This window comes from Pseudarthrobacter adonitolis, assembly GCF_055412845.1.
This window is the reverse complement of record NZ_JBVAYW010000019.1, coordinates 1-55,531: the sequence shown is the minus strand read 5'-3', so window position 1 is coordinate 55,531 and position 55,531 is coordinate 1. Positions and strand designations below refer to the sequence as shown.

51 protein-coding genes, 7 tRNA genes, 2 pseudogenes and 1 riboswitch (1 of these 61 cut by a window edge) are annotated in these 55,531 nt (G+C 65.0%); of the genes and pseudogenes, 28 read left to right on the top strand and 32 right to left on the bottom strand.

Annotation, left to right across the window (positions count from 1 at the left end; all coding sequences use genetic code 11):
* The 6 genes in view from ACZYZ4_RS15975 to ACZYZ4_RS15950 are tightly spaced (at most 36 nt apart) and all read left to right on the top strand, a layout consistent with a single transcriptional unit that may run on beyond the window.
* Positions 1-1,324 carry the 3' portion of a fumarylacetoacetate hydrolase family protein gene (locus ACZYZ4_RS15975; RefSeq protein WP_463862444.1) on the top strand. 176 nt of this gene lie to the left of the window's left edge, so 1,324 of the gene's 1,500 nt are visible here — the last part of the coding sequence; its start codon lies off the left edge, out of view; its stop codon occupies positions 1,322-1,324.
* The gene (locus ACZYZ4_RS15970; RefSeq protein ID WP_463862442.1) at positions 1,317-2,009 is read left to right on the top strand and encodes a GntR family transcriptional regulator; all 693 of its coding nucleotides are present in this window, start codon (positions 1,317-1,319) and stop codon (positions 2,007-2,009) included. Before ACZYZ4_RS15975 ends, ACZYZ4_RS15970 begins: the two co-directional genes overlap by 8 nt.
* A gap of 36 nt (positions 2,010-2,045) precedes the next feature.
* The gene (gene hpaE, locus ACZYZ4_RS15965) at positions 2,046-3,578 is read left to right on the top strand and encodes a 5-carboxymethyl-2-hydroxymuconate semialdehyde dehydrogenase (RefSeq protein WP_463862440.1); all 1,533 of its coding nucleotides are present in this window, start codon (positions 2,046-2,048) and stop codon (positions 3,576-3,578) included.
* 36 nt (positions 3,579-3,614) lie between these two features.
* Entirely contained in the window at positions 3,615-4,700 is a 1,086-nt protein-coding gene (gene hpaD / locus ACZYZ4_RS15960; RefSeq protein ID WP_463862438.1) for a 3,4-dihydroxyphenylacetate 2,3-dioxygenase, read from the top strand.
* Positions 4,701-4,702: 2 nt separating this feature from the next.
* Positions 4,703-5,488 (top strand): 2-oxo-hept-4-ene-1,7-dioate hydratase, encoded by a 786-nt coding sequence (hpaH, locus tag ACZYZ4_RS15955; protein WP_463862436.1) that lies wholly within the window; start codon positions 4,703-4,705, stop codon positions 5,486-5,488.
* The gene (locus tag ACZYZ4_RS15950) at positions 5,473-6,294 is read left to right on the top strand and encodes an HpcH/HpaI aldolase family protein (protein ID WP_463862434.1); all 822 of its coding nucleotides are present in this window, start codon (positions 5,473-5,475) and stop codon (positions 6,292-6,294) included. The genes hpaH and ACZYZ4_RS15950 overlap by 16 nt, the downstream gene beginning before the upstream one ends.
* Positions 6,295-6,423: 129 nt before the next feature.
* On the opposite strand, the pseudogene ACZYZ4_RS15945 reads toward ACZYZ4_RS15950, so the two are convergent.
* Positions 6,424-7,058 (bottom strand): annotated as a pseudogene (locus ACZYZ4_RS15945) (dihydrofolate reductase family protein).
* A gap of 1,174 nt (positions 7,059-8,232) precedes the next feature.
* Between ACZYZ4_RS15945 and bioB the strand changes: the two are divergent.
* Genes bioB through ACZYZ4_RS15915 form a run of 6 tightly spaced genes read left to right on the top strand, consistent with a single transcriptional unit; the run spans position 8,233 to position 13,978 of the window.
* The gene (bioB, locus tag ACZYZ4_RS15940; RefSeq protein WP_463862432.1) at positions 8,233-9,258 is read left to right on the top strand and encodes a biotin synthase BioB; all 1,026 of its coding nucleotides are present in this window, start codon (positions 8,233-8,235) and stop codon (positions 9,256-9,258) included.
* Entirely contained in the window at positions 9,255-9,491 is a 237-nt protein-coding gene (gene bsaP / locus ACZYZ4_RS15935) for a biotin synthase auxiliary protein BsaP (RefSeq protein ID WP_463862430.1), read from the top strand. The genes bioB and bsaP overlap by 4 nt, the downstream gene beginning before the upstream one ends.
* Positions 9,488-10,846 (top strand): adenosylmethionine--8-amino-7-oxononanoate transaminase, encoded by a 1,359-nt coding sequence (locus ACZYZ4_RS15930; RefSeq protein WP_463862429.1) that lies wholly within the window; start codon positions 9,488-9,490, stop codon positions 10,844-10,846. Before bsaP ends, ACZYZ4_RS15930 begins: the two co-directional genes overlap by 4 nt.
* 8 nt (positions 10,847-10,854) lie before the next feature.
* The gene (locus tag ACZYZ4_RS15925; RefSeq protein WP_463862465.1) at positions 10,855-12,012 is read left to right on the top strand and encodes an 8-amino-7-oxononanoate synthase; all 1,158 of its coding nucleotides are present in this window, start codon (positions 10,855-10,857) and stop codon (positions 12,010-12,012) included.
* On the top strand, positions 12,009-12,686 hold the full coding sequence (gene bioD, locus ACZYZ4_RS15920) for a dethiobiotin synthase (protein WP_463862427.1): 678 nt from the start codon (positions 12,009-12,011) through the stop codon (positions 12,684-12,686). The genes ACZYZ4_RS15925 and bioD overlap by 4 nt, the downstream gene beginning before the upstream one ends.
* A gap of 8 nt (positions 12,687-12,694) precedes the next feature.
* Positions 12,695-13,978 carry a cytochrome P450 family protein gene (locus ACZYZ4_RS15915; protein ID WP_463862425.1) on the top strand — a complete coding sequence of 428 codons (1,284 nt, stop codon included), beginning with the start codon at positions 12,695-12,697 and terminating at the stop codon, positions 13,976-13,978.
* Positions 13,979-14,553: 575 nt separating this feature from the next.
* Here the strand turns inward: ACZYZ4_RS15915 and ACZYZ4_RS15910 are convergent.
* A tRNA-Leu gene (locus ACZYZ4_RS15910) sits at positions 14,554-14,635 on the bottom strand.
* 203 nt (positions 14,636-14,838) lie between these two features.
* Between ACZYZ4_RS15910 and ACZYZ4_RS15905 the strand changes: the two genes are divergently transcribed.
* On the top strand, positions 14,839-15,444 hold the full coding sequence (locus tag ACZYZ4_RS15905; RefSeq protein WP_056345656.1) for an ANTAR domain-containing response regulator: 606 nt from the start codon (positions 14,839-14,841) through the stop codon (positions 15,442-15,444).
* Positions 15,445-15,593: 149 nt separating this feature from the next.
* Here the strand turns inward: ACZYZ4_RS15905 and pyk are convergent, their stop codons facing one another.
* From pyk to hisI, 11 genes are all read right to left on the bottom strand, one after another.
* The gene (gene pyk / locus ACZYZ4_RS15900) at positions 15,594-17,075 is read right to left on the bottom strand and encodes a pyruvate kinase (RefSeq protein ID WP_463862423.1); all 1,482 of its coding nucleotides are present in this window, start codon (positions 17,073-17,075) and stop codon (positions 15,594-15,596) included.
* Positions 17,076-17,146: 71 nt separating this feature from the next.
* Positions 17,147-18,604 (bottom strand): glutamate synthase subunit beta, encoded by a 1,458-nt coding sequence (locus tag ACZYZ4_RS15895; protein WP_463862421.1) that lies wholly within the window; start codon positions 18,602-18,604, stop codon positions 17,147-17,149.
* Positions 18,597-23,207, bottom strand: a complete 4,611-nt coding sequence (gltB, locus tag ACZYZ4_RS15890; protein WP_463862419.1) for a glutamate synthase large subunit — start codon at positions 23,205-23,207, stop codon at positions 18,597-18,599. Before gltB ends, ACZYZ4_RS15895 begins: the two co-directional genes overlap by 8 nt.
* Positions 23,208-23,470: 263 nt before the next feature.
* The gene (gene lgt / locus ACZYZ4_RS15885) at positions 23,471-24,625 is read right to left on the bottom strand and encodes a prolipoprotein diacylglyceryl transferase (RefSeq protein ID WP_463862417.1); all 1,155 of its coding nucleotides are present in this window, start codon (positions 24,623-24,625) and stop codon (positions 23,471-23,473) included.
* Between the two features lie 5 nt (positions 24,626-24,630).
* On the bottom strand, positions 24,631-25,437 hold the full coding sequence (gene trpA / locus ACZYZ4_RS15880) for a tryptophan synthase subunit alpha (protein ID WP_463862415.1): 807 nt from the start codon (positions 25,435-25,437) through the stop codon (positions 24,631-24,633).
* A complete protein-coding gene (gene trpB / locus ACZYZ4_RS15875; protein WP_463862413.1) occupies positions 25,437-26,843 on the bottom strand; it encodes a tryptophan synthase subunit beta in 1,407 nt (468 codons plus the stop codon). The genes trpA and trpB overlap by 1 nt, the downstream gene beginning before the upstream one ends.
* Positions 26,844-26,919: 76 nt before the next feature.
* Positions 26,920-27,741 (bottom strand): indole-3-glycerol phosphate synthase TrpC, encoded by an 822-nt coding sequence (gene trpC, locus ACZYZ4_RS15870; RefSeq protein WP_463862411.1) that lies wholly within the window; start codon positions 27,739-27,741, stop codon positions 26,920-26,922.
* Positions 27,741-28,028 (bottom strand): HGxxPAAW family protein, encoded by a 288-nt coding sequence (locus ACZYZ4_RS15865; protein WP_463862410.1) that lies wholly within the window; start codon positions 28,026-28,028, stop codon positions 27,741-27,743. Before ACZYZ4_RS15865 ends, trpC begins: the two co-directional genes overlap by 1 nt.
* Positions 28,029-28,135: 107 nt before the next feature.
* On the bottom strand, positions 28,136-28,738 hold the full coding sequence (locus ACZYZ4_RS15860; RefSeq protein WP_463862409.1) for a Trp biosynthesis-associated membrane protein: 603 nt from the start codon (positions 28,736-28,738) through the stop codon (positions 28,136-28,138).
* Positions 28,735-30,339: an anthranilate synthase component I gene (locus tag ACZYZ4_RS15855; RefSeq protein WP_463862407.1), complete on the bottom strand. Its 1,605-nt coding sequence runs from the start codon at positions 30,337-30,339 to the stop codon at positions 28,735-28,737. The genes ACZYZ4_RS15860 and ACZYZ4_RS15855 overlap by 4 nt, the downstream gene beginning before the upstream one ends.
* A 124-nt stretch (positions 30,340-30,463) precedes the next feature.
* Positions 30,464-30,871, bottom strand: coding sequence for a phosphoribosyl-AMP cyclohydrolase (gene hisI, locus ACZYZ4_RS15850; protein ID WP_463862405.1), 408 nt, complete (start codon positions 30,869-30,871; stop codon positions 30,464-30,466).
* A 136-nt stretch (positions 30,872-31,007) separates the two neighbouring features.
* Here hisI and ACZYZ4_RS15845 point away from each other — a divergent pair, with 136 nt between their 5' ends.
* Entirely contained in the window at positions 31,008-31,652 is a 645-nt protein-coding gene (locus tag ACZYZ4_RS15845) for a TIGR03085 family metal-binding protein (RefSeq protein WP_463862463.1), read from the top strand.
* 70 nt (positions 31,653-31,722) lie between these two features.
* On the opposite strand, the gene hisF is transcribed toward ACZYZ4_RS15845, so the two are convergent.
* The 14 genes from hisF to ACZYZ4_RS15775 form a co-directional block, all read right to left on the bottom strand.
* Positions 31,723-32,499, bottom strand: a complete 777-nt coding sequence (hisF, locus tag ACZYZ4_RS15840; RefSeq protein ID WP_463862403.1) for an imidazole glycerol phosphate synthase subunit HisF — start codon at positions 32,497-32,499, stop codon at positions 31,723-31,725.
* 58 nt (positions 32,500-32,557) lie between these two features.
* A complete protein-coding gene (hisG, locus tag ACZYZ4_RS15835) occupies positions 32,558-33,418 on the bottom strand; it encodes an ATP phosphoribosyltransferase (protein WP_463862401.1) in 861 nt (286 codons plus the stop codon).
* A gap of 91 nt (positions 33,419-33,509) precedes the next feature.
* A complete protein-coding gene (locus ACZYZ4_RS15830) occupies positions 33,510-33,773 on the bottom strand; it encodes a phosphoribosyl-ATP diphosphatase (protein WP_056345618.1) in 264 nt (87 codons plus the stop codon).
* A gap of 103 nt (positions 33,774-33,876) precedes the next feature.
* Positions 33,877-34,362, bottom strand: a complete 486-nt coding sequence (gene ribH, locus ACZYZ4_RS15825) for a 6,7-dimethyl-8-ribityllumazine synthase (RefSeq protein ID WP_463862399.1) — start codon at positions 34,360-34,362, stop codon at positions 33,877-33,879.
* A 16-nt stretch (positions 34,363-34,378) separates the two neighbouring features.
* Complete coding sequence (gene ribA / locus ACZYZ4_RS15820; protein WP_463862397.1) at positions 34,379-35,110, bottom strand: GTP cyclohydrolase II; 732 nt, start codon at positions 35,108-35,110, stop codon at positions 34,379-34,381.
* Between the two features lie 10 nt (positions 35,111-35,120).
* Complete coding sequence (gene ribB, locus ACZYZ4_RS15815; RefSeq protein ID WP_463862395.1) at positions 35,121-35,837, bottom strand: 3,4-dihydroxy-2-butanone-4-phosphate synthase; 717 nt, start codon at positions 35,835-35,837, stop codon at positions 35,121-35,123.
* Complete coding sequence (locus tag ACZYZ4_RS15810) at positions 35,834-36,469, bottom strand: riboflavin synthase (RefSeq protein WP_463862394.1); 636 nt, start codon at positions 36,467-36,469, stop codon at positions 35,834-35,836. Before ACZYZ4_RS15810 ends, ribB begins: the two co-directional genes overlap by 4 nt.
* Positions 36,469-37,587 (bottom strand): bifunctional diaminohydroxyphosphoribosylaminopyrimidine deaminase/5-amino-6-(5-phosphoribosylamino)uracil reductase RibD, encoded by a 1,119-nt coding sequence (ribD, locus tag ACZYZ4_RS15805; RefSeq protein ID WP_463862392.1) that lies wholly within the window; start codon positions 37,585-37,587, stop codon positions 36,469-36,471. Before ribD ends, ACZYZ4_RS15810 begins: the two co-directional genes overlap by 1 nt.
* Before the next feature lie 174 nt (positions 37,588-37,761).
* A riboswitch (FMN riboswitch) is annotated at positions 37,762-37,916 on the bottom strand.
* A 40-nt stretch (positions 37,917-37,956) separates the two neighbouring features.
* The gene (rpe, locus tag ACZYZ4_RS15800; RefSeq protein ID WP_463862461.1) at positions 37,957-38,637 is read right to left on the bottom strand and encodes a ribulose-phosphate 3-epimerase; all 681 of its coding nucleotides are present in this window, start codon (positions 38,635-38,637) and stop codon (positions 37,957-37,959) included.
* An 18-nt stretch (positions 38,638-38,655) separates the two neighbouring features.
* Positions 38,656-40,245 (bottom strand): RsmB/NOP family class I SAM-dependent RNA methyltransferase, encoded by a 1,590-nt coding sequence (locus tag ACZYZ4_RS15795; protein WP_463862390.1) that lies wholly within the window; start codon positions 40,243-40,245, stop codon positions 38,656-38,658.
* The gene (gene fmt / locus ACZYZ4_RS15790) at positions 40,242-41,162 is read right to left on the bottom strand and encodes a methionyl-tRNA formyltransferase (protein WP_463862388.1); all 921 of its coding nucleotides are present in this window, start codon (positions 41,160-41,162) and stop codon (positions 40,242-40,244) included. The genes ACZYZ4_RS15795 and fmt overlap by 4 nt, the downstream gene beginning before the upstream one ends.
* Positions 41,159-41,755, bottom strand: a complete 597-nt coding sequence (gene def / locus ACZYZ4_RS15785; RefSeq protein WP_463862387.1) for a peptide deformylase — start codon at positions 41,753-41,755, stop codon at positions 41,159-41,161. Before def ends, fmt begins: the two co-directional genes overlap by 4 nt.
* Positions 41,756-41,878: 123 nt before the next feature.
* Positions 41,879-42,739: a cytochrome gene (locus ACZYZ4_RS15780; protein ID WP_463862385.1), complete on the bottom strand. Its 861-nt coding sequence runs from the start codon at positions 42,737-42,739 to the stop codon at positions 41,879-41,881.
* A 93-nt stretch (positions 42,740-42,832) separates the two neighbouring features.
* Positions 42,833-42,904: transfer RNA gene (locus tag ACZYZ4_RS15775), tRNA-Val, on the bottom strand.
* A gap of 227 nt (positions 42,905-43,131) precedes the next feature.
* Here ACZYZ4_RS15775 and ACZYZ4_RS15770 point away from each other — a divergent pair.
* From ACZYZ4_RS15770 to ACZYZ4_RS15745, 6 genes are all read left to right on the top strand, one after another.
* Positions 43,132-43,204: transfer RNA gene (locus ACZYZ4_RS15770), tRNA-Gly, on the top strand.
* 47 nt (positions 43,205-43,251) lie between these two features.
* A tRNA-Cys gene (locus tag ACZYZ4_RS15765) sits at positions 43,252-43,322 on the top strand.
* 38 nt (positions 43,323-43,360) lie between these two features.
* Positions 43,361-43,435, top strand: a tRNA-Val gene (locus tag ACZYZ4_RS15760).
* Positions 43,436-43,493: 58 nt separating this feature from the next.
* Positions 43,494-43,566 (top strand) — tRNA-Gly (locus ACZYZ4_RS15755).
* 44 nt (positions 43,567-43,610) lie between these two features.
* Positions 43,611-43,682, top strand: a tRNA-Val gene (locus ACZYZ4_RS15750).
* Between the two features lie 167 nt (positions 43,683-43,849).
* On the top strand, positions 43,850-44,107 hold the full coding sequence (locus ACZYZ4_RS15745) for an antitoxin (RefSeq protein ID WP_463862383.1): 258 nt from the start codon (positions 43,850-43,852) through the stop codon (positions 44,105-44,107).
* 113 nt (positions 44,108-44,220) lie between these two features.
* Here ACZYZ4_RS15745 and zapE read toward each other — a convergent pair whose 3' ends face one another.
* Entirely contained in the window at positions 44,221-45,258 is a 1,038-nt protein-coding gene (zapE, locus tag ACZYZ4_RS15740) for a cell division protein ZapE (protein WP_463862381.1), read from the bottom strand.
* 215 nt (positions 45,259-45,473) lie between these two features.
* Here zapE and ACZYZ4_RS15735 point away from each other — a divergent pair, with 215 nt between their 5' ends.
* Genes ACZYZ4_RS15735 through ybaK form a run of 3 tightly spaced genes read left to right on the top strand, consistent with a single transcriptional unit; the run spans position 45,474 to position 47,374 of the window.
* Entirely contained in the window at positions 45,474-46,385 is a 912-nt protein-coding gene (locus ACZYZ4_RS15735; RefSeq protein ID WP_463862379.1) for a sulfurtransferase, read from the top strand.
* A gap of 10 nt (positions 46,386-46,395) precedes the next feature.
* Positions 46,396-46,842, top strand: a complete 447-nt coding sequence (locus ACZYZ4_RS15730) for a SufE family protein (protein WP_463862377.1) — start codon at positions 46,396-46,398, stop codon at positions 46,840-46,842.
* Positions 46,843-46,876: 34 nt separating this feature from the next.
* Positions 46,877-47,374: a Cys-tRNA(Pro) deacylase gene (ybaK, locus tag ACZYZ4_RS15725; RefSeq protein ID WP_463862375.1), complete on the top strand. Its 498-nt coding sequence runs from the start codon at positions 46,877-46,879 to the stop codon at positions 47,372-47,374.
* 161 nt (positions 47,375-47,535) lie between these two features.
* Here ybaK and ACZYZ4_RS15720 read toward each other — a convergent pair.
* Together ACZYZ4_RS15720 and ACZYZ4_RS15715 are read right to left on the bottom strand one after the other, a co-directional pair.
* Positions 47,536-48,076, bottom strand: a pseudogene (locus tag ACZYZ4_RS15720) (recombinase family protein).
* 230 nt (positions 48,077-48,306) lie between these two features.
* Positions 48,307-48,645 (bottom strand): hypothetical protein, encoded by a 339-nt coding sequence (locus ACZYZ4_RS15715; protein WP_463862374.1) that lies wholly within the window; start codon positions 48,643-48,645, stop codon positions 48,307-48,309.
* Between the two features lie 693 nt (positions 48,646-49,338).
* Between ACZYZ4_RS15715 and ACZYZ4_RS15710 the strand changes: the two genes are divergently transcribed.
* The 4 genes from ACZYZ4_RS15710 to ACZYZ4_RS15695 all read left to right on the top strand — a co-directional run bounded on the left by ACZYZ4_RS15710 (position 49,339) and on the right by ACZYZ4_RS15695 (position 51,721).
* A complete protein-coding gene (locus ACZYZ4_RS15710) occupies positions 49,339-49,890 on the top strand; it encodes a pyridoxamine 5'-phosphate oxidase family protein (protein WP_463862373.1) in 552 nt (183 codons plus the stop codon).
* 104 nt (positions 49,891-49,994) lie between these two features.
* The gene (locus ACZYZ4_RS15705; RefSeq protein ID WP_463862372.1) at positions 49,995-50,381 is read left to right on the top strand and encodes a YunG family protein; all 387 of its coding nucleotides are present in this window, start codon (positions 49,995-49,997) and stop codon (positions 50,379-50,381) included.
* Between the two features lie 101 nt (positions 50,382-50,482).
* Positions 50,483-50,899 carry a GNAT family N-acetyltransferase gene (locus tag ACZYZ4_RS15700; protein ID WP_463862371.1) on the top strand — a complete coding sequence of 139 codons (417 nt, stop codon included), beginning with the start codon at positions 50,483-50,485 and terminating at the stop codon, positions 50,897-50,899.
* A 510-nt stretch (positions 50,900-51,409) separates the two neighbouring features.
* On the top strand, positions 51,410-51,721 hold the full coding sequence (locus tag ACZYZ4_RS15695) for an SRPBCC family protein (protein WP_463862369.1): 312 nt from the start codon (positions 51,410-51,412) through the stop codon (positions 51,719-51,721).
* Between the two features lie 21 nt (positions 51,722-51,742).
* Here the strand turns inward: ACZYZ4_RS15695 and ACZYZ4_RS15690 are convergent, their stop codons facing one another.
* Positions 51,743-52,000 (bottom strand): hypothetical protein, encoded by a 258-nt coding sequence (locus ACZYZ4_RS15690; protein WP_463862367.1) that lies wholly within the window; start codon positions 51,998-52,000, stop codon positions 51,743-51,745.
* A 1,161-nt stretch (positions 52,001-53,161) separates the two neighbouring features.
* On the opposite strand from ACZYZ4_RS15690, the gene ACZYZ4_RS15685 reads away from it, so the two are divergent.
* Positions 53,162-53,683, top strand: coding sequence for a hypothetical protein (locus tag ACZYZ4_RS15685; RefSeq protein ID WP_463862365.1), 522 nt, complete (start codon positions 53,162-53,164; stop codon positions 53,681-53,683).
* Between the two features lie 746 nt (positions 53,684-54,429).
* Here the strand turns inward: ACZYZ4_RS15685 and ACZYZ4_RS15680 are convergent.
* Positions 54,430-54,924: a hypothetical protein gene (locus ACZYZ4_RS15680; protein ID WP_463862363.1), complete on the bottom strand. Its 495-nt coding sequence runs from the start codon at positions 54,922-54,924 to the stop codon at positions 54,430-54,432.
* Between the last annotated feature and the right edge of the window lie 607 nt (positions 54,925-55,531).

Sequence of the window (55,531 nt, the reverse complement as noted above, 5' to 3'; positions counted from 1 at the left end):
TCCGGCCGGCTGCGAACTCCTCGGTTTTGAGGGCGAGATCGCCCTGATCATCGGCAAGCCCGCCCGCCGAGTCGGTGTGGAGGACGCCTGGAACCACGTCGAATGGGTCACCGCCAGCAACGACCTCGGCGTCTACGATCTCCGCTACGCGGACAAGGGCTCCAACCTCCGGTCCAAGGGCGGCGACGGCTTCACCCCGATCGGCCCCGGGTTGATCCCCGCAGACGCCGTGGACCCCGCCAAACTGCGCATCCGCGCTTGGCACAACAGCGAACTCGTCCAGGACGACTCCACCGCGAACCTGCTCTTCCCGTTCGCCCGACTCATCGCGGACCTCTCCCAGCTCTTGACGCTCGAAGCGGGCGACATCATCCTGACCGGCACCCCGGCCGGCGCCTCCGTGGCTAAACCCGGCGACGTCGTCGAGGTTGAAGTCAGCATCGTTGAAGCTAGCGCATCCGCCAGCCTCTCCACGGGGCGTCTGGTCACCCGGGTTGAGGAAGGCACGAAGGCGTTCGCTGACTTCGGTGCCTGGCCCAAGGTTGATGACCTACAGCGGGAGGAGGCGTACGGTTCGCGGGCAGCGGCGGAATTACCGCCCTTGGAAAGCACCGCGCCCGTGCTCTCCCCTGAGCTGAAAGCCAAGCTGGAAAGCGTCTGCACCGCCACGCTCTCCTCCCAGCTCCGCAAGCGCGGCCTGAACAACGTCAGCATCGACGGCCTCAGTTCCACCCGCCCGGAAAAGCGGATCGTGGGCCTGGCCCGGACCCTGCGGTATGTGCCCAACCGCGAGGACCTGTTCAAGACCCATGGCGGCGGTTTCAATGCCCAGAAGAAGGCCATCGACTCCGTCAATGAGGGTGAAATCCTGGTGATGGAAGCCCGCGGAGAAAAGGGCACCGGCACCATCGGTGACATCCTGGCCCTGCGCGCCCAGGTCCGCGGAGCCGCGGCCATCATCACCGACGGCGGCGTCCGGGACTTCTCCGCGGTGGCCGCGATGGACATGCCCACCTACTACGCCAACCCGCACCCCGCCGTCCTGGGCCGCCGCCATATCCCGTGGGATACCGACATCACCATCGCCTGCGGCGGCACCACTGTGCAGCCCGGGGACATCATCGTGGCGGACTCTGACGGCATCCTGGTGATCCCGCCGGCACTCGCCGAAGAGCTCGCGGACGATTCCATCATCCAGGAGCGGGAGGAAACCTTCATCGCGGAAATGGTTGCACAGGGCCACAGCGTGGACGGCCTCTACCCGCTGAACGCCCAGTGGCGCGCCAAGTACGGGGCATGGGAAGCAGGCACAGCAGATGACTGAAACGGCCACCGCCGGAGACCTCCGGGCCGGAACCGGGCCAGCGGCCAGCAAGTCCGAACAGGCCTACGCGGCCGTCAAGGCGCGGATCGTGGACGGGACCTACTCCCCCGGCTACCGGCTGGTCCTGGCCGCCATCGCCAAGGATCTGGCTGTCAGCGTGGTACCGGTCCGTGAAGCGATCCGGCGCCTCGAGGCCGAAGGGCTGGTGACGTTCGAGAGGAACGTCGGCGCTACGGTCTCCGGGATCGACCCCACCGAGTACCTGTACACCATGCAGACCCTGAGCATCGTCGAAGGCGCCGCCACCGCATTGTCTGCGCCACTGATCGATTCCGTGGCGATCGCCCGCGCCCGGGCCGTGAACGAGGACATGCGGGAATGCCTCCAGCACTTCGACCCCGTCCGCTTCACGCGGCTGAACCAGGACTTCCACAGCATCCTCTTTGAGCAATGCCCCAACCCGCACATCCTGGACCTGGTCCACCGGGGCTGGAACCGGCTCGCGTCGCTGCGGGCTTCGACGTTCCGGTTCGTTCCCGGCCGGGCCCACGAATCGGTGGGCGAGCACGAAGCGCTGCTGCGGCTCATCGAAGCCGGCGCCAGCGCGGAAGAGATAGAGAGGTCCGCCCGCCGGCACCGCTCCGCCACCCTGGACGCCTACCTCGCCCAGGCCAAGAATCTCTGACCTGATACCGGACCCACCCGCAGTAAGGAAGCAACAATGACGTTCACCGCCGAACAGACCAAGAACCATTACGTGCCGCAGGGCCTCCCCACCAACATCCAGCACTACATCAACGGCCAGTTCGTTGACTCCGTGGGCGGGGCGACCTTCGATGTTCTGGATCCTGTCTCCAACCAGAACTACGCCACCGCCGCGGCGGGCCAGACGGAGGACATTGATCTCGCCGTCGCCGCCGCCCGCGAAGCCTTCGTCAATGGTCCTTGGCCAAGGATGAAGCCGCGCGAACGTGCCCGCATCCTGAACAGGATTGCCGACGCCGTCGAAGCCCAGGAGGAGCGCCTCGCCGAACTCGAAACCTTCGACACCGGACTGCCCATCACCCAGGCCAAGGGCCAGGCGCTCCGAGCAGCCGAGAACTTCCGGTTCTTCGCGGACCTGATCGTGGCCCAGTTCGACGACGCCATGAAGGTCCCGGGCGCCCAGATCAACTACGTGAACCGCAAGCCGATCGGCGTCGCCGGCCTCATCACCCCGTGGAACACCCCGTTCATGCTGGAGTCCTGGAAGCTCGCCCCGGCCCTGGCCACCGGCAACACTGTTGTGCTCAAGCCGGCCGAATTCACGCCGCTTTCCGCCTCGCTGTGGGCGCAGATCTTCAAGGACGCAGGCTTGCCCGACGGCGTGTTCAACCTCGTCAACGGGCTCGGCGAGGAAGCCGGCGACGCCCTCGTCAAGCACCCTGACGTCCCGCTGATCTCCTTCACCGGCGAGACCACCACGGGCCAGACCATCTTCCGAAACGCTGCAGCAAACCTCAAGGGCCTGTCCATGGAGCTCGGCGGCAAGTCACCGTGCGTGGTGTTCGCCGACGCCGACCTGGACGCCGCGATCGACTCCGCCCTGTTCGGGGTCTTCTCCCTCAACGGCGAACGCTGCACCGCGGGCTCCCGCATCCTCGTTGAACGCGCCATCTACGACGAATTCTGCGAAAAGTACGCCGCCCGGGCCAAAAAGATCGTGGTCGGGGACCCGCACGATCCCAAGACCGAAGTGGGTGCCCTGGTCCATCCTGAGCACTATGCGAAGGTGGCCTCCTACGTGGAGATCGGCAAGTCCGAAGGCCGGCTCCTCGCCGGCGGCGGCCGCCCCGGCCACCTCCCCGAAGGCAACTACATCGCACCCACCGTGTTCGCCGACGTCGCGCCCGACGCGCGGATATTCCAGGAGGAGATCTTCGGTCCCGTCGTCGCCATCACCCCGTTCGAGAACGACGACGAAGCCCTCGCCCTGGCGAACAACACCCGCTATGGGCTCGCGGCCTACATCTGGACCCAGAACCTGACCCGCGCCCACAACTTCTCCCAGAACGTCGAGGCCGGCATGGTCTGGCTCAACAGCCACAACGTCCGCGACCTCCGCACCCCGTTCGGCGGCGTGAAAGCCTCCGGCCTGGGCCACGAGGGTGGCTACCGTTCCATCGATTTCTACACGGACCAGCAGGCTGTGCACATCACCCTAGGCACCGTTCATACTCCGAAATTCGGCCACACCCCCAAATTCGGCGCCTAAGCGCCGCCCCGCCATTCTCAAGGAAGAGAGAACCTCATGACTGATTTTGTACGCACCCCCTCTGTCCCGGCTCCGGACATCGTCCGCTGCGCCTACATGGAGATTGTGGTCACCGACCTAGCCAAGTCCCGCGCGTTCTACGTCGACGTCCTCGGCCTGCACGTCACCGAGGAAGACGAATACAACATCTACCTGCGCTCGTTCGAGGAGTTCATCCACCACAACCTGGTGCTCCGCAAAGGACCCACCGCCGCCGTCGCCGCCTTCGCCTACCGGGTGAAGTCCCCCGCCGAAGTGGACGCCGCCGAGGCCTACTACAAGGAACTGGGCTGCCGCACCGAACGCCGCAAGGAAGGCTTCACCAAGGGCGTGGGCGATTCTGTCCGCGTCGAGGACCCGCTGGGCTTCCCGTACGAGTTCTTCTACGACGTGGAGCACGTGGAGCGCCTCACCCAGCGCTACGACCTCTACTCCGCCGGCGAGCTGGTCCGCCTGGACCACTTCAACCAGGTCACCCCGGACGTCCCCAAGGGCCGCAAGTACCTCGAGGACCTCGGCTTCCGCGTCTCCGAGGACATCCAAGACTCCGACGGCGTCACGTACGCCGTCTGGATGCACCGCAAGCAGACCGTGCACGACACCGCCCTGACCGGCGGCAACGGCCCGCGCATGCACCACATCGCGTTCGCCACGCACGAGAAGCACAACATCATCCAGATCTGCGACAAGATGGGCGCCCTGCGCATCAGCGACCGGATCGAACGCGGCCCCGGCCGGCACGGCGTGTCCAACGCGTTCTACCTCTACATCCTGGACCCCGACGGTCACCGCATCGAGATCTACACCCAGGACTACTACACCGGCGACCCCGACAACCCCACCGTCACCTGGGACGTCCACGACAACCAGCGCCGCGACTGGTGGGGCAACGCCGTCGTCCCGTCCTGGTACACCGAAGCCTCCCTGGTCCTCGACCTCGACGGCAACCCCCAGCCCGTCATCGTGCGTGAGGAAAAGAGCGAAATGGCGGTCACCGTGGGCGCCGACGGCTTCTCCTACACCCGCAAAGACGGGGCCCCCGAAGGAGACCGGACAGGCTTCAAGCTCGGGGCGCAGCTGTAGCCATGCTGGACGCGAAAACGATTGAGGCCATCGCCGACGAACTCCTGGAGGCCGCCCGGACCCGCACCCCTGTCCCCCGCCTCACGGCCCGCTACCCCGAGATGACGGTGGAGGACTCCTATGCCGTGCAGCAGCTGTGGCGGCGGCGCAACGAGGACGCCGGCCGCAAACTGGTGGGCCGCAAGATCGGCCTCACCTCCAAGGCCATGCAAGCCGCCACCGGCATCACCGAGCCGGACTACGGCGCCATCTTCGATGACATGGTACTCGGAACCGGCTGCTCGGTGGAGTGGGATCAGTACACCCATCCCCGGGTGGAGGTGGAGCTCGCGTTCGTGCTGAAGGACGGGCTCAAAGGCCCGGGCTGCACGATCTTTGATGTACTGGACGCCACGGACTACGTGGTGCCGGCCCTGGAGATCCTCGACTCCCGGATCGAAATGGAGGGAAGGACCATCGTGGACACCATCGCAGACAATGCCGCGATGGGCGCCATGGTGATCGGCGGCAACCCCGTAAAGCCCGACGCCGTGGACCTCCGCTGGGTCTCAGCAATCCTCTACAAGAACCAGACCGTGGAGGAAACAGGCGTGGCCGCCGGGGTCCTGGACCACCCCGCCAACGGGGTGCACTGGCTCGCCAACAAAATCGCCGCCCACGGCGACGGGATGAAAGCCGGGGACATCATCCTCGCGGGCTCCTTCACCCGCCCGCTCTGGGTGTACAAAGGCGACACCGTCCACGCCGACTACGGACCATTGGGGGCCATCACATGCCGCTTCGAGTAGAACCGGACGCGACGTTCCGCGACGCCCTCGCCGCGGCAGACCGCCCCCTGGCGGGGATGTGGGTCTGCTCCGGCAGCCCGCTGATCGCCGAGCTCTGCGCCGAATCCGGTCTGGACTGGCTCCTGATCGACGCCGAACACAGCCCCAACGGCCTCGAATCCATCCTGGCCCAGCTCCAGGCGGTCAACGGCTACCCGGTCCAGGTCCTGGTCCGGCCACCGGTCAACGACACCGTGCTGATCAAGCAGTACCTGGACCTGGGAGTGCAGAACCTGCTGATTCCCATGGTGAACTCGTCCGCCGAGGCCCAGGCCGCCGTCGCCGCCACCCGCTACCCGCCGCACGGCGTCCGCGGCGTGGGATCCGCCCTCGCCCGGGCTTCACGCTGGAACCGTATCCCCGACTATCTCGCACGGGCCGGCGAAACCGTCAGTGTCACGGTGCAGATCGAATCGACGGCGGCTGTTGAGGGCGTCGAGGAGATTGTGGCCGTGGACGGTGTGGACGCCATCTTCCTGGGACCTTCAGACCTTGCCGCCTCCATGGGACTGCTGGGACAGCAGGAACACCCCAAGGTGCGCGCCGCCGTCGAACGCTGCCTTGCCGCAGCCCAAGCGGCCGGGAAACCGGCCGGCGTGAACGCGTTCAACCCAGCCACCGCCCGAAGCTACCTGGCTGCCGGCGCCGCCTTTGTCCTGGTGGGCGCCGACGTCGCCATCCTGGCCCGCGGCACTGAGGCGCTGGCCGCCGGGTTCATCACCCTCGACCCGGCGGTGGAGCCTGCCCAACCCCCCGCCAGTTACTGAATATAGCCCGGTTGAGCCTAGGGCCACGACCGCAGGGCTCCCTGGCCGAGCTTGCGAGGTTAGGGAGCGGGTGGGAGCGAAACCCCGGATTTCGACAAGCTTGAGTACCGGTAACCCCCACGGATTGACTCAGGTGGGGCCGCTGCCCGGCGGACCGCTGAGTACCGTGGGGATGTATTCAAGCAGCTGGAGGCGACCGTTGAAGGTCCTGCTGTTCACCATCTCGAGCGAGATGTTCGGATAGCCGTCGTAGATCCGTTCCCTCCCGGTGCTGCCCGTGATCACCGGGAAGACGACCAACCGGAACCTGTCCAACAGGCCGGCGGTCAGCAGCGACCGGCAGAGGCTGAGGCTACCCAGGGTGCTCAAGGTCCCGGTCCTGGTCCGTTTCATCTCCGTCATGGCCTCGACCGCGTCCCCAGCGACCAACTCCGAGTTCGGCCAAGTCAGGGGCGCCTGCAGGGAGGAGGAGAATACGACCTTGGGCACGGCGGCAAGGCCGGTCAGGCTGGCCCCTCGTCCTCGGAGAAACCCGAGCCGTCGACCGCGGCTTCCTCTGACATGCTGGACATCAGCCGGTATGTGTTCGCCCCGAGAAGGATCGTGTATTCCTGCTCCCCCTCCTGCCCAAGCCAACCGGGGTAGTCCGGCCCCTCCAGACCCCACCAGCCTGGCCAGCCCTCGGCCGAGGCATACCCGTCCAGGGATATGATCAGGTCGACCATCAGGACCGCTGATGACGCCTCTGCAGTTGTCTCACCCATGGCCGTCTCCTCGATTTGATGCCATCTCTAACCCCAAAGTCCCGAGTCGGCACCACGCTGGCATGGGCCCGTTGGCGCCCGTGCCGGCAATGCACGGCCCTGGAGTGACAAGACTTTCAAGGGCTCGCGTTGACCCAGGGAAAGGCCGCTATCGCTATTCGTTGCCTCCCTTTTGAGCATCAACGCCGGACGTTTCACCGTCGACGCTAAGGCCGGAAGAAGTCAATAGCGCGGCTAGTTCAGGTAGGCGCGGAGTTCGCCAGTTGCGGCCTTCCGGATGGTTCGGGCGAGTTCGGCCACCAGCCGCGGCCGGAGTGCGAAAAGCCCCGGCCCACTCCGCTGGTGCAGCTTGTGGTTACGCCATGGATCTGCCTGATAGCAGGTCAGACGGCCCCCGCCACCCACACACCCGGACAGGCCACCGCTGCGGCCAGGCAAAAAAGCCAGCACTAAGCGTCAGAGGGACGCGCCCAGCCGAAATGTACACACATTAAAGCAAAAACCCCTCTGACGAGGGGGCATGCCGTGCCCGAGGTGGGACTCGAACCGGACTCCAGCCCTTGCAAACACTGGAAACTCCCGAAAACATAGGCAATCCGAGCCAATCCGGCCGATGTACGGCCCGATCCGAAGCCCAGGGTGTGCACAATGTGCACACCCCCAATTCTCCTCGTCAAGGCCTCACGCCAACTGCCGCACCCCGCATCGAAGGGGTGCGGCGCTTCTTTGTTCTGAGAAAATTGATCCTGCGGGAGGGGTCCCTGAGAGGCGACAATTGGTCATGCCCGCACTCGTTGCGGGATGCCTATATGCAGGCCGCGCCGCGCTCTTGGTCTGTTGTGTCTTCACAGCGATTTCACCTCCCTTCAGCCCTTCCATGGTCCGATCGGCCGACAGCCACATGACCCGGGCCGCGTCCTTCAGGACCCTCTTCGCCTACTCGCCAGAGCCATGCTCCAATCCGGGAATGCACAGCTGCGGCATTTAGTGCGTCCTGAAGTTGGTAGGTGTCTGCCGGACGCCGAGCCGATAGTGGGTCCGTTACCCGGGTCAACTGCTCCGTCCAATATCAGCTTCATCACTTTGTCGGAACCCAACAAAATCTCGCTTTTAACTGAGACCTAGCGTTTGTTCGGAGGAATACCCCCAGCTAAGCACCCCCAAAGGACGATCAATGACGATGCAGGCAGACCTCCAGGCCAAAACCGGCACCATCCTCGAAACCGCCCGGACGCAGGTCCTGGAGCAGGGCACCGGCCTCTCCGAAAGCCAGCTTCTGGAAATCCTCAGGCTACCGGACCGGGATCTGCCCGCCGCCCTGCAGCTCGCACACGAAGTCCGCCTCAGGCATTGCGGCGAGGACGTCGAAGTGGAAGGCATCATCTCCATCAAGACCGGCGGCTGCCCCGAGGACTGCAACTTCTGCAGCCAGTCAGGCCTCTTCGACTCCCCCGTCCGCGGCGTCTGGCTCGACATCCCCGAACTCGTCAAAGCCGCCAAGGAAACCGCCGCCACCGGCGCCACCGAGTTCTGCATCGTGGCCGCCGTCCGCGGCCCCGACATCAAGCTCATGAACCAGATCAAGTTCGCCATCGACCGGATCAACGAAGAAGTGGACATCAACATCGCCTGCTCATTGGGCATGCTGACCCAGCGCCAGGTGGACCAGCTCGCCAGCTGGGGCGTCCACCGCTACAACCACAACCTCGAAACCGCCCGCAGCTACTTCCCCGAGGTCGTCACCACGCACAGTTACGAGGAGCGCCTGGACACCTGCAACATGGTTAAAGACGCCGGCATGGAACTGTGCTGCGGCGCCCTGATCGGCATGGGCGAGAGCCTGGAACAACGCGCGGAACTCGCAGCCCAGCTCGCGGCTCTGGAACCGCACGAAGTCCCGCTGAACTTCCTCAACCCCCGCCCCGGAACCCCGCTGGAAAACCAAGGCATCATGGATGGCAAGGACGCCCTCCGCGCCATCGCCGCGTTCCGGCTGGCGATGCCCCGCACCGTGCTCCGCTACGCCGGCGGACGGGAGCTTACCCTCGGCGACCTCGGCACCCGCCAAGGCCTCATGGGCGGCATCAACGCCGTCATCGTCGGCAACTACTTGACCACCCTGGGCCGCCCGGCAGACGCCGACCTGAACCTGCTCGTCGAGCTGAACATGCCCATCAAGGAACTCCAGAAGACACTATGAAGCGGGCTTCGACGAGCTCAACCATTGACTCCACCGCTACGTTCTGTGGGCACTGCGGCGTACCGTCCGACGGCGGCGACAGCCCGGCGTCAGACGTTCACCGCCGCTGCGGCGACCATCTCGCGATGGAACCGCCGCGGTACTGCGCCGCCTGCCGGCGGCGTATGAAAGTCCAGGTGACGCCGCTGGGCTGGACCGCCGAATGCTCCCGCCACGGAGTGCTCGCACCATGAGTGGCGAGACACAGCCGGGTCTGATCCAGCGGGACCGCGCACGGCTGTGGCACCCCTACGCGCCGGCGTCCCCGGACCTTCCGCTGTGGGAGGTCGAGGCGGCCGACGGCGTGCGGCTACGGCTTCGGGCCGAGGACGGCACCCGCCATGGCGTGGTGGATGCGATGTCTTCGTGGTGGTCGGTGATCCACGGCTACCGCAACCCGGTACTGGACGCCGCCGTGCGGCGGCAGCTGGAGAGTTTCAGCCATGTGATGTTCGGCGGCCTCACGCATGCCCCAGCGGTGGAACTTGCCGAGCGGCTGGTGGATATGGCCCCTGCCGCGCCCGGACGGCCGGGCTTGGAACGGGTGTTCCTTGCGGACTCGGGTTCGGTTGCCGTGGAGGTTGCGCTGAAGCTGGCGGTGCAGTTCCAGACCACGTCCGGGCACCCGCAGAGACGGCGGTTCCTGAGCATCCGTGGCGGATACCACGGCGATACGTTCGCGGCGATGGGGGTCTGCGATCCCCTGGACGGCATGCATTCCGCCTTCCCGGGCCTGCTGGCCAGCAACGTGTTTGCGCCGCGTCCCCCGGAGGCTGCTTCCGCGACTCCCGAATCCGTTCAGACGTGGGCATCCGAGCTCGGGGACCTCACGGCTGCGCATTCCGGCGAGCTGGCCGCGATCATCGTCGAACCGGTCCTCCAGGGTGCCGGCGGCATGCACGCCTACCCGGCCGAATGCCTGACGGCACTGCGGCAGGTGGCAGACCGGCATGGCCTGCTGCTCATCTTTGATGAGATCGCCACCGGTTTCGGGCGCACCGGGGAGCTGTTCGCGGCCGATCACGCCGGCGTCGTGCCCGACATCATGTGCGTGGGCAAGGCGCTGACCGGCGGGTACCTGACCCTCGCCGCCGTGCTCTGCACGGGGGAGATTGCGTCGACTGTGTCCCGTGGCCAGGCCGGGGCGCTGCTGCACGGCCCTACCTTCATGGGCAACCCGCTGGCCTGTGCGGTGGCCAACGCCAGCCTCAGCATCATCGACGGCGGCGGCTGGCAGGCCGACGTTGCCCGGATCGGCGCGGGCCTGGTGTCCGGGCTCGCCCCCGCCCTGGCACTCGAGGCCGTCCGGGATGTCCGCACCATCGGCGCCGTCGGAGTCATCGAACTGCACGACGCCGTCGACGTCACCGCTGTCACCGCCGCGGCCATCCGGCAAGGGGTCTGGGTCCGGCCGTTCCGGAACCTCGTCTACACCATGCCCCCATACATAAGCACCGCAGGGGACGTTGAACAGATCACCGCCGGCATGACGGCCGCCGTCGCCGAGGTCCACGAGCGCGCCCCGGCACGGTCCGTAGGTGCGGCATGAGCACCTCGATGACCCAGTGGCTCGAGCGGCAGGCCGCAGTCCGGGAGCGCCGGGGACTGGTCCGCCGCCCACTCCCCCGCGCCGCGGACGAGCAGTTCATCGATCTGGCCAGCAACGACTATCTGGGCCTCGCGGCAGACCCTCGAGTTACCGAGGCCGCTGCGGCGGCCGCGTCGCTGTGGGGCGCGGGCGCCACGTCCTCGCGCCTGGTGGCCGGAACCACCCGGCTGCATCTGGACCTGGAGCAGGAACTGGCCATGCTGGCGGGGATGGAAACGGCGCTGGTGTTCTCCTCCGGCTACCTGGCAAACATCGGTGTGATCACGGCGCTCGGCGGCCCCGGGACCCTGATCGTCGCGGACGAACACTGTCACGCCTCAATGATCGACGGTTTCCGGCTCAGCCGCTCCCGCACGGAATCGTTCACCCACAACAGTGTGGAGGAAGCGAGCCGCCTGCTTGCCGACCGGCCGGAGCCGCGGGCACTGATCGCCGTCGAATCCATCTACAGCGTCCTCGGCGACGCAGCCCCGCTTGCCGGCCTGCTGGCCCTGGCCGAGGACCACGACGCCGTGCTGCTCATCGACGAGGCCCACAGCCTCGGAGTCACCGGCACCGGTGACTTCCAGGGCCGCGGCGCGGTGGCCGGGACAGCCCTCGCCGGGCATCCGAATGTGGTCATCACCGCGACGCTGTCCAAGGCCCTGGGCAGCCAGGGTGGAGCGGTCCTGGGATCCGCGCTGCTGCAGGAACACCTCGTCAACCGGGCCCGAAGCTTCATTTTCGACACCGGACTGGCGCCTGCGTCCGCCGCCGCAGCCCTCGCGGCGGTGCGGATTATCCGGGATGAGCCCTGGCGGGCCGGATCCGTGCGAAGCAACGCTGCGGCGCTGGCCGCCGGGTTCGCCCCTGCCCTCGCATCCCGCGGCGCCGCCGTCGAGCAGACAGTGGGGGCTGTCCAGTCCATCGCCATGCCGTCCGCCGCATCTGCCTTGGCTGCTGCCGAGGCGGCGCGGACTGCCGGCGTCCGGATCGGCTGCTTCCGCCCGCCATCCGTTCCGGACGGGATTTCCCGGCTGCGCCTAACCGCGCGCGCCACGCTTACGCCCAACGAACTAGATGACTGCTGCGCAGTGCTGCGCGGCATTTTGGAGGAACTTCCATGAACCTGCCCGGCATCATCCTGGTCACCGGTACGGACACCGGCGTCGGTAAGACCATCACGACGGCGGCATTCGCCGCCGTCCTCCGCGGAACAGGGCGCAGCGTCGCGGTGTACAAACCGTGCCAGTCAGGCGCCGGCGCCGGCGATTCTGACGCCGCCGAAATTGTCCGGCTCGCCGGCGCCGTGACAGCTGAAACCGGAGTCGTCCTGCAGGAGCCGCTGGCACCTGTCGCGGCTGCCGCCGTCGACGGAACGCCCCTCCCCCCGGTTACTGCACACGCCGAGCGGGTCCGCGAGCTCGCCGCGTCCCACGATCACGTCCTGGTGGAGGGCGCAGGCGGCCTGCTGGTGGAGCTGGATTCCGACGGTGGCACCCTGGCGGAGCTTGGATCACTCCTGGCGGCGGCATTTGTGCTGGTCGCCCGGCCGGCCCTCGGCACTCTGAACCACACCGCCCTGACCCTCGAGGCGCTGGACGCGCGGGACCTGCAAGTTATCGGCGTCGTGCTCGGAAGTTGGCCACACAACCCTGACTTCGTACATCACAGCAACCGGCAGGTCCTCGGATCGCTGCGGGTGCCCTTCCTCGGCGCCCTTCCGGAGCAGGCGGCGGAACTGTCCCCGGCGGATTTCCGTGCCGGAGCAGCTGCCTGGCTGAACGGCCTGCCCGCATGAACCCGGCGATGACGGCCGGACCCGCGGAGGTGCTGGTGCCGGGAGGACCTGGACAGAGTAAGGCTACGGGTCAGACTGCCGGCGCCGACGGGGCCCGGTGCCCGTACCTCGTGGTGCGTGACCCTGACGTGGTCCGTGAAGTGCTGCACCGGCCTGCCGACTTCAGCCCCGCGAATGCCCTGGTCGCGGTCAGGCCACTGGAAGGACCGGCACTGCGCGTGCTGCAGCGCGTGCGCTTTGCCTTGCCTCCCGTCCTGGCCAGCAACCACACGGGCACACATTCCGGAATCCGCAAGGTCGTGGCAGGCTTCTTCACACCCGCCACGGTCGCCGCCATGGAGCCGCGGATCCGGGAACTGGCCCGGGAAGCGGCACGGAACGCCGCGGCCCAGCTCGATTATTCCGGCCAAGTGGACCTCGTGCAGGCGGTCGCGGCGTTTCCCCCGGCAGTCGTCATGCTCGAACTCCTCGGGCTGCCCGTCCGGGATCTTACGGACCTCAAACGGTGGGGCCTTGACTCCATGGAGCTCTTCTGGGGCTGGCCTAACGAGGACCGGCAACTCGAACTGGCCCACAGCGCCGCAGATTTCTACGTCTGGCTGCGGAAGCTCGTCGCGGAATCCAGGGCGGCCCCCGGACGGAACCTGCTCAAATCCCTGGCCGAGCACGGCCTGTCCACGCCTGAAATCTGCTCGCTCGGCTACTTCCTGCTGATCGCCGGGCAGGAAACAACCACACAGCTCATCAGCACCACCCTGTTCCGGCTCCTTGAGGGGTCCGCGCCGGCGGGCTGGAAGGACGCGGCATCCGAAGCAGGCTCCGGGCCCATGGTCCGGCACGTGCTTGCCACGGAATCATCCGTCCCAACCTGGCGCCGGGTGGCCGCCCATGACACGAACCTCGGCGGCGGCCTGATCCCGGCTGGCACCGAAATCCTCCTCGAACTGAGCGGCAACACCGTCACGTCACCGGGCGGACCCGAGCGTCTGTCAATGACTTCGGAGGCGCTTCGGCGCGGGCAATCCACCGGCTACGGCCTTGTTTTTGGCTCCGGCATCCACCGCTGCCTCGGCGCCAAGCTCGCCGAACTGGAGGCCGCCATAGTTGTCCAGGAGACCGCCACTGCACTGCCGGAAGTGCATCTGCAGGAGTACCAGCCCGATTGGATCAGGCTCCTGTCGTTCCAAGCACCCCGAACCGTCACCGTGGCGAACAATCCATCGATGAAGCCGATAAGAAGTCGGCCGCCATCTGCGAGTACTGCGGCATGTGACAGTGCGCATCATTCGTAAATGGATGCGGCGCTTCAAGACGGCTCACAGACAATCCCTGCCACGGCAATTGGCGAACATTGCTGGTTGTCCCGATCCGTTGGATCCAGAATTATACATGGCGCTTGCCGGCCGCGGAGCTTAGGCCCGCTTCTCGCTTTTACTTCGCGCTCCGACGCGCATCGTCAGCACAGTGTTCCACGACGGCAGGCTCACCGCAGCGCTCGGCCTTCTGCTCAACCCGAACCGCCGCGGAACCGCAACCAGATCTGGGCCCGCGCGGGCTCGACGTCACTCTCGCCCCCGTCGAGAGTCTGAACTTGGAAGGTTTCCGCAGTCCGCTGCTGCCAAATCTGTTGTGGGGACTCCGCATCGTCGCACGAGATAGCGACCTGCCAACCGCCTTCGACCAGGAAGTCATGTGGTCCCATGTGCTTCCTGTCATGAATGAGTAGCAGCGACACCGCTGCCCAACCAGAGAAAGAGTCGCCCCGCCACAGCACCGGCCGCCAACAAAAAATGGCCCCCGAAGGGGCCCACATGTGAACATTTGTGCACACTCAGAGGCCCACAAGCCCCTGAACAGGGAAAACACGTGCCCGAGGTGGGACTCGAACCCACACACCTTTCGATACCGCATTTTGAGTGCGGCGCGTCTGCCAATTCCGCCACTCGGGCGCGGAATACGTTGTGCAAACCGGTAGCCCACAGCTGATTGTGAGCAACGCGATCGCTTCACGTACGCGGAATTACTCTACATGCAGATAGGCTGAATTCCAGAATCGCGCCGCTGACGCCGCAAAAGACCATGCAGATCAAAGTACGGCCACGGGCGCACCTAAGATGGTGATGTTCCTGCCGTACCTTTCCAAGGAGATCCCGTGACTGAACAGACGGAGTCAAAACCCACGTCCCAGCCGGCGCGCCGCGTCATTGTGGCCGAGGATGAAACCCTCATCCGACTCGACATCATCGAGATCCTGCGCGGCGAAGGCTATGACGTGGTGGGCGAAGCAGACAACGGCGAGAAGGCAGTGCAGCTCGCCGAGGAACTCAAGCCGGACCTCGTCCTGATGGACGTCAAGATGCCCATAATGGATGGCATCACCGCAGCCGAGAAGATCGTCAAAGCTCGCATCGCCCCCGTGGTCCTTTTGACGGCTTTCAGCCAGAAGGAACTCGTGGAGCGCGCCCGCGACGCCGGCGCCATGGCCTACGTGGTCAAGCCCTTCACTCCGGCCGACCTCATCCCGGCCCTGGAAATTGCGCTCTCCCGCCACGAGGAAATCAAGGCCCTCGAAAGCGAAGTGTCGGACCTGCAAGAGCAATTCGCCACCCGCAAGCTCGTCGAGCGCGCCAAGAGCCTGCTGACCACCAAGATGGGCCTGACGGAGCCGGAAGCTTTCCGCTGGATCCAGAAGACGTCCATGGACCGCCGCCTCAGCATGCGCGAGGTTGCCGAGACCATCATCAACCAAGTCAACTAAAAAATTCTCGATTGAGCCTGTCGGGATTTCGCTCCCCAACCTCACAAAGTCGGTCAGGGAACCCTGCGGTCGTGGCCCCAGGCTCAATCACCGGAACCTAAATGGAAGGACCCCTGCCAGCTGGCAGGGGTCCTTCCATTTTTAGGTTGTTAGACCGTCGGCCATGGGCCGAGCTTTTCCCTGGGTGCACCAGCTTCGTCGCCCAGGCTGCCGGCGTCTGCGAAGTCGCCCACCTTGTGCGCCTTCAGCGAGTTGGTGGAACCGGCCTTTCCGGGAGGTGACCCGGCGGCAATGATCACCAGGTCACCGTCTTCGACGAGTTTCATTTCGAGCAGACTGCGGTCAACCTGCGCGGTCATCTCGTCGGTGTGGCCCACCATGGGGACCAGCACCGGCTGGATGCCCCAGGTCAGTGCCAACTGGTTCCAGACGTGCTCCACCGGAGTGAAAGCGAACACCGGCCGGATGGGACGCAGGCGTGACAGGCGGCGTGCCGAGTCACCGGACTGGGTGAAAGTACAGATGTACTTTGCTTCCAGCTGGTCGGCGATTTCGACGGCCGCGCGGGTGATGGCGCCACCACGGGTCTTGGGCTTGGTGCCCAGCGGCGGAACGCGTTCCAGGCCGTGGACCTCGGTGGATTCGATGATCCTGGCCATGACCTTGACGGTCTCGATCGGGTACTTGCCCACGCTGGTCTCGCCGGACAGCATAACGGCGTCTGCACCGTCGAGCACGGCGTTGGCGCAGTCCGAAGCCTCTGCACGCGTGGGGCGCGGGTTGTCGATCATGGATTCGAGGACCTGCGTGGCCACGATGACCGGCTTCGCCCAGCGGCGTGCCAGTTCGATGGCGCGCTTCTGCACGATCGGCACTTCCTCAAGCGGAAGTTCCACACCGAGGTCGCCACGGGCCACCATGATGGCGTCGAAGGCGTCGATGATCTCGTGCAGCTGGTCCACTGCCTGCGGCTTTTCGATCTTGGCGATGACCGGCACACGGCGGCCTTCTTCGTCCATGATCTCGTGCACACGGACAATGTCGGAGGCGTCACGGACGAACGACAAGGCAACCAGGTCAACACCGCGGCGCATGGCCCAGCGGAGATCGTCCTCGTCCTTTTCGCTCAGCGCCGGGACGTTGACCGCAACGCCGGGAAGGTTGATGCCCTTGTTGTTGGACACCATCCCGCCGACGGTTACCTCTGTCACGACCTTGACGTCGTCGACCTCGATCGCCCGCAGGGCGACCTTGCCGTCGTCGATCAGCAGGGCGTCGCCCACGTTGACGTCCTCGGTGAGGCTCTTCAGCGTGGTGGAGCAGATCTCCTTGGTACCCGGAACGTCTTCGGTGGTGATGGTGAAGATGTCACCCTCGGCCAGGGCGTGGGGGCCGTCCACAAAGCGCCCAAGACGGATCTTGGGGCCCTGCAGGTCAGCCATGATTGCCACAGGCTTGCTCAGCTGGGCTGCTGCCTTGCGGACATTCTCGTAGGTGTTGTCGTGCACGGCGTAGTCACCGTGACTCATGTTCATCCGGGCAACATCCACCCCGGCTTCCAACACCGCGAGCGTGTTCTCAAAGCTGGCAATTGCCGGGCCAAAAGTGGCCACAATCTTAGCGCGTCTCATATACCTACCCTAGTAGTGTCCTGCATTGGTTAAGTTGTTGTGGAGGTTAATCCGCGGCGAACTGACTGGTGTCAGAGAACCGTGATGGCCCGGTCCGTCGGAGCCACCGGCGCCGGCAGGATGGTGCTGCCCATAAGGAACTTGTCCACGGCGGCGGCACAGGCCCGGCCTTCAGCGATGGCCCACACGATGAGCGACTGCCCGCGTCCGGCGTCACCGGCCACGAAGATGCCCTCCGTGTTGGTCATGTAGTACCCGTCGCGGGTCACGTTGCCGCGCCCGTCGAATTCGGCGCTGACCTGCTCGGTGATGCCAGCCGGCTCGGCACCGGTGAAGCCCAGCGACAGGAAGACCAGGTCCGCCGGGATGACCCATTCGGTGCCGGCCTTCGGGAGCCGCTTGCCGTCCACGAATTCCGTTTCGGCAACCTTGACGCCGGTGAGCTGGCCGTTTTCGCCGACAAACTCCACGGTGGAGGCGAGGTACGTACGTTCGCCGCCTTCCTCGTGGGCGCTGGCCATTTCGAACAGCGTGGGGAATGTGGGCCAGGGCTGGTGCCCGGCACGTTCGGCCGGCGGCTGCTTGCCGATGGCCAGGGTGGTCACCGACGCGGCTCCATGGCGGTGCGCGGTGCCGAGGCAGTCAGCGCCAGTGTCGCCGCCGCCGAGGATCACCACATGCTTGCCCTTGGCGTGGATCTGGTTCTCAACCGTCTCCCCCGCGACAACGCGGTTGGCCGGCACCAGGTAATCCATGGCGAAGTGCACGCCGTCAAAGTCGCGGCCCGGCATGGGCAGGTCCCTCGGGACGGTGGCGCCGGTGGCAACCACGACGGCGTCGTAGCGGCGTCGCAGCTGCTCCCACGTCACGTCGGTGCCCACGGCGACGCCGGTGCGGAAGCGGGTGCCTTCCGCCTTCATCTGCTCGACGCGGCGGTCCACCTGCTCCTTTTCCATCTTGAAGTCGGGAATGCCGTAGCGGAGGAGGCCGCCGATCTTATCGTCACGCTCGTACACCGCAACGGTGTGGCCCACCCGGGTCAGCTGCTGCGCCACGGCCAGGCCGGCAGGGCCGGAGCCGACGACGGCAACGGTCTTTCCGGTCAGGCGCGCCGGAGGCAGCGGGTTGACCCAGCCGTTTTCGAACGCTTCGTCGATGATGGAGACTTCAACCTGCTTGATGGTGACCGCAGGCTGGTTGATCCCCAGCACACAGGACGCCTCACACGGTGCCGGGCAAAGCCGGCCGGTCCACTCGGGGAAGTTGTTGGTGGCGTGCAGCCGCTCAATCGCTTCCTCGCCCTTGTCCCGCCAGGTGAGGTCGTTCCATTCGGGGATGAGGTTGCCCAGCGGGCAGCCCTGGTGGCAGAACGGCACGCCGCAGTCCATGCAGCGACCGGCCTGGGCCTTCAGGACGCCCTTTTCCTGGGCCTCGTAGACTTCCTTCCAGTCCATGATGCGGACGGGAACGGGGCGGCGCGGCTGGGTTTCACGCTGGCGTACTTTAAGAAATCCGCGTGGATCAGCCACCGGTCACCTCCAGGATTCGGGCCCATACTTCTTCGCCATCAGGGTCTAGGCCCTCTTCGATGGCGTCCAGACGGGTTTGCAGGACTGCCGCGTAATCGCGGGGCAGCACTTTGGTAATGCGGGCAGCAGTGTCGTCGAAGTTCTCCAACAGCCGTGCCGCGTGGAGCGATTCGGTTTCCTCGACATGCTTGACCAGCAGACCGTGGACAATGTCCCGGTCTTCGGCGTCGAGTTCAACGAGCTGGAGTTCGCCGGACTGCAGGGCGTCCTTGTTGACCTGCGTGGTCTGCAGGTCCAGCACATAGGCAGTGCCGCCGGACATGCCGGCGCCGAAGTTGCGTCCGGTTCGGCCGATGATCAGCGTCTGCCCGCCGGTCATGTACTCGCAGCCGTGGTCGCCGATGCCTTCAACAACTGCGGTGGCTCCGGAGTTGCGGACCAGGAAGCGTTCGCCCACTTGGCCGCGCAGGAACATCTCGCCGCTGGTGGCACCGTAGCCGATCACGTTGCCGGCAATGACGTTGCTTTCGGCCTTGAAGACGTTGGTGCGGTCCGGCCGGACAATGATCCGTCCGCCGGAAAGGCCCTTGCCCACGTAGTCGTTCGAGTCACCGAAGAGGCGCAGCGTGATACCGGCGGGCAGGAAGGCGCCCAGCGACTGTCCCGCGGTACCGGTCAGCGTGATGTCGATGGTGTCCGGCGCCAGCACGTCCGTGCTGAACGTCTTGGTCACCGTGTGGCCCAGCATGGTACCCACCGAGCGGTCCGTGTTGATCACGTCCACCGCGATTTTCACCGGGCTGCGGTCAGTCAGCGCCTCCGTGGCCATGGTGATCAGCCGCTGGTCAAAGTGCTTGTCCAGCTCGTGGTTCTGCGAGGTCATGTTGCGCAGCGGAGCGTCGTCGTCGAACTCGAGTCCGTGCAGGATCGGGTCCAGGTCCAGGCCGTCGGCCTTCCAGTGGTTGATCGCTTCGCGGGCATCCAGCACCTCGGCGTGGCCGATCGCCTCGTCAATGCTCCGGAAACCGAGTTCCGCGAGGATCTCGCGGACTTCCTCGGCCAGGAATTCGAAGAAGTTGACCACAAATTCGGGCTTGCCGGTGAAGCGGGCCCGCAGTTCGGGGTTCTGCGTTGCGACGCCCACCGGGCAAGTGTCCAGGTGGCAGACGCGCATCATGATGCAGCCTTCCACCACCAGCGGGGCGGTGGCGAAACCGAATTCCTCGCCGCCGAGCAGCGCGGCGATAACAACGTCGCGGCCGGTTTTGAGCTGGCCGTCCACCTGGACCACCACACGGTCGCGCAGGCCGTTGAGCATCAGCGTCTGCTGCGTCTCAGCGAGCCCGAGCTCCCACGGCACACCCGCGTGCTTGAGCGAGTTCAGCGGGGACGCGCCGGTTCCGCCGTCGTGGCCGGAGACCAGTACGACGTCGGCCTTCGCTTTGGTGACACCCGAGGCCACAGTGCCGATCCCCACTTCGGAGACGAGCTTGACGTGCACACGGGCCGAGGGGTTGGCGCGCTTCGCATCGTAGATGAGCTGCGCGAGGTCCTCGATGGAGTAGATGTCGTGGTGCGGCGGCGGCGAAATCAGGCCGACGCCGGGCGTCGAGTGGCGCGTCCGGGCAACCCAGGGGTACACCTTCTGCGCCATCAGCTGGCCGCCCTCGCCGGGCTTGGCACCCTGGGCCATCTTGATCTGGATATCATCAGCGTTGGTCAGGTACAGGCTGGTGACGCCGAACCGGCCCGACGCGATCTGCTTGACGGCAGAGCGGCGCTTCGGGTCAAGCAGGCGGTCCACGTCCTCGCCGCCTTCACCGGTGTTGGACTTGCCGCCCAACTGGTTCATGGCGATCGCGAGAGTCTCGTGGGCTTCCTTGGAAATGGACCCGTAGCTCATGGCGCCGGTGGAGAAGCGCTTCACGACGCTGGAGACGGGCTCCACTTCCTCCAACGGAACAGCAGGACGGTCGTCCTTGAACTTAAGCAGCCCGCGCAGGGTCATCAAGTTCTCGGACTGGTCATCCACGCCTTTGGTGTACGCCTTGAAAATGTCATAACGGCGCTCACGCGTGGCGTGCTGCAGCCGGAAGACGGTTTCCGGGTTGAACAGGTGCGGCTCACCGTCGCGGCGCCACTGGTATTCGCCGCCGCCCAGGAGCGGGCGGTGCGGCAGTTCGATGCCGCCTTCGGGGTAGGCCATCTGGTGCCGCGCCGAAACTTCGGCGGCGATGACGTCCAGGCCCACGCCGCCCAGCTGGGAATGCGTGCCGGCGAAGAACTCGTCCACCAGTTCCTGTCCGAGGCCCAGTGCCTCGAACGTCTGCGCGCCGGTGTAGGACGCAACGGTGGAGATGCCCATCTTGGACATGATCTTCAGGACGCCCTTGCCGAGGCCCTTGATCAGGTTGTAGACGCCGTCCTGCGGCGTGACCCCAACAACGTCACCGGCGGTGATGAGCTGCTCCACTGATTCCATGGCCAGGTACGGGTTCACGGCAGAGGCACCGTAGCCGATCAGGACAGCCACGTGGTGCGTCTCGCGGACGTCGCCGGCCTCGACCACCAGGGCGGTCTTGGTGCGGTTGGCGCTGCGCAGCAGGTGGTGGTGCACGGCGCTGACCAGGAGCAGGGAAGGAATCGGGGCCCACTGCGCGTTCGAGTCGCGGTCGGACAACACAACATACTGCACGCCGCGGTTGATCGCGCCGGACACCTGCTCGCAGATCTCCGTGAGCCGGGCACGCAGGGCGTTTTCGCCGCCTTCGGGTCGGTACAGGCCACGGACCTTCATGGCCACGCGGTCGCCGTCGGGCGTTTCGATGTTGGCGATCTTGGCGAGCTGGTCGTTGTTGATCACCGGGAACGGCAGGGAAACCTGCGGCTGGCGGACCTGCTTGGTGTCCAGCAGGTTACCGTTCGGGCCGATGGCACACGTCAGCGACGTGACCAGCTCTTCGCGGATGGCATCCAGCGGCGGGTTGGTGACCTGAGCGAAGGACTGCACAAAGTAGTCGAACAGCAGCCGGGGTCGCTTGGAGAGCACAGCCACCGGGGTGTCGGAGCCCATGGCGCCCAGCGGTTCGGCGCCCGTGCGGGCCATCGGACCAAGCAGGATCTTAAGCTCTTCGGTGGTGTAGCCGAAGGTCCGCTGGCGGATGTTGACGGACGCGGCGGTGTGGACCACGTGCTCGCGCTCGGGGAGGTCCTTGAGGTCAATCAGGTTGTCCTTGACCCACTCGGCCCAAGGGTTCGCTGCAGCGATCTCGGCCTTGACCTCCTCGTCGTCGATGATGCGGCCGGCGTCGGTGTCCACGAGGAACATCTTGCCCGGGGAAACCCGGCCCTTCTTGACCACCTTGGAGGGTTCGACGTCGATGACGCCCACCTCGGAGGCGAAGATGATCAGCCCGTCTTCGGTGATCCAGTAGCGTCCGGGGCGCAGGCCGTTGCGGTCCAGGGTGGCGCCGACGAGGTTGCCATCGGTAAAGGAGACGGCGGCGGGGCCGTCCCACGGCTCCATGAGAAGGGAGTGGTATTCGTAGAACGCACGCCGTGCCGGATCCATGGTGGCGTGGTTTTCCCAAGCCTCGGGGATCATCATCATGATCGAGTGCGTGATGGGGCGGCCGGAGAGCCAGAGCAGCTCGGCGACTTCGTCGAAGGACGCGGAGTCGGACGCACCTGGGGTGCAGATGGGGTACAGCTCTTCCGGGGAGTCACCCAGCAGCGGGTTGGCGAGCTGGGACTGGCGGGCGCGCATCCAGTTCCGGTTGCCCTTGACGGTATTGATTTCACCGTTGTGGGCGATGGTGCGGAACGGCTGGGCCAGCGGCCAGGACGGGAAGGTGTTGGTGGAGAAGCGCGAGTGGACGATCGCCAGCTTGGTCTTGAAACGCTTGTCTGAGAGATCGGGGTAGAACGGCTCGAGCTGGGCGGTGGTCAGCATGCCCTTGTAGACGATGGTGCGTGAGGACAGCGACGGGAAGTACACGCCGAACTTGTTCTGGGCACGTTTGCGGATCCGCCAGGCGCGTGAGTCCAGCTCGTTGCGGTCCAGCTCCTCGCCGGTTGCCGAGGCAAGGAAGGGCTGTGAGAAGTAGGGCATGCAGGCGCGCGCCATGGCGCCCACGAGGTCTGCGACGATGGGGACTTCGCGCCAGCCGAGTACGGTCAGCCCTTCATCGGCGGCAAGGCCTTCAATGCCGGCCTTGGCGGCATCGGCTTCGCGCTGCTCGGCAGGGAGGAAGGCGGTACCGGCAACGAAATGGCCCGCTGCGGGGAGTTCGAATTCTGTGACGGCGCGGAAGAACTCGTCCGGGATCTGCATCAGCAAGCCGGCACCGTCACCTGTTCCCTCGTCGGCACCCACAGCACCACGGTGCTCCAGGTTGCGGAGCGCGGTCAGCGCGGCATCGACAATGTCGTAGCCGGGCTCCCCGCGGAGCGTGGCGATGATCGCCAGGCCACAGGCGTCTTTTTCGTTCTCTGGGTTGTATAGACCCCGAGCCTCGGGCAGCGCAGCAAAGCGCTTGAACGGGGAGACGGGGTCCCGCGATCCTATTTTTTCGGACCAACGTGGGCCATGAAGATGGGTCATTGGAGACGTCCTTCCTCGAGATCGTGCGTATGGAAGGGACACCGTTGGCCCGCCTTGTAAGCGCCGATGTGATGGGCACAACAAAGTGTTATTTACTGGAAATTGTAGGCCAGACCGGCCTACTGAACGAACAGTTACGCAGGCCCCCGACCCGGGCTTGACCGGCCAGCTGCTGTCTGCTGGCCGGATGGGCCCTGTTGCCACGACGCTGTGGTGTGTGGGCGCTCCGAGTGTTGACTCTGCTACCCAACCGTGCTGGCGTCCTACTTGCTCGTGCCAGCCTCCGGCGCGGATTCCGCTGCCTTGTGGCCGGAACTTCCGGTTACCGGCGACTCCGGAACTGGCTTGTCGCCGTCCCGGAATGCCGGTTCCTCTTCCGTTGGGGTGGAAAGGATCCGGGCACCATTTTGGTTATGTGGGAGATTATCACGCGATTCACTATCTGAGACAGAAGAGTCCGCATCGCGGACCGGTGCCTTTTCTGCCCCCGGGGCGTCCATGGCATCGTCTCCTGCCGGCTCGCGGCCCGCCAGGAAAGCTGTGTCCGGTTCCGGGCGGCCCTTCAATCCCAGGAGTACGAACACAATGAGTGCTCCTACAAAGACAAAGATGCTGGTCCAGACGTTGAGCCTGGTGGTAATGCCGAACAGGTTGATCTGTTCGGCGTCGTCGATCCGCATCGCTTCGATCCAGACCCGGCCCAGGGTGTAATACATGGCGTAGAGCCAGAAGAGCCGGGCCCGTCGGAAGTGGAATCGGCGGTCCAGTGCCAGCAGGATGAGCACGCCGGCGATGTTCCAGAGCGACTCATACAAGAAGGTGGGGTGGAAGAGCGTATCCACCGGCATGCCGGCCGGGAAGTTGGGATTGTCCGCATCTATCTGCAAGCCCCACGGCAGGGTGGTGGGCCCGCCGAAGAGTTCCTGGTTGAAATAATTTCCCCATCGGCCAACGGCCTGGGCCAGCAGCAGTCCGGGCGCCGCGGCGTCGAGGAAGGCAGTGAGTTTCACACCGGACCGGCGGCAGCCGATCCAGGCGCCCAGGACGCCCAGAACCACGGCCCCCCAGATTCCCAGTCCGCCCCGCTGGATCTGTGGGATGAGCCACAGGTCTCCGGTCCCGTCGAAGCCGGGCCCGAAGTAGGCGTCCGGGGACGAAACCACGTGGTAGAGGCGGCCGCCGATGATGCCGAACGGAATCGCCCAGATGACGATGTCCCAGACACTGCCTTCGGGCGCACCGCGGCGGGCCCACCTGACGGACGTGAGCCACAGACCGACGATGATCCCGGCGAGGATGCACAGGGCATAGGCGTGGATCCGCAGAGTCCCCCACGGCAGCGGGATGTCGAAGCCGGACCAGTCCGGGCTGGGGATGCTGGCCGGCACCAGGGCGGCGGCCTGAAGGAGGATCTGCATGGTGGTTAGGCTTCTTCCCTGACGAGTCCGGCGCTCAGGTCCCGGGTGAGGTCCGCGACGGCGGGGACTCCCCCGTCACGGATGGCGGCAACAAGAGCCGTGCCAACGATGACGCCGTCTGCGTACGCTGCGATCTCGCGGACGTGGCTGGCGTTGGACACGCCGAGTCCCACGCACACGCGTTCGGCGCCGGCGGCATGCATGTCTGCAACGAGCTTCTTCGCGCTGCTGCTGACAGCCTGGCGGGTACCCGTCACGCCCATGATGGAGACGGCGTAAACAAAGCCCCTGCTTGCCTTGACCGTCATGGCCAAGCGCTCTGGGGTGGAGGACGGCGCCACGAGGAACACGCGGTCCAGTCCGTACTTGTCCGAGGCAGCGAACCAATCCGATGCTTCGTCCGGGATGAGGTCAGGCGTAATGAGCCCTGCTCCCCCGGCCACCGCCAGCCGGCGGGAGAACTCGTCCACACCCATCCGGACCACGGGGTTCCAGTAGGTCATCACCAACACGGCGACGTCTGTGGCTGCCGTGATGCCTGCGACAACGTCAAAGACGCTCTCGACCCGGAATCCGTTGGCGATCGCCTCGGTGGTGGCGGCCTGGATGACCGGGCCGTCCATGACCGGATCCGAGTAGGGAATGCCGATTTCGATCAGGTCGGCACCGTTCTTCGCCATGGCAATGCCGGCGTCAATGGTGGCCTGGACGTCCGGGTACCCAGCAGGCAGGTAACACACGAGCGCTGAGCGCCCGGCGTCCCGTGCACGGTCGATGGCGGCGGCGGACTTGCTGGCCGGCTGTTCAGTCATCAGTTCTGGTCCTCGTTGTTGTCCGCGGCGCTGCTGGCGGGAGCGGCTGTGGCGGGAACGGCTTCAGTTTCTGCCCTGTCGGCAGGACCCTTGGGCTTGCGGGTGGACAAGTTGGTGCCCTTGACCTTGCCCTCCTCATCCAGCATGTCGAACCATTCCGCGGCGGTCTCAACGTCCTTGTCGCCGCGGCCAGAAAGGTTCACGATGACGACCGTTTCGGACGGGTCAGCACTGCCATCGGTGAGGCGCTTCCCAACCTTGATGGCACCCGCCAGGGCGTGTGAGGACTCGATGGCGGGAATGATCCCCTCCGTCCTGCACAGCAGCTTGAACGCATCCATTGCTTCGCTGTCGGTGATGGGCTCGTAGCTAACGCGTCCGATATCGGCCAGGTACGCGTGCTCCGGGCCGACGCCCGGGTAGTCCAGGCCTGCGGAAATTGAGTGCGACTCGATGGTCTGCCCGTCGTCGTCCTGCATGAGGTAGGAGCGTGCGCCGTGCAGGACGCCAGGCTTGCCCAGGGTGATGGTGGCTGCGTGCCGACCGGTTTCCACGCCGTCGCCGCCAGCTTCAAAGCCGTAGATCTTCACGGACGGATCATCCAGGAATCCGTGGAAGATGCCGATGGCGTTGGAACCGCCGCCGATGCAGGCGCAGACTGCGTCGGGCAGTTTGCCGGTCTGCTCAAGGATCTGGGCGCGGGCTTCCTCGCCGATGACCTCGTGGAAGAAACGGACCATGGCCGGGAACGGGTGCGCCCCGGCGGCAGTGCCCAGCAGGTAGTGCGTGTTGTCGACGTTGCTGACCCAGTCCCGGAGGGCATCGTTGATGGCGTCCTTGAGGGTCTGCGAACCGTTCACCACGGGCACCACGGTGGCGCCGAGCAGCTGCATCCGGGCGACATTCAGCGCCTGCCGGCGGCAGTCTTCAGCGCCCATGTACACAACGCATTCCAAGCCGAGGAGCGCGGCGGCGGTGGCGCTGGCAACGCCGTGCTGCCCGGCGCCGGTCTCGGCGATGACGCGGGTCTTGCCCATGCGCTTGGCCAGCAGGGCCTGGCCCAGGACGTTGTTGATCTTGTGGGATCCGGTGTGGTTGAGGTCCTCGCGCTTGAGGAAAATCCGGGCGCCGCCGGCGTGCTCGGAGAACCGCTTCGCTTCGGTTAGCAGCGAGGGCCGGCCGGAGTAGTTCTTGTTCAGGTCGGATAGCTGGGCAAGGAATTCAGGATCTGCCTTGGCCTTTTCAAAGGTGTCTTCGAGCTCGTCCAGGGCGGCGATCAGCGATTCCGGCATCCAGCGCCCGCCGTAGCCGCCGAAGTATGGCCCAGGGGCGTGCTTCAGCGAGCCGCCCTGCAGGAAAGCGTCCGCAGCGTTGTTGTCAGCGTTTTCTGAGGGTGCGTCAACCATCAGTCTCACCGTCCTGTTCCAGTTGATCGTTCGGAAGTGTTGTGCCGCCGGCACCAAAGGCCGGCGGGTGCCCGGACTAGGCCCGGGCGGCGATGGCGGCGGCGCCGGCAGCCGTGAATTCGGCGATCCGGTCACGTGGCGTTGAGTCGCTGACCAGGGCCTCGCCCACCAGGATTGCGTTGGCGCCGTTGGCGGCGTAGTGCGTCACGTCGTCAACGCCGCGCACACCGGATTCGGCGATGACCAGCGCTTCGGCCGGAATCAGTCCGGCGAGCGACGCGAAAACTGAACGGTCGACGTCGAGCGTCTTCAGGTTGCGAACGTTGACGCCGATGATGCGCGCCTCAGCTGCCACTGCCCGTTCGATTTCCTCTTCCGTGTGCGTCTCCACGAGCACGTTCATGCCGAGTTCGCGGCTGAGCGCGCTGAACTCCTGGAGCTGGCTATCAGAGAGCGAGGCCACGATGAGCAGGATCAGGTCCGCGCCGTGGGCGCGGGCCTCCCAGATCTGGTACTCGTCGAGCGTGAAATCCTTGCGGAGCAGCGGAATGTCCACGCGGGCACGGACGGCGTCCAGGTCCGCAAGGGAGCCGTTGAAGCGCCGCTGTTCGGTGAGGACGCTGATCACGGCTGCGCCGCCGTCGGCATACTGCTCTGCCAGCGATGCCGGATCCACGATGGTGGCGAGGTCGCCCTTGGACGGGCTGCGCCGCTTGATTTCCGCGATGACCTTCAGCTGGTCACGCTCGACCGCGGTGCCGCCGAGGGCCGACCAGGCGTCCCGTGCGGGTTCTGCGGCCGCAGTCAGGTCCTTCAGTTCTGCCAGCGAAACGAGACGCTTCCTGGCCTCCATATCCTCCCTGACACCGGCATTGATGTCATCGAGAACAGTCGCCATCAGTGGCCGGAGTTCTTCAGCTTGCTGCCTTCGACGCCGTAGCCCGCCTTGCGCATGACGTAGCCGGCGATGAGGCCGAGCACCATGATGGCCGCGCCTGCGATGAAGATGGGGGTGTTGGCAATGACAAAGGCGATGGACGCGATGAGTGCGCCGACCAGCATAACGATCACGCAGGTCCAGGCCGCGGGGCTGTTGCCGTGGCCAAGTTCCTGGCTGTGGTCAACGACGCCGGGGGCAACGGTCCGGACGCCTGATTTCGATACGGACGCGGGTGCTTTGCTCATGTGAATCTCCTCGGGATGAATACTGCTTACATTCTGCCATTTTTTGGCCGTGACCTGTCCATCGGCAGAACTGGCCGGGGTTGCTCGGGTTTGGCTGCGAGCGGGCTTCAGGTGGGGTCGTCCCCGCGCGAGAGCCGGTCCCAGCTGTCGATCTCGTCCACAGGACCAGTGGCGACAGCCGTGCTGCCGGCGGGCGCCCCGTATTTGGCGGGGTCATATTTGGTTCGCAACTTCCAGTACCGGCCAGCGGGGATGATCAGCAGTGCGGCCAGCGCCAGCAGGGCACCGGCGACGACGGCGAGGACAGGGAAGACGGTAACAGCCACTTCCGCGTTACCGCCGGTTACCCCGGTGGCAGCGGCGATGGAGCCCTGCGCCGCGCCCAGCGGGTCAGCCAGCACTGTGGCGGCCGCGGCAATGATGCCTACGGACGCCAACATGATGATGGCGGTGATGACCCACCGCGCTAACTTTCCGGCGATGGACGCTGCCAGTCCACCCGCCAGGGCCACCAGGGCCAGAGCTGTCACCGCAGTGGCGGCCTTGCTGCCCTGGACCGGAAGCGTGTTCTGGTCCCCCGCCGCCTGCCCCACCTGGTTCGCGTCCAGGCTGACATTGATCCAGGTCTGGGTGGTGGCGCCGAAGACGGCCAGCGCAAGGACGGCGATCAGCAGTACCAGCGTGGATTTCCTGGCCCAGGCCGGCGTCATTCGGCGCCCTGGCTTTCCCCGGCGGCGGTGCCGGCGTCGCTGACTTGAGAGGTGCCGGGGAGCGATTCTGCCGCAATGTTGTGCAGCGATCCGGCGGTGTGGACGGCCCGGAGTGGAGCGGCCGCCTTGTTCACGGTCTCCAGCGCTTCTGTGGGATTCACGGAATCCGCCACGATGCCTCCGCCGGCCTGGACATAGGCGCGTCCTTCGCGGAGAAGGGCCGAGCGGATGGCAATGGCCATGTCCATGTCGCCGGCAAAGTCGAGGTAACCCACCACACCGCCGTAGATGCCACGGCGGTGCGGTTCAAGCTCGTCCAACAGGCGCAGTGCCCGGGGCTTCGGGGCACCGGACAGGGTGCCTGCGGGGAAGGTCGCTTTCAGGACGTCGTAGGCGTTGGCGTCCGGGGACAGCTTGCCCACCACAGTGGAGACCAGGTGCATTATGTGGCTGAACCGCTCCACCTCCATGAACTGCGTGACGTCCACAGTTCCCGCCACGCAGACCTTGGACAGATCGTTGCGGGAGAGGTCCACGAGCATCAGGTGTTCGGCGCGTTCCTTCTGATCGGCCAGCAGTTCCTCTGCGAGGGCTTTGTCTCCCTCCACCGTCTTGCCGCGGGGCCGCGAACCGGCGATCGGGTGGGTGATGACTTCCTCACCGGTCACCGTCACCAGGGCCTCGGGCGAGGACCCAACGATCGAGTACTCCCGGCCGTCGGCGTCTTCGAGGCTGAAGATGTACATGTAGGGGCTGGGGTTGGTGTTGCGAAGGACGCGGTACACGTCAAGCGGCGAGGCGCCGCACTCCATCTCGAAGCGGCGTGAAATCACCACCTGGAATACTTCGCCGTCCACAATGGCTTCCTTGCCGCGGTCAAGCGCGGCAAGGTAGGAGGGTTCGTCCCACCGTTCCTCGACGCTGGAGGCGAAATCCAGGGCGGCGGGTTCCAGCACGGAAACCGGCTGGGCCACGGGCGTGCTGATCCGGGTGAGGAGGGCCTTGACCCGGGCCACGGCATCTTCCCATGCCTCATCCACGCGGTCGGAGCTGCCATCGAAGTTGATCGCGTTGGCGATCAGCAACACGGTGCCGTCATGGTTGTCGTGCACCGCCATGTCCGTGACCAGGTTCAGCGCAAGTTCGGGCAGGTGGAGGTCATCCTCCGGCGGGCTGGTCAGCCGTTCCCAGTGGCGGACAGTCTCCCAGCCCAGGAAGCCGACCAGACCGGAGGTGAAGGGCGGCAGTCCGTCAAACCTGCTGGTCCGGAGTGCTTCGATGGTGTCGCGGATGGCGTCCACGGGATTGCCGTCCAGGGGCACGCCGGCAGGGGGCTGGCCCAGCCAATGCGCCTGGCCGTCCTTGGTAGTCAGGGTTGCACGGGACTTCGCGCCGATGAACGAATACCGCGACCACGTGCCGCCCACCGCCGCGGACTCCATCAGGAACGTGCCTGGCTCGCCCTGGGCAAGCTTCCGGTAGAGGCCGATTGGGGTCTCCGCGTCCGCCAGCACTTTGAGCGTGACGGGGATGACCCGGCTGTTGCCGGCGAGTTCGCGGAACTCCTCGAGGCCCGGGCTGATGATTCCAAGGTCCTGCATGGCTATGCTTCTCCGCCTGTTCTTGTGTGTCGCCTCGTGAATGTCGCCGGGTGTGAAACGGCGCCAGTCTTATGCTGCCAAAAAGTGTGTGCCTGCGGGCAAGTCTTCCGCCCCTGGGCGTGGGTCAGAGTGCCTCGCCGGTTTGGACTTCCAGGTCTCTGCCGTCGAAGCAGGTCCGGGTGCCGGTGTGGCACGCCGCGCCGACCTGGTCTACCCGGATCAGGAGGGCATCGCCGTCGCAGTCCAGGGCAACCGACTTGACCCACTGGACGTGGCCGGACGTGTCCCCCTTGCGCCAGTATTCCTGGCGGGAGCGGGAGTAGAAGGTGACCCGGCCGCTGGTCATGGTTCGGTGCAGGGCTTCGTCGTCCATCCAGCCCAGCATCAGCACTTCGTGGGTGTCGAACTGCTGGACCACCGCGGCAACGAGCCCGGCGCCGTCACGCTTCAGTGCGGCGGCGACGGCAGGCGGAAGCGGGCTTGTGGCGGGTGCCGGGAGAATTACGGGGGCGGAGGCGGGCTGCTCAGACATCAGACCAAGTCTAGTGCCTCATCAGCGGCCCCTGAATATGCACAAGCGGGCATACAACCAGCGTGTGAACAAGGGCACCCATCGGCTGGCGGTTCTGCTGCCCAACTTCGCTGCTCTCGTGCTAGTTTCACAAGTGATGCATTTCGTCGAACCGTCCCGAGAAGTCCTGGCCGAAACCCTGCTGGCGGCCGGTCCTGATGCCCCCACCCTCTGCAGAGGCTGGCGCACCAGGGACCTTGCCGCGCACCTTTACCTGCGCGAACGCAAGGCGGCCGTGGGGCTGGGCCTCATCATCAAGAGCCTGTCCAAGGCTTCGGACAAGGCCACCGCCAAGCTCGCGGCGAAGCTGAAGACCGCTGACGACTACACCGGCCTGGTGAACACCTTCCGGGGCGGCCCGCCGGCTCTGTCCCCCATGAACATCAAGGCCTTGGACGAGAGCTCCAACCTGATTGAGTATTTCGTCCACACGGAGGACATTCGCCGGGCCGTGGACCGCTGGGCGCCCCGCGCCCTCGACGAGGCCTATTCGGACGCCCTCTGGGACGAGCTGATCAAACGGGCAGCCATTCTTTACCGCGGAGTGGACCTGGGCATTGTGCTCGTGCGACCGTCGGGCCCGCGGCACGTCGCCAAGCGCGCACCGGTTTCGGTGGCGATCGTGGGCGAGCCGGGCGAACTGCTGATGCATGCCCACGGCCGGACTCGCCACGCCCTGGTCACCTTCGAAGGCCAGCCGGACGCCGTCGCCTTGCTCCAGTCCGCAGAAGTGGGACTCTAACAGACTCCGGTGGGCCCACGCCCGCCGGGGTTCCCTGTCCGAGCTTGCGAGGACAGGGAGCGGGTGGGGGTTAGCGGACTTCGAAGCCTGCTTCGCGGATGGCCTGCTTGACCTGAGACATCATGTTGTCCGGTCCCCAGTGGAAGATCGACGCGGCCAGCACGGCGTCGGCTCCTGCGGCTACGGCCGGCGGGAAGTGGGCCGGTTCCCCGGCTCCGCCTGAGGCGATGATCGGCACGTTCACTGCTGCCCGGACCAGACGGATCAGTTCCAAGTCAAAGCCGTCCTTGGTGCCGTCGGCGTCGATGGAGTTGAGCAGGATTTCGCCGATGCCGCGGTCGGCGGCTTCCCTGGCCCACTCGATGGCGTCGATCCCGGTACCAGTACGGCCACCGTGGGTGGTCACTTCAAACCCCGACGGCGTGGGCTGGGACCCGGGGCGGGACCGGCGGGCGTCCACGGACAGGACAAGCACCTGGGAACCGAAGTGCCGGCTGATTTCGTTGATGACGTCCGGCCGGGCAACGGCGGCCGTGTTGATGGATGCCTTGTCCGCGCCGAAACGCAGGAGCTTGTCCACCTCGGCAACGCCGCGGACACCGCCGCCCACGGTCAGCGGGATGAAGACTTCCTCGGCCGTGCGGCGGACCACGTCGAAGGTGGTTTCGCGGTTGCCCGAGGACGCGGTGACGTCCAGGAACGTCAGTTCGTCGGCGCCCGCATTGTCGTAGCGGTGCGCCAGTTCCACCGGGTCCCCGGCGTCACGCAACCCCTCGAAGTTGATACCCTTCACGACGCGCCCGGCGTCGACGTCGAGGCAGGGGATGACTCGTACAGCTACAGCCATGGAAACTCCTGGAATTCTCGGGTGGATTCTGCGGCGCGGCGTGAACCGGGCGGGACGCTCAGATACGGCAGGCGTGGATGCTGCTGACCAGGATGGCGCGGGCGCCGAGGTCGTAGAGCTCATCCATGATCCGGTTGGTGTCCTTCTTCGGAACCATGGACCGGACAGCCACCCAGTCGGAGTCGCGCAGCGGTGAGACGGTAGGTGATTCCAGGCCGGGAGTCAGAGCAGCGGCCTGTTCCACCAGTTCCTTGCGGATGTCGTAGTCCATGAGCACGTACTGGCGCGCAACGAGGACGCCCTGCAGGCGGCGGATCAGGACTTCGATCTCCTTGGCGGTGCCGTTCGCGGCTCCGCCATCGCCGGTGCGGCGGATCAGGACAGCTTCTGACTTCAGGATCGGCTCGCCGAAGATTTCCATCCCGGCGGCCTTAAGGGTGTTGCCCGTTTCCACGACGTCGGCGATGGCGTCCGCCACGCCCAGGCGTACGGAAGACTCCACGGCGCCGTCGAGCCGGACCACCTTGGCGCTAATGCCCCGCTCGGCGAGGTAGCCGCGGAGCAGGCCGTCGTAGCTCGTGGCGAGGCGCTTGCCTTCCAGCTCGTCTGCTGTGGCGAAGTCTCCCACGGGTCCGGCAAAGCGGAACGTGGACGCAGCGAAGCCCAGGGGCAGCAGTTCCTCGGCCTCCACCTCGGCGTCCAGCAGCAGGTCGCGGCCGGTGATGCCGACGTCGAGGGTTCCGCGTCCGACATAGACGGCGATGTCGCGCGGGCGGAGGAAGAAGAACTCAATGTCGTTGTCCGGGTCCATCATGACCAGCTCGCGTGTGTCGCGGCGTTGGCGGTAGCCCGCTTCGGACAGCATGGCGGATGCGGCTTCGGACAGGGAGCCCTTGTTGGGTACGGCTACTCGCAGCATGGGGTCTTTCTTTGTTGGGAGGTCTATGGATCAGGCAAACGGGCCACGCAGGGCACGGGCAGGCAATTGTTGACCGCCGGGTGCCCAGTGGCTACAGATGCTTGTAGACGTCTTCCAGGGTCAGGCCTTTAGCGAGCATCAGAACCTGCAGGTGGTAGAGCAGCTGGGAGATTTCCTCGGCCGTGGCCTCATCGGATTCGTACTCAGCGGCCATCCAGACTTCGGCTGCTTCCTCCACGACTTTCTTGCCAATGCCGTGGACTCCGGACTCCAATTCAGCGACGGTGCGGGAGCCTGCCGGGCGGGTGGCTGCCTTCTCACTCAGTTCAGCGAACAGCGTCTCGAAATTCTTCACGCCCTCCAGCCTACTTGGTGCCGGCCCGGAGGCGCCTTTCGGGCCGCTGCATGACGGGCGCGATGTGAGCAAACATACACCGCGCCCGGCAGTCCTCCGGCTGCTACGTGTACTGCTTGAGGAGGACTGCGGTGGCCAGGGCCGCCGTCACAGCTTCATGGCCCTTGTCCTCGCTGGAGCCCGGCAGGCCCGCACGGTCCAGTCCTTGCTGCTCCGTATCGCAGGTCAGCACGCCGAAGCCCACCGGCACGCCGGTGGAGACGCTGACATCGGTCAGTCCCGACGTCGCCGCCTGGCAGACGTATTCAAAGTGCGGCGTGCCGCCGCGGATCACGACACCGAGGGCCACCACTGCGTCAAAGTGCGGTGCCAGCCGCGCGGCAGCGACGGGAAGCTCGAAGGCGCCCGGAACGCGCAGTACGGTGGGTTCGCTGATGCCCGCGTCTTTGGCGGCGCGCAGGGCACCGTCCAGGAGTCCGTCCATGATCTGGGTGTGCCAGCTGGCTGCCACAATGGCCAGCCGCAGCTGCGACGTTTCCGCCGGGTTGAGGGTGGTGAGGTCAATATCTGGTGCGCCGTGTCCGCTCATGCGTGAATCTGATCCTTCAGTTTTGTTCGTGGTCGAAATCGTCGGCAGCGGCGCCTGGCACCGTTACGACGTGTGTGTCCAGCGTCAGCCGGTGCTCCATGCGGTCCTTTTTGGTCTGCAGGTAGCGGATGTTCTGGTCGCGGGACGGCACCTCAGTAGGCACCATCTCCACAACCTTCACCCCGGCTTTGGCGAGCCTGTTCTGTTTGTCCGGGTTGTTGCTCAGGAGCCGGACCTCATGGAGGCCCATCTCCGACAGGATCTGGGCGGCCGCTTTGTAGCAGCGGGCGTCCACCGGCAGCCCCAGCTGCTCGTTGGCCTCCACGGTGTCAAAGCCCGCTTCCTGCAGGGCGTAGGCCTTGATCTTGTTGGCCAGGCCGATCCCCCGGCCTTCCTGCCCACGCAGATACAGCAGCGTGCCGCCGAACTCGTTGATCAACTCCAGGGCATACGCCAGCTGTTCGCCGCAGTCACAACGGTACGAGCCGAAGACGTCGCCGGTCAGGCACTCTGAATGCAGCCTGACGAGGGGTGCCACGCCGTCCTTGGGGGGATTGGGTGAGCTCACCGCCAGGTGTTCGGCGCCTGTGACTAGGTCTGTCCAAGCCTGGGTAATGAAATCACCAAAGGCCGTGGGCAGCTGCACAATAGGACCGCCGCTCACCGGATGGTGCGCGTGGCCAGTGCCGGCCGTTCCCCGGTGCTGGCCGTTCTGGTGGCTGTCGTCCGAAACTCCGGAAGCCGTCATTATTACTCCTCTACTCCGCCCGGGCGTCCGGCCCGGTGTAACTGTCGGCGGGAGCCCCGGCCCCTGCTTCAAGATAAGCCACCAGATCCTCAATCGAGATCAGGGGGCACCCGTGTTCAGCAGCGAATCCCCGCAGGCCGTCGAGCCGCATCATTTCACCGTCGTTGTACACAACCTCGGCGATAACGCCCACAGGCTCCAGTCCGGCGAGCCGGCAGAGGTCCACGGCCGCTTCGGTGTGGCCCGGGCGCTCACGCACTCCCCCGTTAACGGCCCGGAGCGGGAAAATATGCCCGGGCCGGGTCACGGCGGCCGGTCCGGCGCCGGGGTCTGCAAGGACGCGGGCCGTGAGAGCCCGGTCAGTGGCGGAGATTCCGGTGCTGACACCAACTGCCGCGTCGCAGGAAACGGTGTACGCCGTACCCTTCGCGTCCTCGTTCACAGCCACCATGGGCGGGAGGGCCAGGGCGTCGGCGCGCTCCCCCGTCAGGGGTACGCAGATGACGCCGGAGCTGTAGCGGATGGTCCAGCCCATGAGGGCAGGGGTGGCATGCTGGGCGGCGAAGATGATGTCGCCCTCGTTTTCGCGGTCCTCGTTGTCCACCACCAGCACGGGCCGGCCGGCGGCCATGGCGCGGATGGCATCTTCCACGGGGTCAAGTCCGAAGGTTGCGTTAGGCACGGGGCCTGCATCCGCGGCCGGCTCTAGCCGAACGGTGGCGTTCATCGTTCGCCCCCGGTGGTTGTGCCGGTGCTGAATGCCAGCAACCGTTCGGTGTATTTGGCCAGCACGTCCACTTCAAGGTTGACCCAGCTGCCGGTTTCCTTGGCCCCCAGGCCGGTCTCGGCCAGAGTGGTGGGGATCAGTCCCACTTCGAACCAGGGCTCCGGCTCCGCGGCGGGGCTGACCGCCGTGACGGTGAGCGAGACGCCGTCGGTCGCAATGGAGCCCTTCTCCGCGATATAGCGGGCAAGGTTGGCGGGCACACCGAACCGGAGGCGCTCCCACTTGCCGAGCGCCTCACGCTCCAGCAGCTGCCCGACGCCGTCGACGTGGCCCTGGACGACGTGGCCGTCCATCCGGCCGCCTGCGGGGACGCAACGCTCAAGGTTCACCGAGTCGCCGGCGGCAAGTTCGCCGATGGTGCTGCGGACGAGGGTTTCGCCCATCACATCAACGCTGAACTCCTTGCCGTCGATTTCGGTGGCTGTCAGGCAGACTCCGTTGACGGCAATGGACCCGCCCAGGGCGAGCCCTTCGGTGGTGCCGGGGGCACGCAGGCGGAGCGTTGCGCTGGCGTCGCCGTCGCGCTCCACAGAAAGGACCTGTCCCTGTTCGGCAATAATTCCGGTAAACATCAGTAGCCTCCCAGGGCTGGTTCCGCGACAGTGCGGGATGGTTGTGGTGCGAAAGCTTCGGTTGGTTCTGGACGGAGGTGCAGCCTCAGGTCCCGGCCCAGAGTCAGGACGGCGCCGCCGTCAGCGGGGTCCCAGTCCCAGTGTCGGGCATCTTCGAGGGTGGTGATTCCCAGTCCGTTGAGGGCGGGAGTTCCGGAGCCCAGCAGGGTGGGGGCAACGTAGACAATGAGTTCGTCCACAAGCCCGGCAGCCAGGAATGAACTAAGGATGCGTGAGCCGCCTTCCACCATGACGTGGCGGACCCCTTCCGCGTAAAGGAGCGAGAGCGCCTCCCGCGGATCCCGCGTGGACAGGTGGAGCACGTTCCCGTCATCACCCCGGACGGCGGCGTCGGCCGGGATGTCCCGCAGGCCCATCACGGCCCGCAGCGGCTGCTTGCCCGATGTCGCTCCGGACGCGTCGCGGGCTGTCAGCCGGGGGTTGTCCACCAGCACGGTCTGGGTGCCCACGAGGATGGCGTCGATCCGCCGTCTGAGCCCGTGGTTGTCAGCGAGCGACTCAGGCGAGGATATCCACTGGCTTGTGCCATCCTCAGCGGCGATCCGGCTGTCCAGCGTCTGGGCGATGTGCAGCGTCACAAACGGGCGGTGTGTGGCCACGGCCTGGAACCATTGACGGTTCAACTCGAACGACTCGCCCGCCGCGAGCCCGCTGCGGACCTGCACCCCGGCGTTCCGGAGGGTGGCTGCGCCGCCCGCCGCAGGGTCATGCGGATCGTCGACGGCGTAGACCACGTCCGTGATTCCGGCACGAATGATCGCCTGGGTGCAGGGCCCCGTGCGGCCGCTGTGGTCACAGGGTTCCAGTGTGATGACCATCGTGCAGCCGCTCAGGTCCAGCCCGGTGGCCTCAGCCTGGGTGATGGCGTCGGCTTCAGCGTGAGGTGTGCCGGCGCCGCGGTGGTAGCCGGTCACCAGCTGGTGGCCGGCAGCATCGATGACGACGGCTCCCACCAGCGGATTCGCTCCGCGCGGACCCTGCAGGGCTGCTTCCAGCGCTGCGTCCATGGCGGCGGTTTCGGCGGCACTGAACGCCGTTACGTTTTCGATCCGGGTCATGGGGCACCCACCGGTCCGGCGGCTGCGGTTCCCGGAGGATGGAAAATCCTGGCTTCAAAGAGCCATCGCAAGGGGTTCATGTGTGTTGTCGTTCCTTCCCTCTAGAACCGCGATGGCTCCGGGGGTATACGACAGCAGAAAGCCGCAGCGCCAAAGGGCGCCGCAGATACAGCTGTACGTGCTTCTCTCATCCAGACTTTAACTGTCGGTACCGGAATTTCACCAGTTCAACCGTCCGCCGGTTCCTTCCCTGAAGGGGGAAAGCGCCGGCTCGCGGGTCGCGGACTATCACCGCCGGTTCGGACTTACACCGACCCCGGAGCACGTATTGTGTGTTGCTATTGTGCCATAACTACAAGGTGGCCCAGACTATTCCGCGGACGCAGCCCGTAACTTTATGCTGCCGGCCTCGCGGAGCCGTCCGATGGCTGCTGCCGGGTCCTCCGCGCCGTAGACGGCCGAACCCGCCACAAAGACGTTCGCGCCTGCTTCGGCCGCCCGCAGAATGGTTTCCTCGGTGATGCCGCCGTCCACCTGGAGGGCGACATTGATTCCGGAGCCGTCAATGGCTGCACGGGCCCTGCGGATCTTGGGCAGGGTGAAGTCCAGGAACGCCTGGCCGCCGAACCCCGGCTCCACGGTCATGATCAGGAGCATGTCCAGTTCCTCGAGCATGTCCAGGTAGGATTCCACGGCTGTGGCAGGGCGCAGCGCCATGCCGGCCTTGGAACCGCGGGCCCTCAGTTCGCGGGCCAGTTTGACCGGTGCAATGGAGGCCTCAGCGTGGAAGGTCACGGACGCCAGCCCTGCGTCGGCGAACCCCGGCGCCCAGCGGTCGGCGTCGGAGATCATCAGGTGGGCGTCCAGCGGGACGGGGCTGACGGCCTGGATGCGCTGGACCACGGGCAAGCCCAAGGTGAGGTTGGGGACAAAGTGGTTGTCCATAACGTCCACATGCACGGCGTCAGCGTTGCTGATGCGCTGCAGTTCGGCTTCGAGGTTGACGAAGTCGGCGGACAGGATGCTGGGGTTGATGCAGCATTGCGGCACGGGGGAACCTTTCACGGGTCAGGCTTTCTTCCGGATGAGGGCCAGGAACATGGCATCGGTGCTGTGGATGTGCGGCCAGAGTTGCGCCGTGGAATCGTGGCCTGCGCCCAGGTTCCCGGGCAGGCTCACGCTGTCCAGCACCGCACCGGCGTCCAGCAGCTCCAGGTCATCACGCTTCCGGAGGGCATCGCTGACCACTGCCGTGGTTTCGGCCGGGTGGGGTGAACAGGTGACGTAGGCAACCACTCCGCCGGGGCGGACGGCGTCCAGCGCCGATTTCAGCAGGGCGCGCTGCAGCGGCCCCAGGTCGGCGAGGTCTTTGGGGGTGCGGCGCCAGCGGGACTCCGGCCTGCGGCGCAGCGCACCAAGCCCGCTGCAGGGGACATCCACCAGGACACGGTCAAAGGATTCTGGCTGTTCTGTGCCCATGTCGCGGCCGTCGCCGGTCCGGACGCGCCAGACGTCCCTGGGCACGGCGGACAGGGCTTGGCTGACGAGTTTGGCACGGTGCGGGGCCGGTTCATTGGCGAGCAGCGTGGCACCTTGGGCGCTGGCCAGCGCGCCCAGCAGGGCGGCCTTGCCGCCGGGGCCGGCGCACAGGTCCAGCCAGGTTTCGTTCCGGTGTTCTGCTCCGGGACCTCCAGTGGGATCCAGCTCCACTGCCGCCATGGCGCGGGCCACCAGTTGCGAGCCGACGTCCTGCACGCGCGTGCTGCCTTCCCGCACGGAGGCGAGTCGGCCCAGGTCTCCGCCGCTGGAGAGTGCCGAGCCTTCAACAAGTTCACCCAGTGTGGCCCCGCCTTCCAAGGCTTCGTCCAGGTTTCCCAGGCCTGGCAGGGCAACGAGGTTGACCACCGGAGCCTCGTTATCGGATTCCAGCAGGTCGTTGATTTCGGCGGCTGACCGCCCGTGGGCCACCAAGGACTGGCGCATCGCCCGGACGATCCATTCGGGGTGGGCGTACCGGAGGGACGCGATGGTGGTTTCGTCGCTTTCACCGGCAACGAGGACCTCAAGCCACTCCTCCAGCGTGTGCGCCGTGACTTTCCGCAGCACCGCATTGATCAGGGCGGAGGGTCCGGCGCCGATGACGGCGCGGGCCAGGCCAACGGTCTGATCCAGAGCGGCGTGGGCCGGGACACGCATGGCCAGCAGCTGATGCGTGCCGATCCGCAGGGCGTCGAGAATGGCCGGGTCAAGCTGGTCCAGCGGCCGGTCAACGCAGCGGGCCAGGATGGCATCGTAGGTGCCCTGGCCACGCAAGGCACCGTAGCTGAGTTCGGTGGCGAAGCCGGCGTCGCGCTTATCCAGGCCGTGATGGCGGATGCGGGACGGGAGCACCAGGTTGGCATAGGCGTCCTCGGCGGCTACCGCGCGCAGGACTTCAAAAGCCACCAGCCTCGCCGGGTCCGCCCGGCGAGTCCGCTGCGCCGGCGCGTTTTCGGTGAAGCTCCGCTGGGAGGGGCGGTTCCGTTCGCGGCCCTGGGCGTTGCGCTGGCTGGAATTCCGCGGCCCGCCCTTGCCCCGTCCGCTGTTGCCCCGTCCGCCGCTTGGGGCGCCGCTTCCACTGCCGCCGCTGCCGCCTGCATTACCGCCGGATTCGCTCATTCGAAGACCACGCTTTCCAGTGTTGCCATGCCACGCGCCCAGTCGGCGGCGGCCATCATCTTTTTGCCCGAAGGCTGGATCCTCGTCAGCTCCACGGCGTGGGACCCGGTGCCCACCAGGACGCTCTTCCCGTCGAGGACGACTGCGCCGGGCTGCATATCTGTGTTACCCGGCCGGAGCCGGACGGGTTCGAGTTTGACGCGCTGGCCGTCCAGGGTGGTCCAGGCACCGGGCTCGGGAGTTACGCCGCGGGCGCGCCTGCCGATCGCCAGGGCAGGTAGCTTCCAGTCGAGCCGGCCGTCATCGATGGTCAGCTTGGGGGCCAGCGAAACATCGCCGAGCTGCGGCTGCGGAGCTGCCCTCGCGGCCTCGACGGCTGACAGCGTCTGGGCAAGGAGTACGGCCCCGCTGTGGGACAGCCGCTCCAGCAGCGCTCCGGCGGTGTCTTCCGGGCCAACGCCCTCGGTCAGCGTTCCGAAGACCGGGCCGGTGTCCAAACCTTCTTCCAGCAGGAAGGTGACTGCCCCGGTGACGTCGTCGCCAGCCATCACGGCCCGCTGTACCGGGGCAGCGCCACGCCATGCGGGAAGCAGGGAGAAGTGCAGGTTGATCCAACCGTGCGGGGGAATATCCAGGGCCGCGCGCGGAATCAGTCCGCCGTAGGCCACGATAGCGGCCACGTCCGGCTTGGCCGCGGCGATCTTCGCCGTCACGGCCTCGTCCACGCGGGTGGCGTGGATGATGTCGATTCCCAGCTCGGCGGCGCGGGCGGCAACGGGCGACGGCGTCAGGACGCGTTTGCGCCCTATCGGCGCGTCGGGACGGGTGAGGACCGCAACGATCTTAAAGCCGGCCGCAACGAGGGCATCAAGGGACGGGACGGCCACGGCGGGGGTGCCGGCGAAAAGTACCCTCATGTGGTGGCGCCGCCGCCGAAGCTGGCGCCCCCGACAGAGCTCGTGCCCCCGAAACTGGACCCAACCGTCTTGGCGCGCTTCGACGTCGTACGTTCCGTGATGGCGTCATAGTTGGCGTTGCGGATGGAGCGCAGAGCCGTCTTCCGGTCCTCACCTTCCAGCCTGTCGGTGAAGAGGATGCCGTCCAAGTGGTCCGTCTCGTGCTGGAAGCAACGGGCCAGCATGTCCTGCCCCTCCACAGCGACAGGATTCCCGTTAAGGTCAACGCCGGTGGCGCGCGTGGCGCGGAAGCGGCGGACCGGGAACGCCAGGCCAGGGATGGACAGACAGCCCTCAACCTGGTCCGTCTGGTAGTCCTCGGTGTTTTCCAGGACCGGATTGATGATGTGGCCCTCCACCCCGTCGATGCGGTAGGTGAAGACCCGCTGGCTGACGCCAATCTGGGGGGCTGCGAGGCCGGCGCCGTCCACGTCCTCCATGGTTTCCGTCATGTCCGCAACCAGCTTGGCGAGCTCAGGACCGAATTCCGTCACGGGATCGGCCACTGTGCGGAGCACAGGATCACCGATGATGCGGATATTCAGAATGGCCATGTGCTGTTTTTCCTCACGGTGGGCGTTAATGGCGAACCTATCCAGTTTAGGTGCAGGGGCACCAGCCCCGGGACTCCGGGCAGTCGTGCTCCGGACAGGCGTGCTCCGGGCACGCGTGCGGCGCTAGGCGCTGCGGACCTGTGCGGACGCGGGCGGAGCAAGCGGAAGAAGCGCAGAACCGGCGGCGAGCGTATCGGCGGACAGTTCCCAGACTCGGCGCAGTGCGCAGAACTTCCACCAGTGGTGCTTGAGGACGTCAGGATTGGCGCGGACCGGACGGACTTCCGTCTCGCCAATGGCCACAGCCAGCAGCAGGGGGGCCTCGCCGTACTTCCAGGGCTCCCATTCCCCTGCTACGGCATCCACGAGGCTCTCCTCGGCCTTCATGCCCGCCACCAGTTGCATGACCACCTTGTCGTCCAGGGGCTTGACGGCGCCGTCCCGCGTGGTGCCCTTGGTCTTGTAATCAATAACGCAGATCCGGCCGTTGATCCGGGCCACGAGGTCCAGAGTCCCGGCGTAGCCCACTGACTTGTTCCAGACGGTGATTTCCGGTGCGATGGGCTCCACCCCGTAGAGGTCCCACCACTCATCGAACCGCAGGGCAAAGCCTTCCTCGCCGTTGGCTGCCAGGGCCTCGCGGGTTTCCTTCATAGCGTGGGGCCTGCCCAGGGCACGGAGCGCAACCTGCTCGCAGTAGTTATGGACGCGGTCACCACGTTTGGCTGCCTCGTCCCGGTACATTTCTGCTGCCTTTGAGGCCCGGTTGACAGCCTGCCGGATTTTCGCCGGACTGCCCAGGCAATCGGCCAGCAGCGGATCCTTCGCCAAGCTGCTGGCGCCCATGTAACCGAACCAGCCGTCCAGTCCGTGCGGCTGCTGGCCGATGACGGTGGTGATGGACGGAACGGAGAACTGTTCGGAGGTGGACCGCGCATACATGCGGCCGTATTCCGTGGCGTGGGCAAGGAGTGGATCAGTCATACAAAGACTCTTTCACAAGGGGCTGACAGTATAGCGAGCACAAAAAAGGTCCGTTTCCGCTCGGCTGAGCGGAAACGGACCAGATTTCTCGGGTGGGCGATACTGGGTTCGAACCAGTGACCTCTTCGGTGTGAACGAAGCGCGCTACCACTGCGCCAATCGCCCCGATGCCTTTGAATGCTAGCCGACCCGGCGGGGTTATGGAAATCGAGACGCGGCCTGGCAGGAATTACACGCCTGTAATTAGCAAAATCCCCTAGATTGCAAGGATCCAGGGGCGCTGCCGCGATTGAGGGAAGTGCGATTTGGAGAATCCCTGAACCTCCTATAGAGTTCTTACTCGTTGGAACGCGAGGAAATGCCCCAAACGGCACGGATTCAGCGGGCCAAATGCGGACGTAGCTCAGCTGGTAGAGCACCACCTTGCCAAGGTGGATGTCGCGAGTTCGAATCTCGTCGTCCGCTCGCAGGACACTGTCACGGCAAAGGTTTTTCGGAATCGGAGCTTGCACGGTGGGTTGGCCGAGAGGCGAGGCAGCGGCCTGCAAAGCCGTTCACACGGGTTCGAATCCCGTACCCACCTCGGTGAAAACCATGGATTCCGGTTCACGCCGGACGAATGGGCGATTGGCGCAGCGGTAGCGCGCTTCCCTGACACGGAAGAGGTCACTGGTTCGATCCCAGTATCGCCCACCAAGCAAGGAAACTTGCTTCATGCAGTACGCCAGGCCGCCGGCCAGGCTGTACTTCATACGCGGACGTAGCTCAGCTGGTAGAGCACCACCTTGCCAAGGTGGATGTCGCGAGTTCGAATCTCGTCGTCCGCTCTCTACCCTAGTAATAAATCCGAACTGGCCGGACTTCCGGTTCCGGGCGATTGGCGCAGCGGTAGCGCGCTTCCCTGACACGGAAGAGGTCACTGGTTCGATCCCAGTATCGCCCACACACAGCAGCTCTCCGTGAGCTGCTTTTTTGTTGCCCGAATGGCCCGCTCGACTTTACAGAACTCGACTTTACAGAAATTGTCACAGCACCTTGGCACGCCCCGCAGAGAGGGCTAGGATCGGTTGCGGAGGAGCGAACTGGCTCCGCGATTGAAGGGAGGTGCTCGTGGGACTGATTGACGATCTTAAGGGCAAGGCTCAGGGTCTCATCCACGGCAACGAGCAGGCCATCAAGGACGGCATCACGAAAGCCGGCGATTTCGTCGACTCAAAGACTGGCGGCAAGTACGCCGGTCACGTGGACAAAGTCCAGGAAGGCACTTCCAAGCTCGTTGACAAGAATGATGGAACACGAGGCGCAGCACCTGCCACCGAGCAGGCTCCGCCAGTCAACCCGGTTCCGCCGGTTGACAAGGCTCCGTAACAGGGATTTGGCCAGGGCATTGCCCTAGCACGTCAAGGGGGTGCGGGTCCCGCCGGGAGGCGGCACCCGCACCTTTGGCGATTAACTGACTGTCCGGCTTTCCCGGCCGCTGCCTAGGACGGCTCGTGGTTCTGGCCCTCACGGGCCAGCGCGGTCAGGCGGGACACAGCACGGAAATACTTCTTGGTGTACCCGCCGTGCATCATCTCGTCCGTGAAGAGCTTGTCGAAGGGGACGCCGCTGGCCAGGATAGGCACATCCTTGTCGTACAGGCGGTCCGCCAACACCACGAACCGAAGTGCCACAGCCTGTTCGGTAATGGTCTCCACGTTGCGCCACACGACGCCGTCGATGCCGTCGATAAGTTGCCGGTAACGGCTCGGGTGGACACCGGCAAGGTGGCCAATCAGTGAACTGAATTCATCCTCTGCCACGGTCTTGCCGTCGAACTCGGCCTTCATCTGTGCAGCGAGCTGGCTGTTCTTCAGCGGCGCCGGGGCGGCGGGCAGGCCACGGTGGCGGAAATCCTCGCCGTCGATCCTGATGACGTCGAACTGGTCCGCCAGGACCTGGATTTCACGCGCAAAGTCGACGGCGGCAAAGCGGCCGTCACCCAACGAACCCGGCAGGGTGTTGGACGTGGCAGCAAGCTTGACGCCGGCGTCGGCCAGTTCACGCATCAGACGGGACATCAGCACGGTGTCACCCGGATCATCAAGCTCGAACTCGTCGATGCATACCAGCCTGTAGTGGCTCAGGGCCTCAACAGTCTTACGGAAAGAAAGCGCCCCAACGAGGTTGGTGTATTCCACAAACGTGCCGAAGGCCTTGGGGCCTGGGGCGGCATGCCACAGCGAGGCCAGCAGGTGGGTTTTGCCGACGCCGAATCCGCCGTCGAGGTAGATCCCCGCCCGGGTTGCCACTTTCTTGGTGAAGAGCTTCTTGAACAGGCCGTCGCCGTCGCCGGCTCCAACTCCCCCGGCGAACGCTTCCAGCACCTTAACCGCCGCCGCCTGGGACGGCTGGTTCGGGTCCGGCCGGTAGCTGGCAAACGAGACTTGACCAAACCGTGGGGACGGATAAAAACCCTTAAGGAGCTCATCCACCGAAACCGCCGGAGTGCGGGCAGCAAGCTGTTCGATCTGTACCAAGGTGGTCCGTTCTGCTGGTGGGTTGTCCCCAGAAAGAATACCGGCAATGGCCCGAGCCTCCCCCGCCATCCGGCCGGCACAGGCCCACGCGTGACGAAGGCCATATTTCCCTCTGTTAACAAGGTGGCGGACAGGGCGACCAGCCGTGGCTAGTGTGGATGCAGGTTTTCCTTCTTCAGCAGATCCGCCATGTGTCTCAGTGAAAGGCCAACACCATGTCCTACGCAGTTGAACAAAACGAGAAGTTCGCCGCCTACGCCAACCCGGAGCGTCTGGTGTCCACCGGGTGGCTTGCCACCGCACTTGCGGCTGGCGCCCTGGCGGACGGGAAGCTGGTGGTGGTCGAGTCCGACGAGGACGTCCTCCTTTACGAGACCGGCCACATCCCCGGAGCCGTCAAAATCGACTGGCACACGGACCTGAACGATGAAGTGACCCGCGATTACGTGAACGGCGAGGCATTCGCCGCCCTGGCCGCCGCCAAGGGTATCTCCCGCGACACCACGGTGGTCATCTATGGGGACAAGTCCAACTGGTGGGCCGCCTATGCACTCTGGGTCTTCACGCTGTTCGGCCATGAAGATGTCCGGCTGCTCGACGGCGGCAGGGACAAGTGGATCGCCGAAGGCCGTGACCTGACCACGGAGCGGACCGCCCCGGCGCCCGGCGACTACCCACGGGTGGAGCGCAACGACGCCCCCATCCGCGCTTTCAAGGAAGATGTGCTGGCACACTTCGGCAAGCCGCTGATCGATGTCCGCTCCCCCGAGGAATACACCGGCCAGCGGACCCACATGCCGGCCTACCCGGAAGAAGGTGCGCTCCGCGGCGGCCACATTCCTACGGCAGCATCCATTCCGTGGGCGCGCGCCGCGGCACCGGACGGAACGTACCGCAGCCGGGAAGAGCTCGAGGCCCTTTACCTGGGCGAGGCCGGCCTGACCGCAGGCGATGACGTGGTGGCCTACTGCCGTATAGGCGAGCGTTCCAGCCACACCTGGTTCGCGCTCAAGTACCTGCTGGGCTTTGACACCGTCCGGAACTACGACGGTTCCTGGACCGAGTGGGGCAACGCCGTCCGGGTTCCCATCGCGAAGGGCACGGAACGCGGCACGGTCCCGGCGTAAACTGGAACAGATGACAACACATGACCTGCCCGCCGCATTGGCGGAAATCGTGGATGACTTCCAGGCCCTGACCGAACCCGATCGGCTTCAGTTGCTGCTTGAGTTCTCGCGCGAACTGCCGGAGCTGCCGGACCGGCTGAAGGACCACCCCGAACTCCTGGAGCAAGTGGTGGAATGCCAGTCGCCGCTGTTCCTGACCATCGAGACGGAAAAGAACGACGCCGTTCGGCTCTACTTCAAAGCGCCACCGGAAGCCCCCACCACGCGGGGTTTCGCCGGTGTGCTCCACGAGGGACTCGACGGACTCAGCGCCGCTGAAATCCTAGCGGTGCCGGACGATATGCCGGAGCTGCTGGGCCTGACGCGGGCCATCACGCCATTGCGGATGCGCGGCATGACAGCCATGCTGGGACGGATCAAGCGCAAGGTCGCAGCTACGTCCCGGTCCGCGTCCTGATCTCCTGTAATCTCCTGATCGGAAACTGAACGCTTTGGGACGCAAGGGTTCTTCAAAGGGAACGCCGGCCAAAGCCGCACTGGCTGCAGCCGGCGTTCCTTTTGTGCTGCGTCCGTATGCCCACGATCCTTCGGCGGCCAGCTACGGCATGGAAGCTGCCGAAGCCCTGGGCATCGCTCCGGAGAAGGTCTTCAAGACCCTCATGGTAGAAGTGGAAGGCCGGCTGGCTGTGGGGGTTGTGCCGGTCAGCGGAAACCTTGACCTGAAAGCATTCGCCGCCGCCCTGGGAGCCAAGAAGGCTTCGATGGCAGACCCCGCGGCTGCTGAACGCCGCACAGGCTATGTTCTTGGCGGGATCTCGCCGTTGGGCCAGCGCCAGTCATCACCCACCGTGGTCGACAGCAGCGCCCTTGACCTCGGAACGATGCTGGTTTCCGGTGGTAGGCGCGGCTTGGACGTTGAGCTTGCCCCGGCCGACCTCATCCGACTGACGTCCGCCGTGACAGCGGCCATCGGCACGCGCACACTTTAGCGCCGGACCTGGACCGGATCGACCCCGGACCTGACCCAGATGACAGTTTGTCATTTTCCGAAGTCGTCTGCACGGAATTTCCGAAGTCCTCTGCACAAGTGTCAGTGGCGCCGTGCGCTACGGGGTCTGAGGAGGATCGGTAGGGAAATCACGCTAAGCGGTCAGTCGGGGTCGCCTGCGTGTTTGATGGCACGGTAGACCGTTGAGCGCGCCACGGCGAAGAGTTCGGCATTCTCCGCCGTCGTGTGCGTCCCTGCCCGGTGAACGGAGACCAGGTGGGCTTCCTGTGTTTTGGAAAGCTGGGCTGTTTCCCCCGCAGGCGGCCCTTCGCCTTGGCGACCGCCATGCCTTCCCGGGTCCGTGCCCGGATCAGGTCGGCTTCGAATTCTGCAACCATGGCCAGGACGTTGAAGAGAAGCCGGCCCACGGGATCGGTGGGGCCATGGACGGAGCCGCCAATGCTCAGCTGGACTTCGCGGCGGGTGAGTTCGTCGACAATGTCCTTCGCATCGCGCAGCGACCGGGCCAGGAAGTCGAGTTTGGTCACTACCAGGGTGTCCCCATCACGGCAGGCGGCCAGCGCTTCCCTGAGTCCGGGCCGTGCCCGGTTGGCGCCGGTCAGGCCCTGGTCTGTGAACGTCTTCTCCGGGGTCACCCAAGCACCCAGGGCATTCTCTGGGCAGAGAGGTCTTGGTCGTTCATCGATACGCCGTTCCGCTGCCCACAACCGGGGACAATCCTGATGGGATATCCACCGCTACGGCTGCCAGGGAGCTACCCCGATGACTCCCAATTTCAGCCGTGGATAACCCGAATTGACGCCCAGCTGTGGACAGCTGGGGTGTAGGGCTGGGAGTCCCCGCTTGTGGGAACTGGGTAGGGGGTGGCGGCAAGAACACCGTCTGAAGAGGCGTCAAGACCCCATCCAGTGATCAGTAGGTTGACAGGCGCGTGGCTTCTGCATCTACTCCAGTCATCCATTCCGGGCCGAACGATGATGCTCTGGGGTTCTTGAAAAAATCTGCCAGCGCCGCTTCAACATGGCCGAGATCGTTTACCAACCGCGAGGGAAGGAAACCCTCCGCATCGCTTACTGGCACTTCCACAGATTCATCCGTGACTTGGCCAGGCCGCACCAGCGCCGCCCACGATCCCTCGTTGGTGGCATCAGCATTTCGATGGCACACCAGCCCTGAATACGCGCTTCCCGCCACCTCAAAACGTGTCGCCCCATGCTCGACAGTCAGCCGACCACGCGTCTTCCCGTCCAACGCGCCTAAACCAGCATGAGCCGCTTTCCGGGCCCCAGCCACAGTGTCGACCCCCCCTCATCCACAATCCACGGCGCCGCCGCCTCTACCGTGCGGTTCGCAACTGCACGCCCCCACGCAACTCCCGCAATCGTTCCCGCGAGGAGCCCGCCAAACCAGGCGTATCCCGCCGTACCCAAAAACAACCAGACCACGACGAACAATATGAGAACGACAGAACCGATCCACCGCCGGGGCACACCGAAACGCACAAGCCAGGCGCCCACGCCCAGTCCCGCCAGTATCGCTCCGACCTCCAGACCCACCTGCTCCGTTGGCACGAACACCATCACCGAGATTGTGGCCAACAAGACCACCCCGCTGAAGATCAGTGAGCCCTTCCAAGGACGCCGACGACTATTTCTCACAACTTCCAACTTTCCTCACTGTGCTTCTCCACCATCCAAGCCGGTTCCCAGGAACCACGCCCAGCCGACGGCCCATCCGCGGTGTCAGCACCCCACAGTCCCACGGTATTCCTATGGTTGTGGTTGAACATGCCGCTCCAAGGCCTGCACCTTCTATGTGGACGACAGAGATCTGTTACCTTCAGATCGAACCTGTTGCGACGATAGTTGGAAACCACCACGTCCCGTTAACCGATCCCTCAGAGGACAACCGAAACGGCCCGATGCGACGGACTATGCTTTGACCGTGGCCAAAATCTTCGACTCCATCGACAGAAACCTCAAGGCTTGGATCGAGGAACAGCCCATGTGGTTCGTCGCAACCGCGCCCCTTGGGACAGAAGGGCATGTAAACATGTCCCCCCGCGGCCACGACTCGTTCTCTGTCCTGGGCGCTCACCGAGTCGGCTGGGTCGACTACACCGGCAGCGGCATCGAGACCATCGCACACATTCGAGAAAATGGCCGTGTGTGCCTCATGTTCAATTCGTTCGGTAGCCGTCCCCGCATCGTTCGCCTACACGGTCGAGGTGCGGTGTTCCTTCCGGGTGAGGCAACATTCGACGAGGTAACGGCACTTCACCCCAAGCACCCGAGCACCCGAGCGGTCATCACGGTAGACGTCACGCGCATCAGCGACTCGTGTGGTTGGGGTGTCCCCGTTATGGAAATGACCGAAGAACGTGACCTTCTCCGGTTGCAGGCCGAGAAGAAAGGCGAGGACGGCATGGCCGAGTACCGCGCCGAGAGGAACTCGCTGAGCATCGACGGTCTGCCCGGGTTCCCCGCCGAGGCGTAACCGGCCCATGGGGAAGAGAGGTCTCTCGCGACCGGCCCCTGTCTTGAAGAACGTGCTCGCTGAGGGTCCCTCACCGTTCAGTAGTCCCTTGGTACGCCGTCGCCATGTCTCATACGTTGCTCGAGCTCGAGCGAGCATTCCGTCTGTCTTGGAGCGCAGATACGACCTGCCTCGACGCCAAAAGCCTCGCGAAGTGGCACCCCGACAATGCGGCACACGGCCAGCGCGGACCCACAGCTCTCATCGTTCAAGACCTGCTCGGCGGTGATCTCCTCATCGCAGACGTCAGCGGCGGCAACGAGGAGGACGAAGTCCATTACTGGAACCGGTTTCCTGGTGGCTTCGAGATCGACCTCACCCGAAAGCAATTCAGAGGTCACCGCACCATCGGGGAGCCCCGCGTCGTTGTCCGGCCTCCAGGAGGGCCACGAGCGTACGTCAGCGAGTACCAGCTGCTTCGCACAAGAGTGCTTTCCGCGCTGAACCCCTGATCCATTCGCTTATGGAACGTCCGTTGAAGAAACCCTGATCGGGACCGAAGTTGGCTCGCGTTGTTTCGAGATGCCTTGCCCCGTTCCCCTAGGGTGTTGTCATGACTGAGCGATATTTCTTCTCCGCCGAAACGGACAGAGTTGATCGTGCCCGCGTGCACCAGTGGCTCAGCGAGCAGTCCTATTGGGCGCAAGGTCGGGTTCGTGAGAAGCAGGATGCAGCTATCGACGCCTCTCGGAACTACGGGGTGTACGACATCGGGTCCGGAGAGCAGGTGGCTTACGGTCGCGTCGTGACTGACGGCGTTACGTTTGCTTGGCTCTGCGACGTGTTCGTCGCAACCGAAGCCCGCGGTCAAGGCATCGGCAAGATGCTGGCCGCTGGTGTAGTGGCGGACCTGGAACCTTTAGACCTAAAACGGATTCTGTTGTCAACGGGCGATGCTCACGGGCTTTACGCCCAATACGGCTTCACTGAGCTGACCGAGCCATCAAAAATGATGGCTCGCGTCCGTTGACCCATCGCTTACGGACGCGCAGTGACGTGGTCAACAAGCCTTCTCAACAGTTCAAGTTGATCGAGTGCTGAGTTGCGCCATCCCGTTTCTGTCGTTTCCAAACTATGGTTCCCCGACTCGACGGTAATGGTTTCAGTGTGGGAGTTGAGGATTCCCTGAGGTCGCCAGGTGGGGTCTGCGGTCCCTCCGTCGAAGAGANGCCATGCAGCCCGTACCTTGCAACCGACGAAGTAGGGCAGGGCGTACGTACCGAGGGACTTGCCAATCACTGCGGTAGGCGCATCCGGTAATTCCGCCAGAGCCTGTGCCACTGCGTCCTCAACAAAGTGCGCGATATCGCGGGGCGCAGGGCCCTTGACGTCGGCGTGCCAATTGACCGACCACACATCCCATCCGGCTTGCGTCAAGGCGAGCACGGGCCAATAGCATGTTCGGGCTACCGCCGAGCAGGTGTGGGCGCTGGTCAGCGTTCCCGGCTGGTTCATCAGCAGCCGTCCAGGGGCCCCTGCCGTGGAGAGGATCAATGACCGGCTCACCATCGTACGCAATGACCAGCGCGGCCCGAGGGTCATCCGCACCGTAGAACGGATCAATCCCTCCTATGCCGTCTTCCGCTGGGAAGTCCCCGGAGACTCCTTACTCGAACCCACGCTGATCCAGTTCTGGATCACTAAACAGGGCGCCGGCACCGTGCTGCTAAAAGTCAGGGAGAGCGACTTCACCACCAGGACTGACGGACACGATGAGGACCGGAGAACACTGGACGAGAACAGCGAAGGGTGGGCAGAGGCCCTGGAATCCGTCCGCCGCTATTTCGAATAAGGACGGGGCAAATTCTCGAGTTCAGGAGTCCCCATCCTCGTCCGCAGCGCCGTCCTCTCGGTCCCATAAGACGAAAAGAGCCGGGCGGGAGCGGCCGCTCTGTAACCGCACGCGATGGCCAGCCACCATGGCCCCTGCACCTATCAGCACGCCGAGGAACACGAGGAAAACACCGACGGTGAACCAGTGGCCCTGCCCGAAAATCATCAACGCAACGCCCGCTAGGGACAGGCCTTTCCCCGCGATGTCCAGATACAAAGGGCTTTTCAGGTACTCCACACATCCAGCAGAGCATCATTCCAGCGACGCATCCACAAGATCCCCCGGTCCCCCCGACTGCGCCTTTGCCGCAGCCAGGCGTGCTTTTGTCCTTTACAAACGGTCGCTGCCTGCCAAATGCCAGGGTTCCTCCCGGGCGTTCAGAACGGTGACCAAGTCGGCGAGATGGTGCCGGTCGGTGTGGCAATGGGCGCATCAAGGCCGGCCGCCTCGGGTCTGGTCGCCGCTTCGTGGTGGATATGCGCCGAGGTGAGGGTCACGTGGCTTAGACCAGCCCGGGGTAGCTGGACAGGATGTAGTCTCCGTCCGCGGGGCCCTTCATGCGAAGGTGCTTCTGTCCGGGCCGGATCCGTTTCTCATTCATGGCCGCCCAGAAAGCATCTTCGGGCCGGGGCACCGCTTGCAGGGCCTACTAGGACCGAAAACGCAGCGAAGGAAAGCGACACAACCAGGCACTGGCCCGAGGACGCTGCGACACCTCTACGCCATGCTCAGGGACGCAACCCTCTACCAACCCCGCAGCCGCATAAAGCCAGCCACTTCCATGCGCCCGTGAGCTCCCAAAACCCTTCACCCGGCGGGAGATGTCTCATCGGCCGCCAGCTAAGCGCGGACCCGGTGACGACGGCTCGCGTCGGGTCCTCAGGAGGCTTTCAGCCTGAGGGATTCTCCACGGGCGTGCCGTCCGGGTCTTCCGTTATGTTGGGTTCTTCCGTCGGTTTCGTAGTCGGCTTGTCGGTTCGGGGATCTTCGGGCTCGCCGAGGGGCTGTTGTCCAGGTCCGGGGTCGCTCATGATGTTCCTCCAGTGATTCTTATGCCGGTCCATTGTCATGATGCCACCACAAAATGCATGTGCACAGTGCCGACGATGACGACCCCCTAACGGGACAGGCCACTCGGCAGGGTAAATGGTTCCGGTGGTGCCGCTGAAGGTCGTCACGGCCCGTGGCGGCGGCCAGAGCCGAGCGGAACGGGCAGGACCTGCACCGGCCAACCGTCTCAGCGGCCTCGTCCCCGGGACGTCAGCCGAAACGGACAGCGGAGACGGCACAGTGGGCTGGCTGATGACTTGGGTGTTTAGTTGTCCGGCCTTGGGCAGGGTTGCCGCCCGGCGCCATCCCTGACATGCTGATGCATCACGAGTACAGCTGGGAGGTTCCATGGCACCGCGAGTCCCTAACACCATCGACGAAAAACTGCTCGGTTTGTACCTGTCCGACCACTTGGCCGGCGCCACTGCAGGCCTTGGCAGGATCGAACGGATGACCAAGGCCTTCACCGACACCCCGGTCCATGCCGAGCTCGCCGGCCTGGCCGTGGAGATCGGCCGGGAGCGGGAACTGCTCACCGGGATAATCCATGACCTAGGAACCCGTCAGCGCCCCCAGCGCCAGGCCGTCGCCTGGTTGGCAGAGCACGCCGGCCGCCTGAAGCTGAACGGCCGGCTGCTGAGCCGCTCACCCATGACTTTGGTGCTGGAATCGGAATTGATGCGGGCGGCGGTCCTGGCCAAGGTGGGCGGTTGGCAGACGCTGGAGGAGCTGGCCCCGCAACTCGGGCTCGAGCAGTCCACTTTCGCCCGCCTCATAGCCGAGGGGCGGTCGCAAATCGAAACGCTGGACCGCGTCCACGAGCACGCCCGCCGCAACGCCTTCCGCAAGGGCGGGGACATCGCCGGCTAGACCCAGGCAAGCCAACGTCGCTAGCGGCCCCACTATCTCGGGATCCACTAGGACGCCGTTTTCCGCTGCTTTGATCCTTGGTGCCCGTTGTTTGTCCGCCTCACCCGACGAAGTTGTTGAAGGGCCGCGATAGCCCCAATTACGGCCATGCCCAAGCCAGCAAGAAAGGACCCTATATTTGGTTGCGGAACGCCAGCACGACGCCGCATACGGCAACGAGTGCGTAGAGAAATACATTAATCACAGGTCACTCCAGTTGTTAGTGCATAGTGGTCCCGCCAGCGCTGCTAACCGAAGTTGAAACACCCGCACGTTCGATTAGCCCTGCCGTCAGCGTAACCGCACATAGGTTGGGTGTTCGAGTACGACTAGTCGGAATAGCAGTTCCGTCACTGCCCACCCTTCTGCCGAGGCAATCGGTGCCACGCCCCGCGCCGTGAAGGGTGTCCCGGATAGAGCAGCTTAGGTCCCGTAAGCCGGTCCTCCAACGGCCGCCGCAGCGGCACTGGGAGGGCCGTTGGAAAATGTCGTTTTCAGAAGTCGACTGCACAGAATGTCTGAAGTCGTCTGCACTGCGATTGTTCGTAGGCAGAACGCCAGCTGTAGCGATGGCACCGTGGTGGTGGGTGAGCAGGAGAACGACCTGATGTGGACGCGAATAGAACTCGGTCAAACAACGATTGTGGTGGTCCCACAGGTCAGCCGTAGCTCTTCGTCGACGGCGCCCAGGTGGCAGTCTTGGTCTTTCACCGCGGCCATCCTGCGATTTCGGGAGCTCTGCGGGCCCACTTGTAGTGGAGCTCGTCGTGCGGGATGTAGACGTCCACGCTGTCGCCGTCAAAACCATCTTGGGTGACGACCACGGACTGTCCGTCCGCGGCTACTATCTTCACGGTGTCCCCTACGCCGACGGCGCCCATAAATGCGAAGACAAAGACGATGCCCACGTACGGCACCGCCGCTGCAGCTGCTACCGCCGTTGTCCACCCGATGATTCGCCTCGGCAATTTCCGTGGAACCTTGGAAATCAGCGCGGGGAGTAAGAGAAACAGACCGACGGAGCCGGACAAAAGCGCCACGAAAAGGAACCAGGCGGCGATGGAGTCTCCAAGTATGCCGGCGTAGAGGAGTAGACCTTCCCGTGCAGCGGCCCGATAAGCCTCATCGATAGCATGGTCTGCCCAGGCGGCCAAGGCAGCAACAGCTAGGAACCCTGCGCCCCAGATCACGCGTCGGTTCACAGGCTGCTGGACGGAGCGGGGCGCTGGCTCTCAGAAAGCACGATGCCGCCAGCGAGCACACGATTAGCCAGCTGGAGAATAGGCTCCGGTGTTGGCCTAGGATCGCGGGCAGTCGGGGGCGTCGTTTGGGCCATGCTCTAAGAGTAGTTGCCGGGGCGAGTCGTCCTGTCTCTCACAAACGAAGGATTTCAAGAACAGGTTGATTTGAGAATTGTGGTGTTTGCGGCGAGCGGCTGGCAATGGGCTGTGACTTTCGGTGATAAATGTCGGCTTTTTCACGGCGCTATTTGGCGCTTAGTGCAGCCCTGCAAGATGATTAGGGGCGAGTTAGTGGACACCCAGCACCCTGGTTTGAGACCGAGGCGGCAGCCACGGACGGATGCTTGGTCCGAACCACCACAGCTGTTCATCGACGAGACTGATGCCGCAGCGAGCAACTGGCACCACGAGCCGTTCCTGGGGACTGCCCCGGCTTTTGTTGACTCGGGGTCTTAGGCCGCTATGAGCGCGGTCCGGTTGATTGTTTCATATTCGATCGGCGTGAGTTTTCCCAGCCGCCTTTGCCGTCGCCGGCGGTGGTACGTCCTTTCGATCCAGGTGGTGATCG

What these genes read in the sequence shown, in the direction of transcription:
- hpaH (WP_463862436.1), top strand. Translation starts at nt 4,703, where the DNA reads ATGCTGGACGCGAAAACGATTGAGGCCATCGCCGACGAACTCCTGGAG.
- trpB (WP_463862413.1), bottom strand. Translation starts at nt 26,843, where the DNA reads ATGGTTGACGCACCCTCAGAAAACGCTGACAACAACGCTGCGGACGCT.
- bioB (WP_463862432.1), top strand. Translation starts at nt 8,233, where the DNA reads ATGACGATGCAGGCAGACCTCCAGGCCAAAACCGGCACCATCCTCGAA.
- def (WP_463862387.1), bottom strand. Translation starts at nt 41,755, where the DNA reads ATGGCCATTCTGAATATCCGCATCATCGGTGATCCTGTGCTCCGCACA.
- ACZYZ4_RS15810 (WP_463862394.1), bottom strand. Translation starts at nt 36,469, where the DNA reads ATGTTTACCGGAATTATTGCCGAACAGGGACAGGTCCTTTCTGTGGAG.
- ACZYZ4_RS15855 (WP_463862407.1), bottom strand. Translation starts at nt 30,339, where the DNA reads ATGCAGGACCTTGGAATCATCAGCCCGGGCCTCGAGGAGTTCCGCGAA.
- hpaD (WP_463862438.1), top strand. Translation starts at nt 3,615, where the DNA reads ATGACTGATTTTGTACGCACCCCCTCTGTCCCGGCTCCGGACATCGTC.
- bioD (WP_463862427.1), top strand. Translation starts at nt 12,009, where the DNA reads ATGAACCTGCCCGGCATCATCCTGGTCACCGGTACGGACACCGGCGTC.
- ribH (WP_463862399.1), bottom strand. Translation starts at nt 34,362, where the DNA reads ATGAGCGGACACGGCGCACCAGATATTGACCTCACCACCCTCAACCCG.
- hisG (WP_463862401.1), bottom strand. Translation starts at nt 33,418, where the DNA reads ATGCTGCGAGTAGCCGTACCCAACAAGGGCTCCCTGTCCGAAGCCGCA.
- ACZYZ4_RS15925 (WP_463862465.1), top strand. Translation starts at nt 10,855, where the DNA reads ATGACCCAGTGGCTCGAGCGGCAGGCCGCAGTCCGGGAGCGCCGGGGA.
- ACZYZ4_RS15685 (WP_463862365.1), top strand. Translation starts at nt 53,162, where the DNA reads ATGGCACCGCGAGTCCCTAACACCATCGACGAAAAACTGCTCGGTTTG.
- ACZYZ4_RS15865 (WP_463862410.1), bottom strand. Translation starts at nt 28,028, where the DNA reads ATGAGCAAAGCACCCGCGTCCGTATCGAAATCAGGCGTCCGGACCGTT.
- fmt (WP_463862388.1), bottom strand. Translation starts at nt 41,162, where the DNA reads ATGAGGGTACTTTTCGCCGGCACCCCCGCCGTGGCCGTCCCGTCCCTT.
- pyk (WP_463862423.1), bottom strand. Translation starts at nt 17,075, where the DNA reads ATGAGACGCGCTAAGATTGTGGCCACTTTTGGCCCGGCAATTGCCAGC.
- ACZYZ4_RS15735 (WP_463862379.1), top strand. Translation starts at nt 45,474, where the DNA reads ATGTCCTACGCAGTTGAACAAAACGAGAAGTTCGCCGCCTACGCCAAC.
- bsaP (WP_463862430.1), top strand. Translation starts at nt 9,255, where the DNA reads ATGAAGCGGGCTTCGACGAGCTCAACCATTGACTCCACCGCTACGTTC.
- ribA (WP_463862397.1), bottom strand. Translation starts at nt 35,110, where the DNA reads ATGACGGCTTCCGGAGTTTCGGACGACAGCCACCAGAACGGCCAGCAC.
- ACZYZ4_RS15950 (WP_463862434.1), top strand. Translation starts at nt 5,473, where the DNA reads ATGCCGCTTCGAGTAGAACCGGACGCGACGTTCCGCGACGCCCTCGCC.
- hpaE (WP_463862440.1), top strand. Translation starts at nt 2,046, where the DNA reads ATGACGTTCACCGCCGAACAGACCAAGAACCATTACGTGCCGCAGGGC.
- trpA (WP_463862415.1), bottom strand. Translation starts at nt 25,437, where the DNA reads ATGACTGAACAGCCGGCCAGCAAGTCCGCCGCCGCCATCGACCGTGCA.
- ACZYZ4_RS15780 (WP_463862385.1), bottom strand. Translation starts at nt 42,739, where the DNA reads ATGACTGATCCACTCCTTGCCCACGCCACGGAATACGGCCGCATGTAT.
- ACZYZ4_RS15705 (WP_463862372.1), top strand. Translation starts at nt 49,995, where the DNA reads ATGTCTCATACGTTGCTCGAGCTCGAGCGAGCATTCCGTCTGTCTTGG.
- lgt (WP_463862417.1), bottom strand. Translation starts at nt 24,625, where the DNA reads ATGCAGATCCTCCTTCAGGCCGCCGCCCTGGTGCCGGCCAGCATCCCC.
- ACZYZ4_RS15930 (WP_463862429.1), top strand. Translation starts at nt 9,488, where the DNA reads ATGAGTGGCGAGACACAGCCGGGTCTGATCCAGCGGGACCGCGCACGG.
- hisI (WP_463862405.1), bottom strand. Translation starts at nt 30,871, where the DNA reads ATGTCTGAGCAGCCCGCCTCCGCCCCCGTAATTCTCCCGGCACCCGCC.
- gltB (WP_463862419.1), bottom strand. Translation starts at nt 23,207, where the DNA reads ATGACCCATCTTCATGGCCCACGTTGGTCCGAAAAAATAGGATCGCGG.
- ACZYZ4_RS15860 (WP_463862409.1), bottom strand. Translation starts at nt 28,738, where the DNA reads ATGACGCCGGCCTGGGCCAGGAAATCCACGCTGGTACTGCTGATCGCC.
- ACZYZ4_RS15845 (WP_463862463.1), top strand. Translation starts at nt 31,008, where the DNA reads ATGCATTTCGTCGAACCGTCCCGAGAAGTCCTGGCCGAAACCCTGCTG.
- ACZYZ4_RS15915 (WP_463862425.1), top strand. Translation starts at nt 12,695, where the DNA reads ATGACGGCCGGACCCGCGGAGGTGCTGGTGCCGGGAGGACCTGGACAG.
- ACZYZ4_RS15730 (WP_463862377.1), top strand. Translation starts at nt 46,396, where the DNA reads ATGACAACACATGACCTGCCCGCCGCATTGGCGGAAATCGTGGATGAC.
- hisF (WP_463862403.1), bottom strand. Translation starts at nt 32,499, where the DNA reads ATGGCTGTAGCTGTACGAGTCATCCCCTGCCTCGACGTCGACGCCGGG.
- ribB (WP_463862395.1), bottom strand. Translation starts at nt 35,837, where the DNA reads ATGAACGCCACCGTTCGGCTAGAGCCGGCCGCGGATGCAGGCCCCGTG.
- ACZYZ4_RS15700 (WP_463862371.1), top strand. Translation starts at nt 50,483, where the DNA reads ATGACTGAGCGATATTTCTTCTCCGCCGAAACGGACAGAGTTGATCGT.
- trpC (WP_463862411.1), bottom strand. Translation starts at nt 27,741, where the DNA reads ATGGCGACTGTTCTCGATGACATCAATGCCGGTGTCAGGGAGGATATG.
- ACZYZ4_RS15970 (WP_463862442.1), top strand. Translation starts at nt 1,317, where the DNA reads ATGACTGAAACGGCCACCGCCGGAGACCTCCGGGCCGGAACCGGGCCA.
- ribD (WP_463862392.1), bottom strand. Translation starts at nt 37,587, where the DNA reads ATGACCCGGATCGAAAACGTAACGGCGTTCAGTGCCGCCGAAACCGCC.
- ACZYZ4_RS15795 (WP_463862390.1), bottom strand. Translation starts at nt 40,245, where the DNA reads ATGAGCGAATCCGGCGGTAATGCAGGCGGCAGCGGCGGCAGTGGAAGC.